The organism is Myroides albus, assembly GCF_024722315.1.
GTDB classification, from domain to species: domain Bacteria; phylum Bacteroidota; class Bacteroidia; order Flavobacteriales; family Flavobacteriaceae; genus Flavobacterium; species Flavobacterium album_A.
Genome location: NZ_CP102754.1, coordinates 2189352 through 2247022, shown reverse-complemented (window position 1 = coordinate 2247022; position 57671 = coordinate 2189352). Strand labels below are relative to the sequence as shown.

Annotated in this window: 52 protein-coding genes and 3 tRNA genes (2 of these 55 cut by a window edge); 34 read left to right on the top strand and 21 right to left on the bottom strand. The window is 33.8% G+C overall.

Annotated features, from left to right (window positions below):
* Window positions 1-511: the 5' end (the start) of a chorismate mutase gene (locus NWE55_RS10275; protein ID WP_155091113.1), read on the bottom strand. The gene continues 578 nt to the left of window position 1, outside the view; 511 of the gene's 1089 nt are visible here — the first part of the coding sequence; the start codon lies at window positions 509-511; the stop codon falls past the left edge of the window.
* 170 nt (window positions 512-681) lie between these two features.
* On the opposite strand from NWE55_RS10275, the gene NWE55_RS10270 reads away from it, so the two are divergent.
* Genes NWE55_RS10270 through gldA form a run of 3 tightly spaced genes read left to right on the top strand, consistent with a single transcriptional unit; the run spans window position 682 to window position 2847 of the window.
* The gene (locus tag NWE55_RS10270; protein WP_155091114.1) at window positions 682-1524 is read left to right on the top strand and encodes a sulfite exporter TauE/SafE family protein; all 843 of its coding nucleotides are present in this window, start codon (window positions 682-684) and stop codon (window positions 1522-1524) included.
* Between the two features lie 3 nt (window positions 1525-1527).
* Entirely contained in the window at window positions 1528-1917 is a 390-nt protein-coding gene (locus NWE55_RS10265; RefSeq protein WP_155091115.1) for a DUF1634 domain-containing protein, read from the top strand.
* A 33-nt stretch (window positions 1918-1950) separates the two neighbouring features.
* A complete protein-coding gene (gene gldA / locus NWE55_RS10260; protein WP_155091116.1) occupies window positions 1951-2847 on the top strand; it encodes a gliding motility-associated ABC transporter ATP-binding subunit GldA in 897 nt (298 codons plus the stop codon).
* Between the two features lie 74 nt (window positions 2848-2921).
* On the opposite strand, the gene NWE55_RS10255 is transcribed toward gldA, so the two are convergent.
* The 8 genes from NWE55_RS10255 to NWE55_RS10220 all read right to left on the bottom strand — a co-directional run bounded on the left by NWE55_RS10255 (window position 2922) and on the right by NWE55_RS10220 (window position 8581).
* Window positions 2922-3542, bottom strand: coding sequence for a deoxynucleoside kinase (locus NWE55_RS10255; RefSeq protein ID WP_155091117.1), 621 nt, complete (start codon window positions 3540-3542; stop codon window positions 2922-2924).
* Complete coding sequence (locus NWE55_RS10250; RefSeq protein ID WP_155091118.1) at window positions 3542-4339, bottom strand: hypothetical protein; 798 nt, start codon at window positions 4337-4339, stop codon at window positions 3542-3544. Before NWE55_RS10250 ends, NWE55_RS10255 begins: the two co-directional genes overlap by 1 nt.
* A gap of 3 nt (window positions 4340-4342) precedes the next feature.
* Window positions 4343-4831, bottom strand: coding sequence for a dihydrofolate reductase (locus NWE55_RS10245; RefSeq protein ID WP_155091119.1), 489 nt, complete (start codon window positions 4829-4831; stop codon window positions 4343-4345).
* A gap of 11 nt (window positions 4832-4842) precedes the next feature.
* Entirely contained in the window at window positions 4843-5250 is a 408-nt protein-coding gene (locus tag NWE55_RS10240) for a 2TM domain-containing protein (RefSeq protein ID WP_160339541.1), read from the bottom strand.
* Between the two features lie 19 nt (window positions 5251-5269).
* Window positions 5270-6094 (bottom strand): thymidylate synthase, encoded by an 825-nt coding sequence (locus NWE55_RS10235; protein WP_155091121.1) that lies wholly within the window; start codon window positions 6092-6094, stop codon window positions 5270-5272.
* 30 nt (window positions 6095-6124) lie between these two features.
* Window positions 6125-6739 carry a bifunctional nuclease family protein gene (locus tag NWE55_RS10230; RefSeq protein ID WP_155091122.1) on the bottom strand — a complete coding sequence of 205 codons (615 nt, stop codon included), beginning with the start codon at window positions 6737-6739 and terminating at the stop codon, window positions 6125-6127.
* 90 nt (window positions 6740-6829) lie between these two features.
* The gene (locus NWE55_RS10225) at window positions 6830-7798 is read right to left on the bottom strand and encodes an electron transfer flavoprotein subunit alpha/FixB family protein (RefSeq protein WP_155091123.1); all 969 of its coding nucleotides are present in this window, start codon (window positions 7796-7798) and stop codon (window positions 6830-6832) included.
* A gap of 36 nt (window positions 7799-7834) precedes the next feature.
* Window positions 7835-8581, bottom strand: coding sequence for an electron transfer flavoprotein subunit beta/FixA family protein (locus tag NWE55_RS10220; RefSeq protein WP_155091124.1), 747 nt, complete (start codon window positions 8579-8581; stop codon window positions 7835-7837).
* 1674 nt (window positions 8582-10255) lie between these two features.
* On the opposite strand from NWE55_RS10220, the gene NWE55_RS10215 reads away from it, so the two are divergent.
* From NWE55_RS10215 to NWE55_RS10205, 3 genes are read left to right on the top strand one after another with little or no spacing between them, the layout of a single operon-like run.
* The gene (locus tag NWE55_RS10215) at window positions 10256-11269 is read left to right on the top strand and encodes a hypothetical protein (protein ID WP_155091125.1); all 1014 of its coding nucleotides are present in this window, start codon (window positions 10256-10258) and stop codon (window positions 11267-11269) included.
* 52 nt (window positions 11270-11321) lie between these two features.
* Window positions 11322-12119, top strand: a complete 798-nt coding sequence (locus tag NWE55_RS10210) for a hypothetical protein (RefSeq protein ID WP_155091126.1) — start codon at window positions 11322-11324, stop codon at window positions 12117-12119.
* Between the two features lie 28 nt (window positions 12120-12147).
* Window positions 12148-12960 carry a hypothetical protein gene (locus tag NWE55_RS10205; protein ID WP_155091127.1) on the top strand — a complete coding sequence of 271 codons (813 nt, stop codon included), beginning with the start codon at window positions 12148-12150 and terminating at the stop codon, window positions 12958-12960.
* A gap of 90 nt (window positions 12961-13050) precedes the next feature.
* Here NWE55_RS10205 and NWE55_RS10200 read toward each other — a convergent pair whose 3' ends face one another.
* Entirely contained in the window at window positions 13051-13866 is an 816-nt protein-coding gene (locus NWE55_RS10200; RefSeq protein ID WP_155091128.1) for a helix-turn-helix domain-containing protein, read from the bottom strand.
* A 193-nt stretch (window positions 13867-14059) separates the two neighbouring features.
* Between NWE55_RS10200 and NWE55_RS10195 the strand changes: the two genes are divergently transcribed.
* The 4 genes from NWE55_RS10195 (at window position 14060) to NWE55_RS10180 (ending at window position 19027) form a co-directional block, all read left to right on the top strand.
* Complete coding sequence (locus tag NWE55_RS10195; protein ID WP_155091129.1) at window positions 14060-14611, top strand: GNAT family N-acetyltransferase; 552 nt, start codon at window positions 14060-14062, stop codon at window positions 14609-14611.
* Between the two features lie 265 nt (window positions 14612-14876).
* On the top strand, window positions 14877-15854 hold the full coding sequence (locus tag NWE55_RS10190) for a pyruvate dehydrogenase complex E1 component subunit beta (RefSeq protein ID WP_155091130.1): 978 nt from the start codon (window positions 14877-14879) through the stop codon (window positions 15852-15854).
* Window positions 15855-15928: 74 nt separating this feature from the next.
* On the top strand, window positions 15929-18418 hold the full coding sequence (locus tag NWE55_RS10185) for a DUF5686 and carboxypeptidase-like regulatory domain-containing protein (RefSeq protein ID WP_160339063.1): 2490 nt from the start codon (window positions 15929-15931) through the stop codon (window positions 18416-18418).
* A gap of 81 nt (window positions 18419-18499) precedes the next feature.
* Window positions 18500-19027, top strand: a complete 528-nt coding sequence (locus NWE55_RS10180) for an inorganic diphosphatase (RefSeq protein ID WP_155091132.1) — start codon at window positions 18500-18502, stop codon at window positions 19025-19027.
* A 50-nt stretch (window positions 19028-19077) separates the two neighbouring features.
* Here the strand turns inward: NWE55_RS10180 and NWE55_RS10175 are convergent, their stop codons facing one another.
* Window positions 19078-19563 carry a DinB family protein gene (locus NWE55_RS10175; protein WP_155091133.1) on the bottom strand — a complete coding sequence of 162 codons (486 nt, stop codon included), beginning with the start codon at window positions 19561-19563 and terminating at the stop codon, window positions 19078-19080.
* Between the two features lie 277 nt (window positions 19564-19840).
* Between NWE55_RS10175 and NWE55_RS10170 the strand changes: the two genes are divergently transcribed.
* From NWE55_RS10170 to porT, 4 genes are all read left to right on the top strand, one after another.
* On the top strand, window positions 19841-21310 hold the full coding sequence (locus NWE55_RS10170; protein ID WP_155091134.1) for an alanine/glycine:cation symporter family protein: 1470 nt from the start codon (window positions 19841-19843) through the stop codon (window positions 21308-21310).
* Between the two features lie 47 nt (window positions 21311-21357).
* A complete protein-coding gene (locus NWE55_RS10165) occupies window positions 21358-21921 on the top strand; it encodes a GNAT family N-acetyltransferase (RefSeq protein WP_155091135.1) in 564 nt (187 codons plus the stop codon).
* Window positions 21922-22039: 118 nt separating this feature from the next.
* Window positions 22040-22768: a bifunctional demethylmenaquinone methyltransferase/2-methoxy-6-polyprenyl-1,4-benzoquinol methylase UbiE gene (gene ubiE / locus NWE55_RS10160; RefSeq protein ID WP_155091136.1), complete on the top strand. Its 729-nt coding sequence runs from the start codon at window positions 22040-22042 to the stop codon at window positions 22766-22768.
* Between the two features lies 1 nt (window position 22769).
* Window positions 22770-23567, top strand: coding sequence for a type IX secretion/gliding motility protein PorT/SprT (gene porT, locus NWE55_RS10155; RefSeq protein ID WP_155091137.1), 798 nt, complete (start codon window positions 22770-22772; stop codon window positions 23565-23567).
* A gap of 103 nt (window positions 23568-23670) precedes the next feature.
* On the opposite strand, the gene NWE55_RS10150 is transcribed toward porT, so the two are convergent.
* Complete coding sequence (locus tag NWE55_RS10150; protein ID WP_155091138.1) at window positions 23671-24408, bottom strand: RNA methyltransferase; 738 nt, start codon at window positions 24406-24408, stop codon at window positions 23671-23673.
* Between the two features lie 28 nt (window positions 24409-24436).
* Between NWE55_RS10150 and tamL the strand changes: the two genes are divergently transcribed.
* The 3 genes from tamL to accD are packed head-to-tail and all read left to right on the top strand — an operon-like array spanning window position 24437 to window position 29033.
* Window positions 24437-27019, top strand: a complete 2583-nt coding sequence (gene tamL / locus NWE55_RS10145) for a translocation and assembly module lipoprotein TamL (protein WP_155091139.1) — start codon at window positions 24437-24439, stop codon at window positions 27017-27019.
* A 47-nt stretch (window positions 27020-27066) separates the two neighbouring features.
* Entirely contained in the window at window positions 27067-28134 is a 1068-nt protein-coding gene (gene fbaA, locus NWE55_RS10140) for a class II fructose-bisphosphate aldolase (protein WP_155091140.1), read from the top strand.
* A 44-nt stretch (window positions 28135-28178) separates the two neighbouring features.
* Window positions 28179-29033: an acetyl-CoA carboxylase, carboxyltransferase subunit beta gene (gene accD / locus NWE55_RS10135; protein ID WP_155091141.1), complete on the top strand. Its 855-nt coding sequence runs from the start codon at window positions 28179-28181 to the stop codon at window positions 29031-29033.
* A gap of 34 nt (window positions 29034-29067) precedes the next feature.
* Here the strand turns inward: accD and NWE55_RS10130 are convergent, their stop codons facing one another.
* Window positions 29068-30318, bottom strand: a complete 1251-nt coding sequence (locus tag NWE55_RS10130; RefSeq protein ID WP_155091142.1) for an ABC transporter permease — start codon at window positions 30316-30318, stop codon at window positions 29068-29070.
* Window positions 30319-30477: 159 nt separating this feature from the next.
* On the opposite strand from NWE55_RS10130, the gene purH reads away from it, so the two are divergent.
* Genes purH through rodA form a run of 6 tightly spaced genes read left to right on the top strand, consistent with a single transcriptional unit; the run spans window position 30478 to window position 37558 of the window.
* The gene (gene purH, locus NWE55_RS10125) at window positions 30478-32004 is read left to right on the top strand and encodes a bifunctional phosphoribosylaminoimidazolecarboxamide formyltransferase/IMP cyclohydrolase (protein ID WP_155091143.1); all 1527 of its coding nucleotides are present in this window, start codon (window positions 30478-30480) and stop codon (window positions 32002-32004) included.
* A gap of 55 nt (window positions 32005-32059) precedes the next feature.
* On the top strand, window positions 32060-33088 hold the full coding sequence (locus NWE55_RS10120) for a rod shape-determining protein (RefSeq protein WP_155091144.1): 1029 nt from the start codon (window positions 32060-32062) through the stop codon (window positions 33086-33088).
* A gap of 10 nt (window positions 33089-33098) precedes the next feature.
* The gene (mreC, locus tag NWE55_RS10115) at window positions 33099-33929 is read left to right on the top strand and encodes a rod shape-determining protein MreC (RefSeq protein WP_155091145.1); all 831 of its coding nucleotides are present in this window, start codon (window positions 33099-33101) and stop codon (window positions 33927-33929) included.
* Window positions 33922-34446 (top strand): rod shape-determining protein MreD, encoded by a 525-nt coding sequence (locus NWE55_RS10110; protein ID WP_155091146.1) that lies wholly within the window; start codon window positions 33922-33924, stop codon window positions 34444-34446. Before mreC ends, NWE55_RS10110 begins: the two co-directional genes overlap by 8 nt.
* Window positions 34443-36305 carry a penicillin-binding protein 2 gene (gene mrdA / locus NWE55_RS10105; RefSeq protein ID WP_155091147.1) on the top strand — a complete coding sequence of 621 codons (1863 nt, stop codon included), beginning with the start codon at window positions 34443-34445 and terminating at the stop codon, window positions 36303-36305. The genes NWE55_RS10110 and mrdA overlap by 4 nt, the downstream gene beginning before the upstream one ends.
* Window positions 36305-37558 (top strand): rod shape-determining protein RodA, encoded by a 1254-nt coding sequence (gene rodA, locus NWE55_RS10100; RefSeq protein ID WP_155091148.1) that lies wholly within the window; start codon window positions 36305-36307, stop codon window positions 37556-37558. The genes mrdA and rodA overlap by 1 nt, the downstream gene beginning before the upstream one ends.
* Before the next feature lie 432 nt (window positions 37559-37990).
* Here rodA and NWE55_RS10095 read toward each other — a convergent pair.
* The 3 genes from NWE55_RS10095 to NWE55_RS10085 form a co-directional block, all read right to left on the bottom strand.
* Window positions 37991-38066, bottom strand: a tRNA-Phe gene (locus NWE55_RS10095).
* Between the two features lie 26 nt (window positions 38067-38092).
* A tRNA-Phe gene (locus tag NWE55_RS10090) sits at window positions 38093-38165 on the bottom strand.
* A 32-nt stretch (window positions 38166-38197) separates the two neighbouring features.
* Window positions 38198-38270: transfer RNA gene (locus NWE55_RS10085), tRNA-Phe, on the bottom strand.
* A 129-nt stretch (window positions 38271-38399) separates the two neighbouring features.
* Here NWE55_RS10085 and NWE55_RS10080 point away from each other — a divergent pair.
* The 7 genes from NWE55_RS10080 to NWE55_RS10050 all read left to right on the top strand — a co-directional run bounded on the left by NWE55_RS10080 (window position 38400) and on the right by NWE55_RS10050 (window position 45765).
* Window positions 38400-39155, top strand: coding sequence for a type III pantothenate kinase (locus tag NWE55_RS10080; RefSeq protein WP_155091149.1), 756 nt, complete (start codon window positions 38400-38402; stop codon window positions 39153-39155).
* A complete protein-coding gene (gene bamG / locus NWE55_RS10075; RefSeq protein WP_155091150.1) occupies window positions 39127-40401 on the top strand; it encodes a BamG family beta-barrel-assembly machinery protein in 1275 nt (424 codons plus the stop codon). Before NWE55_RS10080 ends, bamG begins: the two co-directional genes overlap by 29 nt.
* Window positions 40402-40410: 9 nt before the next feature.
* Window positions 40411-40971, top strand: a complete 561-nt coding sequence (gene lptC, locus NWE55_RS10070) for an LPS export ABC transporter periplasmic protein LptC (RefSeq protein ID WP_155091151.1) — start codon at window positions 40411-40413, stop codon at window positions 40969-40971.
* On the top strand, window positions 40972-41196 hold the full coding sequence (locus NWE55_RS10065) for a hypothetical protein (RefSeq protein ID WP_155091152.1): 225 nt from the start codon (window positions 40972-40974) through the stop codon (window positions 41194-41196).
* Window positions 41197-41395: 199 nt separating this feature from the next.
* On the top strand, window positions 41396-43495 hold the full coding sequence (locus NWE55_RS10060; protein WP_155091153.1) for a peptidylprolyl isomerase: 2100 nt from the start codon (window positions 41396-41398) through the stop codon (window positions 43493-43495).
* 118 nt (window positions 43496-43613) lie between these two features.
* On the top strand, window positions 43614-44486 hold the full coding sequence (gene fabD, locus NWE55_RS10055; protein WP_155091154.1) for an ACP S-malonyltransferase: 873 nt from the start codon (window positions 43614-43616) through the stop codon (window positions 44484-44486).
* A 67-nt stretch (window positions 44487-44553) separates the two neighbouring features.
* Window positions 44554-45765, top strand: coding sequence for a multidrug effflux MFS transporter (locus tag NWE55_RS10050; RefSeq protein ID WP_155091155.1), 1212 nt, complete (start codon window positions 44554-44556; stop codon window positions 45763-45765).
* Window positions 45766-45818: 53 nt separating this feature from the next.
* Here the strand turns inward: NWE55_RS10050 and NWE55_RS10045 are convergent, their stop codons facing one another.
* Complete coding sequence (locus NWE55_RS10045; RefSeq protein WP_155091156.1) at window positions 45819-46949, bottom strand: DegT/DnrJ/EryC1/StrS family aminotransferase; 1131 nt, start codon at window positions 46947-46949, stop codon at window positions 45819-45821.
* A gap of 170 nt (window positions 46950-47119) precedes the next feature.
* On the opposite strand from NWE55_RS10045, the gene NWE55_RS10040 reads away from it, so the two are divergent.
* Window positions 47120-48355 carry a 3-deoxy-D-manno-octulosonic acid transferase gene (locus tag NWE55_RS10040; protein ID WP_155091157.1) on the top strand — a complete coding sequence of 412 codons (1236 nt, stop codon included), beginning with the start codon at window positions 47120-47122 and terminating at the stop codon, window positions 48353-48355.
* An 80-nt stretch (window positions 48356-48435) separates the two neighbouring features.
* Here the strand turns inward: NWE55_RS10040 and NWE55_RS10035 are convergent, their stop codons facing one another.
* Window positions 48436-49275 (bottom strand): aldo/keto reductase, encoded by an 840-nt coding sequence (locus NWE55_RS10035; protein WP_155091158.1) that lies wholly within the window; start codon window positions 49273-49275, stop codon window positions 48436-48438.
* 391 nt (window positions 49276-49666) lie between these two features.
* Here NWE55_RS10035 and NWE55_RS10030 point away from each other — a divergent pair, with 391 nt between their 5' ends.
* Complete coding sequence (locus NWE55_RS10030; protein ID WP_155091159.1) at window positions 49667-51820, top strand: S46 family peptidase; 2154 nt, start codon at window positions 49667-49669, stop codon at window positions 51818-51820.
* Window positions 51821-51951: 131 nt separating this feature from the next.
* Window positions 51952-52200 carry a hypothetical protein gene (locus NWE55_RS10025; protein ID WP_155091160.1) on the top strand — a complete coding sequence of 83 codons (249 nt, stop codon included), beginning with the start codon at window positions 51952-51954 and terminating at the stop codon, window positions 52198-52200.
* A gap of 70 nt (window positions 52201-52270) precedes the next feature.
* Here NWE55_RS10025 and NWE55_RS10020 read toward each other — a convergent pair whose 3' ends face one another.
* The gene (locus tag NWE55_RS10020) at window positions 52271-53779 is read right to left on the bottom strand and encodes a GH3 auxin-responsive promoter family protein (RefSeq protein WP_155091161.1); all 1509 of its coding nucleotides are present in this window, start codon (window positions 53777-53779) and stop codon (window positions 52271-52273) included.
* Window positions 53780-53888: 109 nt separating this feature from the next.
* Between NWE55_RS10020 and NWE55_RS10015 the strand changes: the two genes are divergently transcribed.
* Entirely contained in the window at window positions 53889-54686 is a 798-nt protein-coding gene (locus tag NWE55_RS10015) for a DUF2797 domain-containing protein (protein ID WP_155091162.1), read from the top strand.
* 52 nt (window positions 54687-54738) lie between these two features.
* Here the strand turns inward: NWE55_RS10015 and NWE55_RS10010 are convergent, their stop codons facing one another.
* Window positions 54739-57390: an AsmA family protein gene (locus tag NWE55_RS10010; protein WP_155091163.1), complete on the bottom strand. Its 2652-nt coding sequence runs from the start codon at window positions 57388-57390 to the stop codon at window positions 54739-54741.
* A 90-nt stretch (window positions 57391-57480) separates the two neighbouring features.
* Window positions 57481-57671, bottom strand: the 3' end of a protein-coding gene (gene sppA, locus NWE55_RS10005) for a signal peptide peptidase SppA (RefSeq protein WP_155091164.1). It continues 1579 nt past the right edge of the window; 191 of the gene's 1770 nt are visible here — the last part of the coding sequence; the start codon falls outside the window, past its right edge; the stop codon is at window positions 57481-57483.

Below are 57671 nucleotides of genomic sequence, written 5' to 3'. Positions count from 1 at the left end.
CGTAAGTACTAAAACCTCTGTGGATAACACCCAGTTTTTTAATACCTGCTTTTGCTAATCTTTCTACTCCACCCATCCATAAAGATAAGTCTGGATTAACAGGGTTTTTAATTAGTACTATTTTATCAGTACCTTCAAGTGCATCGGCAATTTCTTGTACAGCAAAAGGGTTAACAGCTGTACGCGCACCAATCCACAAAATATCGATGTCGTGTTCCAAACACAATTGAACGTGTTCGGCAGTTGCTACTTCTGTTGCAAGTAACATTCCCGTTTCAGCTTTCACTTGTTGCAACCATTTTAATCCAATGGCTCCAACACCTTCAAACCCACCTGGACGAGTACGAGGTTTCCAGATACCAGCGCGATAGACCTTTACTTCTTTTGGCAAAGATTTAGCGATTCTCATTACTTGTTCTGGGGTTTCTGCACTACATGGTCCTGCAATTATTGCAGGATTTTGTCCTTGGAATAAAGACATCCAATCCTTGTTTACATCAAGTTTTTCCATTGGTTTAAATATTTACATTAATAACGACTTTTAATTGAGTGGAAAATTACGATTTTATACTCAAAAAGGGATACAATTTAAGCTAAAGAATTAGAATATTTATATTTTTAAAAGATTAATTGTTTATAAATAAGTATTTTTACGCCTTACTCAATCAAAAATCAAAGTAAATGACATTATTAACCTTTACACTAATTATGTTCTTAGGAGCTTTTGCAGCAGGTTTTATAGGGTCACTTTCAGGTTTGGGTGGAGGAATTATCATTATTCCTCTTCTTTCTGTTTTCTTAGGGGTGGATATGCATTATGCCATTGGTACAGCCTTAGTAGCAGTTATTGCAACCTCATCCGGATCCGCCTCTGCTTATGTAAAAGAAGGTATAACGAATATGCGATTGGGAATGTTTTTAGAAATAGCCACTACAGCAGGAGCCGTAATTGGCGCTATTATTTCGACAAATGCTCCTACCTCAATCTTAGCAATCGTATTTGGACTTACACTGACTTTTTCATCTATTAATTCACTTAGAAAAAAAGAGGATCACTTAGTATTACCCGAAGATTCATCTGCTCTTGCCCGCAACTTAAAATTAAACAGCAGTTATCCAACTCCATCAGGAGAAAAAGTAAAATACGGAATGACCAATATTGTCGGTGGATTCAGTATGATGGGAATTGCAGGTATGATGTCCGGACTTTTAGGAATTGGTTCAGGAGCTTTTAAAGTAATTGCAATGGATACAATCATGAAAGTACCCTTTAAAGTTTCAACAACTACAAGTAACTTCATGATGGGAGTGACAGCTATTGCAAGTTCTGTTATCTATATCCAAAAAGGCTATATCGAACCGAGTATATGTATGCCAGTGATTATAGGTGTATTGATCGGCGCTATGGTTGGAGCAAAAGTTTTGGTAAAAGCTAATCCTAAGAAACTAAAAGTATTCTTTGCTTTCTTAATTTTGGCATTAGCTATAAATATGATGTATAATGGTATAATGGGTAATATATAAACTATGAGTACAGCAAAATTCAACGACTCAGACTTACAAAGCATCATTGGTAATGTCTTGAGATATGGTGTATTACTTGCCTTGACAGTAGCAGTGATTGGGGGAATTATCGTAATGTTTACCAAGTCAGGTAATACAGTAGACTTTAGTACGTTTATAGAAAAAGACGACAATATATTCAATGTAATTAATCGCATATTTGCAGGAGTGGGACATGGAGATGGTGAATCAATCATCTTTCTTGGGATACTGTTACTTTTTATAACACCTGCTTTGCGTTTGTTACTTTCATTAGTGTCTTTCTTTTTTGAAAAAGACTGGTTATATGTATTTATTTCTCTGATAGTGATTGGAATCATAGTACTGAGTGTAACCTTAGGTTTTTCGCATTAAATCAATAGTCAATTCTTTATAAACAGCTATAAAATGTCTTTAATCGTTCAAAATATAAGTAAAAGTTACGGCGATCAAAAAGCCTTAGACAATATTAATTTTTCAGTACCAACAGGTCAAATAGTAGGTTTTTTGGGTCCGAATGGAGCGGGAAAATCAACGTTAATGAAAATCTTAACTACTTATGTACACAGTGACCAAGGTCAAGCCTTTGTCAACGACTACAACGTAGAGACGCAAACTCGAAACGTGCAGCGTTCTATCGGCTACTTACCTGAGCACAATCCCCTATATCTCGATATGTACGTACGCGAATATCTAAAGTTCAATGCGGAAATATACAAAGTAGAAAAACAACGCATTGAAGAAGTGATTACTCTAACTGGTTTGACTGTTGAAGCACACAAGAAGATAGGTCAACTATCGAAGGGATACAGACAACGTGTTGGACTTGCGACAGCTCTATTACACGATCCTGCTGTTTTGATATTAGACGAGCCAACAACTGGGTTAGACCCAAATCAATTAGTTGAAATTAGAGACTTAATTAAGAATATTGGAAAGAATAAAACGGTGTTTTTGTCAACTCATATTATGCAAGAAGTCGAAGCTATATGTGAACGCGTTATTATCATTAAACAAGGTAAAATAGTAGCAGACCAAATGCTCTCATCAATGTTAGAGAATCAAAACGAACAAATCATTGCAGTAGAATTTGACTATAAAATTGAGATAGAGTTCATTAATCGAATCCCTAATTTAATTCGTTCAAATCACATCCACGATACCAAATGGGAACTTGTATTTCCAATAGAGGGAGATTTTAGAGCTACTGTATTTGACTTTGCACAAGAGCAAGGCTTAAAACTGTTGTCTTTACAAGTAAAAAGCAAAAACTTAGAAAATCTCTTTAGAGAAATTACACAATAAAAAAAGTCAAGAATGATGATTCTTGACTTTCTACAATATCGGAGAAGCTAATTCAATTGAATTAGCTTTTTTTCTTATTTCTTAAATAATCCGTTTATCTCTGCATCAATTCTATTGATAATATCTCCCAAATCTTCAGGATTATCCACAAAGTTCAAGTTATCAACATCTACAATCAAGAGTTTACCTCTGTCGTACCCTTTAATCCAAGTTTCGTAACGATCATTCAATTTATTCAAGTACTCGATAGAGATTGAGTTCTCATACTCTCTCCCTCTCTTGTGTATTTGTCCCACTAAGTTAGGTACAGAGCTTTTTAAATAAATTAATAAGTCAGGTGCTGCAACAAGTTCTTGCATTAATTCAAATAACGAAGAATAGTTGTTAAAGTCTCTATTTGACATTAACCCCATAGCGTGTAAGTTTGGAGCAAATATATACGCATCTTCATATATAGTACGATCCTGAATGATGGCCTTACCACTTTGTCTAATTTGTAAAACTTGGCGAAAACGACTGTTTAAAAAGTAAACTTGTAGGTTAAAAGACCAACGATCCATTTGATGGTAGAAATCATCTAAGTATGGGTTATCTACAACGTCCTCATAATGTGGCTCCCACCCATAGTGTTTAGCCAATAAGTTAGTCAATGTAGTTTTTCCCGCACCAATATTTCCAGCAATAGCTATATGCATTACGGTAATTTTAAAAGGTAATTGTTTAATTTTTCGTCTGTAAAAATACTCAATTTTTGAGTGTTATAAAAGAAGCCTAAAATGCTTTTTTCCTTCAAATCAATGAAATACTTTTTACTTTTCACTATATCAACGAAGTACAATTTATTATTAGAAGAATAAATAATTTTATTATTGTCAACCATCTGCCATTTATCAATAGGGTCTTCGCTTTTATAGTTCAAGGTAACTTGTCCTTTTACGTCTATTCCCTTAATCTCATTGGATGTATTCAACCAATATAAGTTTGTCAACGTTGAATAATAACTGACAAAATTTGTTTCTTCTAAATTGTAAATCGTATGACGCTCATAAGAGTTCATATTGTACAAGCGAACAAATCCATCATTTGCCAAATCAACCATCCACAATTTTCTCCCAGCACTATGCGCAATATAAGCTATATCCATGCTTGGAAATTTTACATTGAAATCTATGATATCAAGCTGGGCTAATAGTCGATTCAAAACAATGATACTTTGTTCCTCTTTAAAAAACAAGATAGGAGAATTCGGGATTGTTAAGTCCACATTAGAAATATCTCCAAACTTACTTGTTTTATAATGGCTTGATTGATATTTATTTGCTTTATATAGCGTATTCTCTAATAGCGTATAGTTATAGTCAAAAACATCTCTAATCAGAAATGAAGAGTTCTTTATTATGCCTTCAGATAGATTAAGTTTTGGTCGGAGCGTATCTTGTCCAAAACTATAAACAGAAAACAATAAAAATAGTACAGTAGTTACAAAACGCATTTCTTATTTTTTTGTATAAGTAAGAATGGTAAAAGCGTAAAAGTGCTTCTCATCCTTCTCGTGATATTCTTCTTTTTCTAATACCCATAAATCTTGATTAAACTCAGGAAAAAAGGCATCTGCATCAAAAGTGTGGTGAACACGTGTCAATTCAATCTTATGAGCAAAAGGCAAAGCCTGTTTATATATTTCTCCACCGCCTATCACAAATACTTCCTGTTCATCTTTGACTAAATCAAATGCCTCACTCAAAGCGTGAACAACCACACATCCTTCTGGTACAACGTAATCTAATTGCCTTGTTATAACAATGTGTTTTCGATTAGGAAGGGGCTTTGGAAATGTCTCAAACGTCTTTCTTCCCATAATGATTGTATGATGAGAAGTTTTTGCTTTAAAATGCTTAAAATCATCTGGCAAATGCCACAATAACTTATTGTCTTTACCCAAAGCGTTATTCTCAGCAGCTGCCGCTATTAATGTAATAGTCATCTCTCAGTATATTAGTTTATAGACTCAGTATCTTTGTTGATTGAAACTGTTTCTTGTTGATTCAGATCGCGCTTCACATCCACTAACGGAAAGTCCTTTTCTACTTTTGTTCTGAGTTCACTAATCTTCTTTTTTTGCTGTTCAATTAAACGAGCTATTTGTTTATCTTGCCATTTCTTGCCCATAAATCGGTTGACAATTGTCACATTGACAAAATGAAGAAACAACACAAATGCCCATAATCCAATTGCATAAGGCCACCAAACTGGAGCGACTGTAGTATCTTGAACAAAAGCATTTATAACAAACATTGCAATGCTCCCTAATACAAACAGTACAAAATGAAAGAATAAATACTTTTTCTGTTTTATACGATGACGTGCGTAATCGTACATTTCATAGTTATTTTCTTTATCCATAGTATTCTCTTTTTTACTATTACACTGATACTTGTCCTTTAATAGCTGGATGCGGATCATAGTCAACCAAACTAAAGTCTTCAAACTTGAACTCGAAGATATCCTTTACTTCGCTATTGATTAACATTTTAGGCAATTTTTTAGGCTCTCTTGACAATTGCAAATTCACCTGATCAATATGGTTATTATAGATATGTACATCACCAAAAGTATGTACAAAGTCTCCATATTCTAAATCGCAAACCTGAGCTACCATCATCGTTAGAAGAGCATAAGAAGCGATGTTAAATGGCACACCCAAAAACACATCGGCACTACGTTGATAAAGTTGACATGACAATTTACCATCAGATACGTAGAACTGAAAGAAAGAGTGACAAGGAGGTAAAGCTGCTTTGCCATTGGCAACATTTTCAGCAAAGGAAACAGAAGTATCTGGCATTACACTTGGGTTCCAAGCTGTAACCATAATCCTTCTACTTGTAGGATTCCCCTTTAAAGTTTCTATTACTTCCTTAATTTGATCTATCCCTTCCCCATTCCAATTTCTCCATTGATAACCATATACTGGACCTAAATCGCCATTCTCATCTGCCCATTCATCCCAAATGCGAACGCCATTATCTTTCAAATATTTGATATTAGTATCTCCTTTTAAAAACCATAATAACTCGTGTATTATCGATTTTAAATGTACTTTTTTGGTTGTTACTAAAGGAAAGCCTTCAGATAAATCAAAACGCATTTGATAACCAAAAATACTTTTGGTTCCTGTACCCGTGCGGTCACCTTTTTGTACCCCTTTTTCTAATACTTCTTTTACTAAATCTAAATATTGTTTCATTGTTGTGTGGTCCTAAAATCTTATCGTTTCTTATCTTTTATTTAATTCGTCTCTCAACTTAGCTGCTCTTTCATAATCCTCATTTTCAATAGCCTCATTCAGTAAAATATTCAATTGTTTCTCATTGAATCCACTGTAGTCATCTACCTTTGTATCCTCCTCTATAATCTGTTCAACTTGAGCTACGATATCATCTACATCATCCTCTTGCGAATTTTCTTGAGCATCTTCTCCACTGAGTATTATACCAGCTTGCTCCATTATATCTTTATAGGTAAATATAGGTGCACCGAATCGAATAGCCAATGCAATCGCATCAGAAGTACGCGCATCCATCATTTCTTCAACACCAAGTCTTTCACAAATAATAGTTGAAAAGAAAACACCATCTACTAATTTATGAATAATTACTTGTTTCAATTGAATCTCGAAACGCTCAGCAAAAGTCTTAAACAAATCGTGAGTTAAAGGACGTGGGGGTTTTATCTCCTCCTCAATTGCAATCGCAATAGATTGAGCCTCAAAAGCACCAATGACAATTGGCAACTTTCTTTGACCTTCAACTTCATCTAATATTAGGGCATACGCACCATTTTGTGAATGGCTGTATGATATTCCTTTCACCATTAATTTTATCAAACTCATAATTTTCGTTTATAAACAAAAAAGCAACTAAAACAAAGATATAAATTCTTTGCTTAGTTGCTTTTATATTTTGTGAAAGCTTTGTACTTCTTACGAATTTTGAGCTTTGAATTCTTTTAATTTTTCAACTAATTGCGGTACAACTTGGAAAGCATCACCAACAATACCATAATCTGCAACTTTAAAGAATGGCGCTTCTGCATCAGTATTAATAGCAACCTTCACTTTAGATGAATTAACACCTGCAATGTGTTGAATTGCTCCAGAAATACCTACTGCAATATACAAGTTTGAAGCTACAGGTTTACCTGTTTGCCCAACGTGTTCCTCATGAGATCTCCATCCTAAATCAGAAACAGGTTTAGAACATGCTAACGCCGCTCCTAATACCTCAGCTAAGTCTTCTAACATTTTCCAATTCTCTGGACCTTTTAATCCACGACCTCCAGATACAACGATATCAGCATCTGCGATAGTTACTTGTCCTGAAACTTTTTCAACATTCTCAACTTTTAAACCAAAGTCACCTTCGTTTAATGTTACAGCGAAGTCCTCTGCTGCTGCAGCTCCAGTCGCTTCAACTAAACCGAATGAATTTTTAGCTACTGCGATTACTTTCACCTCTGTAGTTAATTCTGTTAGGTTAAATGCTTTATTAGAAAAAGCAGTTCTCTTTACTACAAAAGGAGAAGTGCTCTCTGGTAAAGCTACAACATTAGACGCAAATCCTGCTTCTAAACCTACAGCTACAATCGGTGCTGTATATAAGCTATCTGTTGATGAAGATAAAACAACTACTTTTGCTCCTTCTTTCTGTGCAGCTTGCTTTATTACATCTGCATAAGCCTTTGCATTAAACGTATTTAACTTGTCGTTTGATACTTTTAATACTTTATCTACACCATACTTGCCAAGCTCACTTACATCTGATGCATTTACAGTTACTGCTGTAACAGTTGTTCCTAAAGAATCTGCTACTTTCTTAGCATAAGAAGCTAATTCTAATGCTACTTTCTTAAATTTTCCTTCTGCTGATTCAGCATATATTAAAACTGACATACTCTTCTTTTTTAAGGTTTACAATAAATTAATAGATTAGATTACTTTAGCTTCGTTGTGAAGTAAATTGATTAGCTCATCTAAGTTATCAGGAGAAATCATTTTACAAGCTGATTTAGCAGCAGGTTTTTCAAATTTCACCGCTTTACTTGCAGCCTCTGCCCCTACTGGATCTAACACTGTAAGCGCTTTTGTACGTGCAGACATAATTCCACGCATATTTGGAATACGCAAATCCTTTTCCTCTACTAATCCTTTTTGTCCACCAATCACAATTGGCAATTTCCCCGAAATAGTTTCTTTACCTCCGTCAATCTGGCGAATACCTTTTACTGAAGTTCCCTCTATTTCTAATCCTTCACATGAATTGATGAAGTCGTATCCCAAAAATGTAGCTAACATTCCAGGAACCATTCCTCCATTGTAATCTAATGATTCTTTCCCTGCCAATACCAAATCGTATCCTCCATTTTTTACTACCTCAGCAAGCTGTTTTGCAACAAACATCCCATCTGTTGGATTAGCATTCACACGAATTGCTTCGTCTGCTCCAATAGCTAAAGCTTTTCTTAAAGTTGGCTCTGTATCAGCGCCTCCAACGTTAACAACAGTAACTGTTGCACCTTGTTTCTCTTTAAACCAAATAGCACGTGTTAAAGCATATTCATCGTTTGGGTTGATAACAAACTGAACTCCATTTGTATCAAACTCAGTATCACCATTCGAAAAGTTAATTTTAGAAGTAGTATCAGGCACATGGCTGATGCAAACTAATATTTTCATCTTATATAGTTTTTTAGTTTCACAATTCTCGTATTGACGAAAATAATAATTTATTTTGATTATTTTACTATGCACGCATAATATTTTGTAGACCGAATACTTTTAGTATTTAGACAAAACACCTCTTCTTTAGATTTAATCCAAACAATATAGATTATTTTAATCCATTTTCTTATTTACTTCGCAATTACAATACGGTTACTATTAATAATAAGATATTTTTTTTAACATCTTAAATAGTAAAATTGTGTCATTTATCACTGAAACAGTAGCTCTCAAAGGATCTATACTCCACATCTCTCAAAAATTATACATTTGAAGTACGAGTTCATCATACGACAACCTTATACAATCACCACTATTGACAAAATATTCCTTGACACCTATTCACTTTCTTTGTCTATTTGGATATACTTGCTTCGGATATTGTTCGGATAATCTTCGGCAAAGGCCTTGTTTTCCCAAGCATATCCGAACAATATCCGAACAAACCTCCCAGCAGATTACTTGAAATACCGATTTTACAAAGCGTACAAGTTATTTGCATTTAGGAAAATAAAAATGAAAAGCACTCCAATACTCTCAATGATTAGCATAATAACAAAGAGTCACACTGACAAAATTTCTGTTGAAAATAGATTGCAGCGAAATAAATCGATCTATCAAAATAATCGATTACAAAACCTAATTCTATTATGCAAAAAAAGGGTGACCTCACAGCAGCAAACTCACTACCAAACACAATTGTCACTTGAACTATGTAAAATAAAATCGCCTCCTTTGGAAAAGGATGAAAAGAAAACATCACTTTCTGATAAATTCAAAAACAAAACTCGCAAAACAAAGCATACAACGATGCCTATTGCTTCTAATTCCTTTTGATAAAGTACACCATCCAACGTGAATTCGATTTAACCCAGCCGTTTATTATATTACCCATATTTATTGACAATTTACCAACAGCTTTGTACCGATATGCAAGGACATTGCTTGGGGGTTTCTTGCACCTTTCTTCGAGAAAACCCCTCTCTGGCCAAGAAAACTCCGAGAAAAGTGCTACTAATCTCCAAGAAAGTGCAAGCTTACCCCTCTTTTACAATATGCTAATCTGCTTTTTAAGATTCGTCAACTGAATCATCTATTTTGCTGATTTCGCTAATAGATAAAATAGAACCTTTTTTTTTGAGTAGACAAACAGATATAAACTAATATCTAAAAGGCTATAAGCATCCGCCTTTTCTAAAATCGAACTTGTGTTAATCGAAGTGAAGTGACAAACATAGGTAAATCAAACTAATGCTTGCAAATACATATAAAAACAAAATATTTTCAAGGCAATACTATCCAAACAAAGCTTAAAGTAAGCGACTAAACACTTAATTACACATTTATTATTTGCAAAGTGTAAAAAAGAATAATTTTATATTTAAAAAGTATATTTTATAAAAATAAACAATAAATTATAGTTATTTATTCAATTTTTAATAATTATATTAGTTCATTATATATCAAATTATCAACTAAAAAAGAAAGCTTTCTAAACGCCATATTCATTTCATCGCAATAAATAACACATTGGTCTTATTGAATACTACTTCCTTATTATTCACTAAGTACAAGTATAGAAAACCATAAGCTTAAAAAAATAATATAAACCAACCAACATTAAACATTATGAAAAATTTATTTACCCTATCAAGCTTATTTGCTGTGATTTTTTTGTTTCTATCCTGTTCAAGTGATGACAATGAAACAACTATTCCTGCAGACAAACAGAAGTTGACTTTAACTGCTGATCACGAAACTACCACTATTGGTACAACCGTTAAATTCACTGTCAAACTTAACGATCAAATTATCACTGACGCCCTTGTTAAACAAAAAGACGGAGAAACGCTTACTTCAGGGGAATGGAAGCCCGAAGCTGCTGGTACTTTTACATTTGTAGCCCAAAAACAAGGATTTGAGAACAGCAATGAAATTTCTATTGTTGTCACAAAAGAAAAGACACAACTCATACTTACAGCGAATAAAACAACTGTTGAAAATGGGGAAGAAGTTTTATTCACAGTAACAGCTGAAGAAGAAGGAATATCTGATTTTACTTTAGAAATCTTAAACAAAGAAAAAATAAACAGCAATAAGTGGATTCCAACTGAAGAAGGAACTTTTCAAGTTATTGCAAGCAAAGAAGGATTTATCGATAGTACTCCTTTAGAGATAATTGTTACAGAAAAAGTAGATGCGGAAGCAAAAGGAGAAGGCAGCTTCACTTATATAGGTGCAACCTATACAATTAACAGTAGCAAGTTAATACTACAGGGAATATCTTCGAGTAGCAACCCTACTGCAACATGGATATTACAATCGAAAGACCTTGAAAAGAACATTAGTGTTTACACTTTCTTTGCTACACCTGCAGCTGAGGGCAAAGATGGAAACTACACATTTGAAATGCCAACAACTAAAAATATATCAAGACTAATGCTTACAGTAATAGATGAAACTACGCAGTCTGTGATAGATCTTGCCGTAATGGGTATCGAAGTTGAAGCACAGTTTGGCGCTATCAATGTAAACAATATAGTTCCTGGTAATATAAAAATAGCAATAGAAGACTTAGGTGGTGAACCATTTGAATTAAATTACAAAGGAACACACAACTACGAAAGAACAGTACACGAATAAAAAACAAAAAATGATTAATAAGTAAATAACTACTTACTTAAATGAAACATCTATGAAAATTTTAAAATATATAGCAAGCTTGAGTATCTTGTGTTTCTTAGCTACATCATGTAGTAGCGACGATAACAAAGACACAGATAAGAAAGAGCCAAAGTTACATTTAACGGCATCTTCAAATGAGATAACTGTTGATCAAGACATTACCTTTAGCATTTTCGCAGATGGCAAACCCGTAAATGACGCAATCATAACACTTGCCGATGGGGAACAAATTGCCAATAACAAATGGACAGCTGTAAAAGCCGGAATATTTTACTTCACTGCAAGTAAAAAAGGTTTTCAAACCAGTGAGAGAATCTCCATTACAGTGAAAGAAAAAGAGAAGGAAGAAGAAAAAGAACCAGAAGTAAAAGGAGAAGGAACCTTTACCTACAAAGGTAAAACCTATACCATAGACAAGAGTACACTTTCTTTTGAAGGGAAATTCAAATCTGACGATAACTCTTTTGAGGCAGGATGGATTATAGATTCGGTAAACAACGAAAGTGGATTATCTGTACTTTCAATATGTTTCACCCCCATTATCACAACAGCTGAAGGTAAAGAAATGTACCAATTGCCAAACGAAACTAATATAACCTCTACAATGCTATCTATATTCCAAGATGCCTCAGAGATATATTACACTCGAACGAATGTCACTATAAAAGCAAAATTAGAGCAAACAAAATACGAAGAAATTGCTTCAGGATACATCAAAACGACTTGTACAAATGTCAATCAAGAAGATTTTTCATTAGAATACAGAGGGTTACATCACTTACACTTGCAAAATTGGACTGATTCATAAAAGTAAACACCTTTATAGAACTAATATTATGAAATATTTACAAAAAACCATTGCTCTATTAAGTGGATTCGCATTGGCAACTGTCCTATTCTCTTGCAGTAGTGATGACAGTGATACAACAGCGGCCCCAGTAGTCAATCCACCGTTAAAGGAGCTTAAGCTTTCAGTAAACTTCGATACGATATACATAGGCGAAGAAATATACTTTAAAACTATAAATAGTGAAGGTCAGGATATTGAAGCGGAGGTGCTAACAGCTGAGGGAACCGTTCTTAAAAACAATAAGTGGACTCCGACAGAAGCAGGACAATATAAATTTATAGCTAAAAAAGAAGGCTATAAAAACAGTAACGAAGTAAGAGTCGAAGTGCTTTCCCTTCCTGATGATAAAACACAAGGCAAAGGAACTTTTATATTCAAAGGTAAGACTTACGAAATACAAGAAAGTCATCTTTCCTTGCAAGGTATGTATCAGGACAAGACCAGCACAAAACAAATGGCAGGGTGGATACTTTCATCCATTAACAACGATGAAAAAATAGCTGCTCTTTCTATTTTCTTCACTCCAGCACACCTTATCCAAGGAGATAAATACTCTTTCGAATTACCTAAAAAAGATAATATTCTACAGACCTCATTGCGCGTACACCATTTAGAAACATTTGAAATATACGGGTACACAAGACAAGATGTAGAAATAAACCTAAACTTAGGAGATCCAAATGAAAAGAACATGATCTCTGGCAAGGTAGTAACCAAGTGTCAATCGCTGCAAGGTGAACCTTTCTCATTAGAGTACGAAGGTCAAAGTCGAATTGATTTAGATTTGTGGGATTATTAAATATTAATGCAAATTACGAAGACAGCTTCTACTTGAGAGATAACTCTCAAGAGAAGCTTCTTTTTTTTAGCTAAAGTCACATTCGTTAATCTACTTCTTTCTAAACTCTAAAGGGTTCAAATTAGTCTCCCTTTTAAAAAACCTCCCTAAATAAGATGGATCTACAAAATTCATTTCATCAGCGATTTGACTAACACTCAAATCTGTATTCGCTAAATAATGCTTGATATTTAAAACAACTTGACGATTTATAAGCTCTTTGGGGCTATAGTGGAGAAACTCCTTTGATATTTGAGAGAGATAATAGGGTGTAATAGATAATTTATCAGCATAGAAAGACACCTCCCTATACTCCTTAGAATATTGTGTAATCAAATCCCAAAATTTCCAACAGAGTTCTTCTTGACAGCTGTAATTTTTCTCAATGACAAATTCATTAAAACATACCCATTCAGTCATAATTAAGAATAAACTTTGAAATTGATTGCAGATAATTTTCTCTGCTTTGAGATTAGGCAATTGAATACAATACAAAAACAAATCTCTCCAAATGGCAAAAGCGCGTTTCTTTTCACTGTCCAAATACATAACAGGATTGTAGTGTAAGTAACCAAACAGCTCATTAGGCAAAACATAGGCTATATTTGAAGCAAAATCTCTTTCTACAAAATAATACGCTATGACCACATCGTCACTGGGATTGGAAAGAGAAACAATATTATCTTCTCCCCCCACCACAACACCCCCTTCATAAAGAGAAAAATTTTTAAAATCAATATTGAAATCTACCTCACCCTTTTCCACATAGAAGACTGCCAAATAAGGTAACACCAAGGGATAATTAGACAAATCGTCACTTGTCAGCTGGCCAACCTCTACACCGTACGAACACTTAATAGTTTGCATAAATCTTTTAAAAAACTTTCTATTATCACACAATTATAATAAAAAAACACTCTGAATAAGCAATATAGTTTTCAAAATTACATTTTCTTCTCAAATAAACCTATACAAGAAATGAACACCTCCTCCTACATTTGCCTCAGATAATTTATAACAACTTCGAACGTAAAAGTTAAGAAGTACAAAACAGATTAAAATGAAAATAGAAACAGAAAGACTGATACTACGTCCGTGGTTAGAGTCAGATGCTGAGAGCTTATACCTATATGCTCAAGACGAAAATGTAGGCCCACCAGCAGGTTGGCCAGCACACAAAAGTGTAGACGAAAGTAGAGAAATAATCAAAAAGGAGTTTGCGTATCCTGAAATCTACGCGGTTGCATTAAAAGAAACAAATGAAGCCATTGGCTGTATTGGATTGCTAATTGGCGAGAATAGCAACTTTGACATCTCCAATCACGAAGCAGAAGTAGCTTATTGGGTGGGTGTTCCACATTGGGGAAAAGGATATATTCCAGAGGCGTTAAAAGCACTGATTAGACACGCTTTTACAAGCTTAAAGATGACTGACTTGTGGTGTGGATTCTATGAGGGAAACATTAAATCACTTCGCGCCCAAGCCAAATGTGGGTTTACATTTGCTTATAAATCACCCAATAGATATGACAAATACTTCAAAGATGATCGAATCGAAGTAGTGACAAGGTTAAAATACGAGGAATGGTTACAAATGGAATCTCAAATGTAAAAGAATACCGCAGAACCAAATTAAAAGCGACACTATCCATTCAAAAACATACTGAAAACCATTATCGAAAAATAATACTTAAGGCAGGGAAATAAGTAGTCAAAATGAATAAAAAACAGATAGATAGTGAAAATAATAAAACAATACCTTCTAAAAGAAATGAATAAGTCTTAAAATATACAAAACAATAGATTAGATACGATAGATAAAGATATTTTTTTATACTTTTGCTTTCAGTAAATTAATTACGGAAAATAGTAAAATTATGAGAACGATTCAATTTAGAGAGGCGGTATGTGAAGCCATGAGCGAAGAAATGCGTCGCGACGAATCAATATATTTAATAGGTGAAGAAGTAGCAGAATATAATGGTGCTTATAAAGCTTCTAAAGGTATGTTGGACGAATTCGGTCCTAAACGTGTAATTGATGCTCCGATTGCAGAATTAGGTTTTGCTGGTATTGCTGTAGGTTCTGCCATGAACGGAAACCGTCCAATTGTTGAGTTTATGACATTCAACTTCTCTTTAGTAGGAATCGACCAAATCATAAACAACGCGGCTAAGATGCGTCAAATGTCAGGAGGTCAATTCAACATTCCAATTGTATTCCGTGGACCGACTGCTTCTGCAGGTCAATTAGGTGCTACACACTCACAAGCTTTTGAAAACTGGTATGCAAACGTACCTGGATTAAAAGTAGTAGTTCCATCTAACCCATACGATGCAAAAGGTTTACTAAAATCTGCTATTCGCGATAACGATCCTGTAATCTTTATGGAGTCTGAGCAAATGTATGGAGATAAAGGAGAAGTTCCAGAAGGAGAATACACTATTCCATTAGGAGTTGCAGAGATTAAAAGAGAAGGTAAAGATGTTACTATAGTTTCATTTGGAAAAATCATTAAAGAAGCATACAAAGCTGCTGATGAATTAGAAAAAGAAGGTATATCTTGTGAAATCATTGATTTACGTACAGTTCGTCCTTTAGATCAAGAAGCTATATTAAACTCTGTAAAGAAAACAAATCGCTTAGTAATCTTAGAAGAAGCTTGGCCATTTGGAAGTATTTCTTCAGAAATCACTTATTTAGTACAAGAACAAGCATTTGATCATTTAGATGCTCCTATACAAAGAATTACTACTGCTGACACTCCTGCACCATACTCACCAGTATTGTTGGAAGAGTGGTTACCAAACGCTAACGACGTTGTAAATGCAGTGAAAAAAGTTCTTTATAAGTAAAAAATAAAGTATATTTGAATACTCCATCTTAACATTAGTTAAGATGGAGTGTTTTTTTTATATATATTGTAGTTATGAAAAATAAAATCCAGTTTCTGTTACTATTTATACTATTTCCTTTAATTACTTGGGGACAAACCAAGGTAAGTGGAAAAATCATTGATAGTAATAATCAAGAAGTCCCATATGCCAGCGTTTACTTCAAAAACTCTACTGAAGGAGTAGTCGCAAACGAATACGGTAAATTTTACCTTGAATCTGCAAAATCATACACTACGTTAGTCATTTCATTTGTTGGATATAAAACACTTGAGATTCCTTTGACAGAACGAACTAATCTCAATATGAATGTGGTACTTGAACTCGATAACTTATTGGGAGAAGTAAAAATATTCGTAGGTAAAACATCAAAGAAGAACAATCCAGCGATCGATATTCTCAGAAAAATTTGGGAGCGAAAACGAAAAAATGGTCTGAATATGTTCGCCCGTTATGAATATGACAAATACGAAAAAATAGAGTTTGACTTAAATAGTATAGACAGTGCTTATCAAAATAAAAAGTTATTCCGCGGTATGGAGTTTATTTTTAAGCAAATGGATACTTCTAAGGTAACTGGAAAAACCTATTTACCGATTTTCATCAATGAGAACATTGCTCAAGTCTATGGTGATAATGACAACAACAGAAAAAGAGAAAAGTCGCTGGGTAATAAAAACTCTGGATTTGACACAAATCAACACATCATTGCCTTCGTAAAAGACCTTTACGCAGAATACAATATCTATAACAATTACATCAAAATATTTGACAAAGATTTCGTTAGCCCACTATCGAGAACAGGGATTAATGTATATAACTATGTTTTAGCTGATAGTGCCTTTATAGAAGACAAATGGTGTTATAATATTGTTTACTATCCTCGTAGAAAAGGAGAATTAACCTTTAAGGGGGATTTTTGGGTGAATGACTCCACTTTTGCTATTAAGAAAATAGCAATGGAAGCCAGTAAAGATGCCAACATTAACTGGGTAAAAGATATTTACATAGAACAAGAGTTTGAAGTGGTAAATGACTCGGTATTCTTATTGACAAGAGATCACTTTATGTCCGACTTTGCACTTTCAAAAAAAGAGAGTTCCAAAGGTGTTTATGGAAAGAGAACCTCAATCTACAAAAACCACAAGTTTGATATAAAACATCCTGATGAGTTCTATGCAGAAAAAGTAAACTACTTCGATGAGTCGATGTATAAAAGAGATGATGAGTTTTGGAAATCCTATCGTTTTGAACCTTTGAGTAAAGATGAGCTTGGTGTCTACAAAATGTTAGATACTTTAAAAACTGTACCAAAATTCAGAATGCTATTTGACTTGACTTCTACCATTATCGGAAACTACTACCATATTGACAAGTACAAATTTGATTATGGTCCCATCTTTTCAACCTTTGGATACAATGATATAGAAGGGTTAAGACTTAGAACTGGAGGGCGTACCTATTATGGTCCAAACGATAAATGGCGATTAGAAGGTTATGGTGCTTATGGCTTCAAAGACAATCAATTCAAATATGGTGTTAGTGGACGTGTGCTACTTGACAACGATACCCGATTGATTCTATATGGAGGAAATAGACGAGATATCGAACAAATAGGTGTTAGTTTAACCGAATCTAAAGATGTCTTGGGCCGAAGTTTTGCATCCAGCTCTCTATTTGCAAGTGGAGATAATACGAAACTTACCAAAATCAATTTATCTACTTTAGGGTTAGAAATTGAGCCTGTTAAGAATTTAAAATTCGAAACGACCTTTAGTTTCAAAACACTAAGAGCAGCATCAGATCAGTTTAACTTAGATTACTATGTCGATAAAGAAAACAACATTATAGCAGATGAAACCAAGCAATCTGAAATAATGGCATCGATTGAATATACCCCTGGTAGAAAAACAGTAGGCTATGGAGTTGACAGAACTGATATAGACAATAAATACTTAAGATTATACTTGCGCTATACTCAAGGGCTTAAAGGGGTCTTAGATAGTGATTTTAAATATGAGAAACTTCAATTGTATGTAAGTAAGCCTTTACTATTAGGTGGTTTTGGTACATTAACACCTATATTGGAAGTAGGTAAAACATTTGGAGAAGTACCTTTGGGGCTTTTAAATGTTGTACCTGGAAACCAATCGTGGTTTAATATTCAAAATACGTTTGCCAACCTAAATTACTATGAGTTTGTAACTGATGAATATGCATCACTACACTTAGAGCACAATTTTGGGGGAAGATTATTCTCGCGTATTCCTTGGTTGAGAGATTTTAACCTTCGTGAAATAGTTGGAGTTAGAGGGATGTATGGAAAAATATCTCAAGGAAATATCGACTTAAATGCTTCAAGTATTCAATACAAAGCACCAGAAGACATATATTATGAATATTATTTTGCTATCGGTAACATTTTCAAAATATTCAGACTTGACTTTAGCTGGAGAGGAAACTATTTAGATATGCCTGACTCACGTAAATTTGCTGTAAGAGGTTCATTCGCAATTTATTTCTAATAATTATCTTAAAACTTGTTAGAAACAATGATTTAGAGTACTTTTGCAACCAATTTTGAATGAGTTAAAAAAATAAAAGATATGAGTACATTTGAAACTTTTGATGCTTTTGTTGAAATTCCAGCAGGGAGCAGAAATAAATACGAGTATGACTTCGATTTAAAACGCTTGAGATTTGATAGATTGTTATATTCAAACATGAGATATCCAGCTGATTACGGTTTTATTCCAGAAACATTAGCATTAGACGGAGATCCATTAGACGTATTAGTTATGTTCACTGAACCTTCATTACCAGGAATGGTGGTTGAAGTAAAACCAATAGGTGTTTTCTATATGGCTGATGATAAAGGTCAAGATGAAAAAATCTTATGTGTTCCTGTTTCAGATCCATTAATGAACAAGTTAAACGACATTAATGATGTAAACGAACATTTCAAAAAAGAAATTGAACATTTCTTTAAAGTTTATAAAGACTTAGAGAATAAAAAAGTTACTACTGACGGATTTGGAGATAAAGCAGCAGCAGTTAAATTAATTCAAGAGTGTAAAGATCGCTTTGACAACCTTGAAAATAAAGCTGAAGGTTTATTTAGCATCCGCTACTAATAAAATATTATTGTAAAAGAGCCACTCAATGAGTGGCTCTTTTTTTATATCTACTCTAAATATCTTTCTAATAGCACGTCGATATGATGCAGTGTATGCCCGTAATTAAGCCTACCTATCTCTTCTACCGTAATAACGTAATCTGCTACTTTATTCTGTAATGCTAAAGCATTTGTTGTAAAACCTTTAAATTGATAATAAACACTCTTTAGCAGTGTAATATATTCCTCTATTAAGTCCTGTGGCTCTTTATTCTCTCCTTTGGCTTGATCAACATACTCATTCTCATCAAATCCACTTAAAACACTGTTATCTTGACGAGCAATATGCAAAGCGCGATAACTGAAAATACGTTCACAATCTATCAAATGCTGTACTAACTCTTTTACAGTCCACTTCCCCTCTGCATAAGCATAATCCCACTTGTGTTGCTGACTCACCTTCTCAAAGGTCTCTAAGACAATAGTAATGCGCATTAATAAGATCTCCTCTAATGACATTCCCTCAGAACGCCTAATGTAATCTATGTGTGACATAAGCTTTTAGTTTATCTATTTCTGTCTGTTCAAAGCTAAATATTTCTGTCAATATTCAACCGATTTTCTTACATACCTAAAAGAGAATACTACATCAATAGAAGTCTATTTGTATCGTAAATATTAGCAAGAATCATTTTAAATTTAAAAAAAGACAATATCAACAGGACTCAATACTTAAAATTTCCTTAAATTCCACAAATCTAAAAATGAGTACATCTTAGCTTAATACAAAAAGAGGTGTTCTCCACACACAACAAAAAGCACAAACAACACAATGGAAGAAATCATCAAACTACTAAATGACCTAATCTGGTCAAATGTTTTTATTGCCTTATGCCTCATTGCAGGTTTATTCTTTAGTATACGCACCAAATTTGTACAAGTTCGCTTCTTTAGGCATATGATCAAATTGCTGTTTACAGAAGGTTCCTCTGATAAAGGAGTAAGTCCTTTTCAAGCATTCAGTATAGCAATTGCAGGACGAGTGGGTGTAGGAAATATAGTAGGTGTAGCGACAGCCATTGCAGCTGGAGGTCCAGGAGCCATTTTTTGGATGTGGATGATTGCCTTTCTCGGAAGTGCATCAGCATTCATAGAATCGACTTTAGCGCAAATATATAAAGTCGAAAAGAACGGTCAATACTGTGGGGGTCCTGCATTCTACATCGAAAGAGGGATAAAGAGTAAAGCTTTTGCCTTGACATTTTCAATCATCACTATAATCAGTTGTTCACTTTTCCTACCGAGTATTCAAAGCAACAGTATTTCTATTAGCATCCAACATGCTTTTGATATTCCTCAATGGATCACCGGTATTTTTATCTGTATATTTTTAGCACTAACGGTTTTTGGAGGTGCAAAAAAGATAGGTCGTATCGCACAAGTAATTGTCCCTTTTATGGCAGTTGCATATATCGCAATGGCCATAGTAATCATAGGAATAAACATACAAGAAGTACCCCATATCTTTGGTTTAATATTTCGTTCAGCTTTCAATATGGAAGCAACCTTTGGAGGAGTATTTGGAGCAGCAATCGCGATGGGTGTAAAAAGAGGTATATACTCAAATGAAGCAGGTCAAGGAACAGCGCCTCATGCTGCAGCTGCATCTGAAACATCGCATCCTGTCAAACAGGGATTAGTACAAGCTTTCTCTGTTTACATAGACACCCTTTTTGTCTGTACAGCTACAGCTCTGATGATTTTATTTACCAATCAATACAATGTAGCTGACGGTATGGGTGGTTTTATTATAGAGAATATCCCAGGAGTCGAGCCAGGATCTGAATATACAGTAAATGCCATTGCTACGCAATTCCCCTTATTTGCAAGTAAGTTTGTAGCTATTGCGCTAACTTTCTTTGCGATAACGACAACTATGTCCTACATCTTCATTGCTGAGTCCAATTTCGAATACTTAAGTAAAAAGAAAAACTTGGTATTAAGATGGGCAATGCGTCTGATTATTTTAGTTTTCGTCTACTACGCTTCTATAAGTGAACCGAGCAAAGCATGGGACATTGGAGATATAGGTGTTGGAGCTATGGCTTGGATTAATATAATTGCAATTCTACTGCTATACAAACCAGCTTTAAGGGCTCTTAACGACTATATAAAACAAAGAAAAGAAGGTAAAGACCCTATTTTTGACCCTAAAGAAATTGGCATCGAAAACGCAAGTGAGGTATGGGATAAGGTCATCAAAGAAAGAGAATGGCAAGAGAAACAAAAATTAAGAGAATAAATTCTCGTTACTTTAGTACATTTGCCTATGAATTAAATTAATAGGAAATGCAATACAAAATAAGAGCAGCTAAAAGAGAAGACTATGATGTAGTACCTGAATTAATGTTACAAGCAATGGAAGATATTGTTTTTAGCTTTATTCAAAAACAAGACATCGAAGAAGCAATCAACTTTCTAACTATTCTTTTCAAAAAGCCAAATAACTTATATAGTTATGAAAATACTTTTGTAGCTGTAGATGAAGATGACAATGTAGTCGGGTCTGTAACAGGATATAATGGCGATGATTTTTATAAGTTAAGAGAGCCTGTTTTAGAATTAATGAAAAAACAATACAACAACGATATGACTCCAGAACCTGAAACAGAAGGCAGTGAATTTTACCTAGACACTGTAGCTGTATCGCCTATAGTACAAGGCAAAGGAGTAGGAAGTCATTTACTTAAGTTTGCAGTTGACTTTGCTAAAGAAAAAGGATTTAAACAAGTTGGCTTAATAGTCGATTTGGAGAATCCAGGGGCGATGAAACTGTACACAAGGTTAGGCTTCAAACAAGGCAAAGCATTGGATTTTGTAGGAGGAGAATACTATCATATGTATGTAGATTAACAATATAAAAAGTCTTAGTTAAACTAAGACTTTTTTATTTTATCCCCGTAAAATTAATCCTACTAACGAAACCCTGTATTTGTCTTTAAATAATTATATTTGCTCAAAATTCATTACAATGTCAAAAGAAATAACTCCATATAAAGAATCTAACTTAGGAAAGAAACAACAAGTAGAACAGATGTTTGATAACATCTCAGGGAACTATGATAACCTAAACCGAATGATTTCCTTAGGAACAGATCAAGGATGGAGACGTAAAGTTTTGAAGATGGTGGCGGATACGAAACCAGAAAGTATCTTAGATATTGCTACTGGTACAGGTGATTTAGCCATTTTATTATCAAAATCCGATGCAACTAAAATTACAGGATTAGATTTATCTGCAGGAATGTTAGAAGTTGGAAGACAAAAGGTAAAAGCATTGAATCTACAAGATAGAATAGAAATGATTCAAGGAGATTCTGAAAACTTGCCCTTTGCAGATAATTCATTTGATGCAATTACAGTAGGGTTTGGTATTCGAAATTTTGAAGATTTAGAAAAAGGATTATCGGAAATACTTAGGGTTTTAAAGCCTGGAGGGATATTCGTTATTTTAGAAACTTCTGTGCCTACTAAATTTCCTTTTAAGCAAGGGTATTTCTTTTATACTCAAAATATATTACCTTTCATGGGTAAATTATTTTCTAAAGACCAAAAAGCTTATAAATATTTATCTGATTCAGCTAAAAATTTCCCTTTTGGAGAAGCTTTAAACAATATTTTAAGAAAAGTTGGGTTTAAAGAAGTAAAACACAATCCTCAAACAATGGGAATTGCTACAATTTATTCTTCTTCAAAATAATATGAGAAAAATACTTATAATAATCTTCTTTATATTGGGAACTACTTCTGGATTCTCCCAATGGATATTTGGTAGAAACCCAATCTTAAACAAACAAGAATGGGATCAACAACGTGTACACTGGGGTTACTACCTTGGGTTTAATAGTATGAACTACCAAATAAGTTATACGGAAGATTACTATAAGCAAATGCAAGATCTCAGAGAGAAATATCCTCATGACTATACTGAAATACAAGTAAATTCTTCTACGGGATTTAATGTTGGTTTGGTTGGTAACTTGCGAATCATGGAATACTTAGATTTAAGGTTTGAACCAGGACTCTTTTATTCCAAAAGAGAACTGACCTATCCGAAAGCTCTTATATACAATTATTACAAAGAGCAACACGATAATGCAAATCCAACGCCTAACGAAATAAAAAATTCTTCTTTTAAAGAAGTTAATTCAACTTATATACATTTTCCGTTACTTTTAAAGTTCTCCGCTTTGAGAACTGGAAATATTAGACCTTACATTATAGGTGGTGTTTCCTTAGATTTAGATTTAAGCAGTAATTCCAGCTCAACTAAAGATAATTACGAAGGTATTTGGAGAATGAAAAAGTGGACAGCGAATTACGAAATTGGAGCGGGAATCGATATTTATTTTCAATATTTCAAATTTACTCCAGCGATAAAAGGAGTGTTTGGATTACAAGATGAATTAATAAGAGATTATTCGGCGGATAGTCCTTGGACAGGAGGAATAAAATCAATGAAAAAAAGAGGGATATTCATCTCCTTTACCTTCCACTAAGAGATATATTTTTAAAGCATAAAAAATGCCCCAAAAAGTGAGATACTTTTTGGGGCATTTCTATATCCATTGAAAGATAACTTTTTGTTTTTATATTTAACTCTTAAATAGTCGTCCTTTTAAACTCACTCAAAATAATAGATGCTGCCGTAGCTACATTTAGACTTTCGGTCAACTGTAGGTTTCCAAACCTTGGTATACTCATACGCTGAGTAACGATTGCTTCTATTTCTGAAGAAATACCATTAGCTTCATTCCCCATTACAATAACTCCTTTTGAACCTAATTTTTCTGTATAAATATTATCCCCATCCATAAAAGTACCATATACAGGTGTATCCTCTCCTCTATCCTTTAAGAGTTGTAGCAAATCACCATAAACAATATTTACTCGCGTTATCGATCCCATTGTTGCTTGCACTACTTTGGGGTTGTAAACATCAACTGTTTCCTGACTGCACAACAAATGTTCTATTCCGAACCAATCGCATAATCTAATGATAGTACCTAAATTGCCAGGATCTCTAATATCATCTAAGGCTAAAACTAAATGATCAAAACTTACGTTCCTCTCTTTTGCACAATGAAAAACAGCTAAACAATTAGGCGTTGTAATCAAAGCAGACATTTTCTTAATATCTTCTTTCGATACTTTAGTTTGCTTTGACTTTTCAATACCAAAATCTATGTCTTCACAATAGTACAAATGCTCGAGCGCAAAATCAGAAGACAACAATTCCTTAATCACTTTAACTCCCTCAGCAATAAAAAGCTGATGCGTTTTTCTATATTTTTTTTGATGTAAGCTTTTAATTAATTTTATTTGGTTTTTCGTAACCATAAAAAAATGTATTTTTGGACTATATTAGATGAATACTACCTTGAGCAAATTTTTACCAAAAATAGCACTAATTATATTAACGAGCATAAGTTTTTTTGCATGTTCGACAACTAAGAGAGTTCCACGAGATAGAGCTCTTTTGGTTGATAATACAATTATAGAAAATACTAAAAAATCAAGTAAAGAAGAAATATACCAGCAGTTATACCAAACTCCTAATAGTACATTTCCTTTTACGGGATTTCGCTTGAGATTACACCTTTACAATCTGGCAAAACCGAATGCAGATTCCCTATACCAGGTTTGGTTACAAGAGCACCCTAATACAGAAAAAAAGCTTACTGCTGTATTATCAAAAAAACAAGTTAACCGCCTCGGTGAGTCTTTTATTATTGCAGGTATTAATAACTTCTTGATAAAAACAGGAGAAGTACCAGCACTATACGATACTTTGAAAACCAACAAATCAGTTGAAAGATTAAAAAACTACTATTTCAATCGAGGGTATTTCGACACAAAAGTTGAGTCGAAAATAGATACAGTTGGAGAAAAAAAAGTGAAAGCAACCTATACAGTAACAACTGGAGAACCTTATTATATTGACAGTATTAAGACTTCAATCACTACAAAAGAATTGGAAAGTCTTTATGTTGAAAGTAAAAATAAGAGTTTGATAAAACCTAACACCGTTTTTAATGTCAAGAATTTTGATGAGGAAAGAAAAAGAATTACAAATGACTTTAGAAATCAAGGTGCATATCACTTTCAAGAATTGAATATAAGATATGAAGTTGATACAATATTGGATAAAAAAAACACAGCCAATATCAATTTAATCATAGATCCTCAGACAGTAAAATCCGGTGATACACTTGTAGAAAGACCCTTTAAGCTTTACAAGATAAGTGAAGTAAACTTATTTACAGACAACAGTAGTAAGGATAAAAAATACGACTTAGACAGTTTACAATACAACAACTTTAATATCTATAGTTCTGCTAAGCTACAATACAAGCCTAAAGCACTAACAGATGCTATCTTTATCACCAAAGGGAGTACTTTCAGTGATCAAAAGCGCATTTTAACATCGAGATCCATAAGTAATTTAAGGATATTCAACTACCCAGTCATTGAGTATATAGAAGATCAAAGAGATACAACAGGTCAGTCATTAATCTCTAATATCTATCTAACCTCTCGAAAAAAGATGACATTTAACCCTTCGTTAGACGTAACTCATTCCAATATTCAAGATTTTGGTATAGGAGGGAGTGTTGGCGTATTGTTTCGAAATGTGTTCAAAAGAGCGGAAATCTTAGAAGTAGGTCTTAAAGGAAGTATAGGTTCTTCACGCCAAATGAACAATCCTAATAATGTATTTTTCAATGTAACCGAGTATGGTGGAGATGTTAAATTAACCTTTCCCCGTGTTTTCTTTCCAATAAAGACCGATCGCATCATTCCCAAATCCATGTTGCCGACAACAACGATGAGTTTCGGTATATCTAAACAGAGGAACATCGGTTTAGACAAAGATAATTTTACAGGAACGATTAATTATAAATGGCTACCCTCTCATCATAATTCCTTTAGTTTAGATTTACTAAATGCACAATATGTAAAAAACACGAATCCCAACAATTACTTTAGCGTTTACAGTTCATCTTATAGTCGCTTAAATGCTATTGCTCAAGATTACAAAATTGATGCAACGAAAACATACTATGACGAAAGTGGTGATTTGACTATTGGAGATAGTGGCGCTAATTACTTCATTTGGGATGCCTTAGATCCAAATAATCCGCTTGGTGTAAGTGAGGAAGACAAGAAAGTGATACGCAGCATTGAAGAAAGAAGAGTTCGTTTGTCTGAAAATAACTTAATTATAGCAAGTAATTTAGTATTCACCAAAACCACGCGTACAAGCATCAATGACAATAATTTCTACACGTTAAGAACAAAAGTAGAATCTGCAGGAGCGTTGATGAACTTGATAATGAAAAATGCGAGTACCAAAGAAGGCCCTACAGGAAAGAAAACGATCATGGACGTAGAATTTTCTCAATATATCAAAACAGAAATTGACTTTGTAAAATATTGGGATTTAGGAAAACAACGTGTATTTGCAATTAAAGCTTTTGGTGGTTTAGCGGTACCCTATGGCAACTCAAACTCAATTCCATTTACGAGAAGTTACTATTCAGGGGGATCAAATGACAACAGAGGTTGGCAATCTTATCGTTTAGGTCCAGGTAAAAGTGGAGGAATAAACGACTTCAATGAAGCAAATATGAAGCTTTTCTTCAGTTCTGAATATCGTTTTAATATAGGAGGAAAATGGTATGGAGCCTTATTTATAGATGCCTCAAATATTTGGAATGTATTTGACGATGTGGAAGATGAGAACTATACCTTCAATGGTATTTCCTCTTTAAGAGATTTTGCTGTTGCTTCGGGATTTGGAATTCGCTATGATTTTAGTTTCTTTGTATTCAGATTAGATATGGGATTCAAAACATTTAATCCAACAATCGATTCAAATAGAAAATGGTTTAAGGAATTTAACTTTAGAGAATCGGTATTAAATGTTGGAATCAATTATCCATTTTAATCCAATAATAATTAGTATTTTTGTAGAAACTTTTAACACAACGGCACATGGGACATAATATTAAACCAGGAGTAGCATTTGGGGAGCAAGTGCAAGAAATCTTTAAATACGCAAAAGAAAAAGGATTTGCTTTACCAGCAGTAAACGTAACTAGTTCAAGTACTATTAATGCTGTATTAGAAACTGCTGCTAAATTAAATTCACCTGTAATTGTTCAGTTTTCTAATGGAGGTGCGGCTTTTATGGCTGGAAAAGGTTTGTCAAATGACAACCAAAAAGCAGCAATATTAGGAGCAATCGCAGGAGCAAAATTAGTTCACACTTTAGCTGAAGCTTACGGTGTTCCGGTAATATTACATACGGACCACTGTGCAAAAAAATTATTACCTTGGATAGATGGCTTATTAGATGCAGGTGAAGAACATATGAAACAATTTGGTAAACCATTGTTCAGCTCTCACATGATTGACCTATCTGAAGAATCGTTAGAAGAAAATATGACAATTTCTAAAAAATACCTTGAGCGCATGAGCAAATTAGGTATGACGTTAGAAATTGAATTAGGTATTACAGGAGGTGAAGAAGACGGAGTAGATAACTCAGGTGTAGATTCTTCTAAATTGTATACACAACCTGAAGAAGTTGCCTATGCTTATGAAGAGCTATCAAAAGTAAATCACCGCTTTACTATTGCAGCATCTTTTGGTAACGTACACGGTGTATACAAACCAGGAAACGTAAAACTAACTCCAATTATCTTAAAAAACTCTCAAGAATATGTATCTAAAAAATTCAATTTAGGACATAATGCTGTGGATTTTGTATTCCATGGTGGTTCTGGTTCTTCAGTTGAAGAAATCAGAGAGGCTATAGGATATGGAGTAATCAAAATGAATATAGATACTGATACTCAATTCGCTTATACTGAAGGTATCAGAGACTATATGACAGGAAAAATAGACTATTTAAAAACTCAAATAGGTAACCCAGAAGGATCAGATGTTCCTAATAAAAAGTACTACGATCCACGTGTATGGGTTAGACAAGGAGAATTAACTTTAATCGCTCGCTTAGAAAAAGCTTTTGAAGATTTAAACAACGTAAATACGTTATAATCTCTCCTTGCTTTCGAACTTAATATAAACAAAACAAACATTTTATGGCTTGGTTTAAAAGGAAAGAAAAAGGAATTCAGACTCCAACAGAAAACAAAAAAGATATTCCAAAAGGACTTTGGTACAAATCTCCTACAGGAAAAATAATTGATTCTGACGAACTTGCAGTTAACTTATGGGTGAGCCCTGAAGATGGATACCACGTTCGTATTGGTAGTAAAGAATATTTCGAAATTCTTTTTGACAACAACGACTACAAAGAAATAGCCAAAAGCCTTTCTTCAAAAGATATTTTAAAATTTGAAGACACAAAAAAATATGTAGATCGTTTAAAAGAAGCAATGAATAAAACACAGCTTAAAGATGCTGTTAGAGTTGCTGTCGGAGAATCAAAAGGAGAAAAATTAGTAGTTGCAGCAATGGATTTTGCTTTTATTGGAGGTTCTATGGGATCTGTAGTAGGAGAAAAAATAGCCAGAGGTATAGACTACTCATTAAAACACAATATTCCATTTTTAATGATTTCAAAATCAGGTGGAGCTCGTATGATGGAGGCTGGTTTTTCACTAATGCAAATGGCTAAAACATCAGCTAAACTTGCAAAATTAAGTGATGCAAAAATCCCTTATATATCATTGTGTACTGACCCTACTACAGGAGGAATATCAGCTTCTTTTGCTATGTTAGGTGATATCAACATTGCTGAACCAGGTGCATTAATTGGTTTTGCTGGTCCTCGTATCGTAAAAGATACTACAGGAAAGGATTTACCTGAAGGATTTCAAACTTCGGAATTCTTGTTAGAGCACGGTTTCTTAGATTTTATAGTTCACCGTCGAGATTTAAAGAAAAATGTAAATCTATATTTAGATCTGATACTAAATAGATCTGTGAGATAAAAAAAAGCATCCATATAATATGGATGCTTTTTTTTTACATTCCTGTTCTTATCGCTTCCACTGGATCTAACCTTGCAGCTGATCGAGCTGGTAAATACCCAGACAAAATACCTATCAAACCAGATAGGGATAATCCTATAGCTATGTTTGCAATACTAAGTGTTAGTACAAAGCTTGAAAAAGTAGTAACTAACAAGGCGATAATCCAAACCAAAAGTAGCCCGATAACTCCGCCTATTAATGCTAAAATAACGGCTTCAAATAAAAATTGTAATAAAATAGTTTTCTTCTTTGCTCCTATTGCTTTTTGTACTCCTATCAAATGCGTTCTCTCCTTCACAGAAACGAACATAATATTTGCAATACCAAAACCTCCAACTAAGAGTGAAAACCCACTAATAATCCACCCTACGACATTCATTCGCCCAATTATAGTATCGATAAAGTCAAGCATTCCCCCAAATACATTAACAAAGAAATTATCTTCCTCCCCAGCTTTCATTCCTCTAAACAATCGCAACTTAGAACGTATCTCGTCTTCAAACTCCTTAATCTCAACGCCTTTAAATGGTTTTAGTACGACCACAGGTGTAAAAGTTGAAACATTGTCTCCATACAATAAACGAACAACATTCACAGGAATATAAGCCCTATCGTCTAAACTCGAACCAAAAGTACTGGCTCCCTGTTTATCAATTGTTCCAATAACCCGAAAATTACGGCTATACAAGCGAATCGTTTTACCAATAGGATCAAGATCACCAAATAGTGTCTTAGCTACTTCTGCACCTAAAACCACCACGTAAGCTCCATTTGTAGCCTCTGATTCATTGAAAAACCTACCATTAGATATTTTTACATTATCCAGAAACTGCAAATCACTACCTCCAATCTGCATACTTACGTCATTGGCGTAATTAGCACCGTACTTAAGCATCTCACTTTTAGTAAAAATATTATAAGAAATATACTCTACCCCCTGCACATTACGCTTTAAAAAATCAAACTCCTCGTACTTCATTTTAGGGTATTGATCTATTTTCCACCTCGGAATATCTACAGGCCCAAAAGAATGATTAAAAACATAAATCATGTTCAAATCAAAACCACTCAATTCTTTCTTAATATTTTTGTCAAGGGAATCTACAGCAGCAAGTACAGCAATTATAGAAAAAATACCAACTGTGACTCCTAAAAGAGACAATACGGTTCTTAGCTTATTGGTTTTCAAAGCATTCACTGCAAATTGAAAACTACTCATTAGAAGTCTAAAATATAGAATCATGTTGGTTTTTATATACTACAAAAGTAAAGATGTAACAGCATTTATACTCTAAAGATAAAAAATAAAAAAAAACTTCTCAAATAATAGAAAACTTCAATTATATACTTTAGAATTATCATTACAATACTTACTTTTGCCGTTCATTAATAACACACAACAATGAACACAACTAAAAAAATCAATTCAGCACTAATTTCTGTGTTTGATAAAAATGGTCTTGAACCTATTGTAAGAGAATTACATAAAAACAACGTAGTAATTTACTCTACTGGGGGAACTGAAACTTTTATCAAAGACTTAGGAATACCAGTAGTAGCAGTAGAAGACATCACTTCGTTTCCTTCAATCTTAGGAGGTCGAGTAAAAACTTTACACCCAAAAATATTTGGAGGGATCTTAAATAGACAAGATCACGAAGGAGACGTTGCTCAGATGAAAGAATTTGATATTCCTCAAATTGATCTTGTAATTGTTGATTTATATCCTTTCGAAAAAACTGTTGCATCGGGTGCAAACGAAGCCGATATTATTGAAAAAATAGATATTGGAGGTATTTCGCTAATTAGAGCTGCTGCAAAAAACTTTAAAGACACTGTTATTGTTGCCTCAGTTAATGAGTACAATATCTTTTTGAATATGATTCAAGAAAATAATGGACAAACTTCTTTAGAGCAAAGAAGATATCTTGCAACTAAAGCATTTCACACCTCATCTCACTATGATAGTGCTATCTTTAACTATTTTAATGAGCAAGAATCTACATTAAAAATAAGTGTAGATAATGGAATAGAGCTGAGATATGGTGAAAATCCTCATCAAAAAGGACAGTTCTTCGGAGACTTCGATTCCCTATTCCAAAAGTTAAATGGAAAAGAACTTTCATACAACAACCTTCTCGATGTGGACGCAGCGGTTAACTTAATGAAGGAATTTCAAGGAGAGCAACCAACCTTTGCAATACTAAAACACAACAATGCTTGTGGAGTTGCACAAAGAAACACCATGAAAGAGGCCTATATTGATGCTTTAGCTGGAGATCCAACATCAGCTTTTGGAGGTGTGCTTATTGCAAATGGAAAAATAGATAAAGAAACTGCTGAAGAAATCAATCAACTTTTCTGCGAGGTAGTAATTGCACCATCTTACGAAAATGAAGCTATAGAAATCCTTAAAGAAAAGAAAAATAGAATTATCTTAGTAATAAATGAAGTGGAGTTACCGAAAAAACAAATTCGAACTTGTTTAAATGGTATCTTAGTTCAAGATAAAGATAATGTTACTGATACTAAAGAGCATTTAACTAACGTTACTAACTCAAAGCCTTCTGAACAAGAAATAGAAGACTTGTTATTTGCTTCAAAAATCTGTAAACACACAAAGTCAAACACAATTGTTATTGCTAAAAACAAACAATTATGTGCTTCTGGTACTGGTCAAACCTCAAGAGTTGATGCATTGCGTCAAGCAATTGAAAAAGCAAACTCTTTTAACTTTGACTTAAAAGGAGCAGTAATGGCAAGCGATGCATTCTTTCCTTTCCCTGATTGTGTAGAGATTGCAGATCACGCTGGTATTACATCTGTTATCCAACCAGGAGGCTCGATTAAAGATGAATTAAGTGTAAATTATTGTAATGAAAACAATATCGCGATGGTATTTACTGGAACGCGTCATTTTAAACATTAATTTATTACTTTTGTATAGCAAACAAAATTATTAACTCTAAAAGCCATTTAATTGTATGGGATTTTTTGATTTTATGACAGAGGATATCGCTATCGATTTAGGTACAGCGAACACTCTAATCATTCACGATGGGAAAGTTGTTGTTGACAACCCTTCTATTGTAGCTCGTGACAGAACAACGGGTAAAATAATTGCAGTAGGAAAAGAAGCGAGTTTAATGCAGGGGAAAACCCATGGAAATATCAAAACAATCCGCCCATTAAAAGACGGAGTTATTGCTGATTTTGACGCATCAGAAAAAATGATAAGCCTCTTTATCAAAAGCATTCCAGCATTAAGAAAAAAAATGTTTACACCGGCTTTACGCATGATTGTTTGTATTCCTTCAGGTATTACAGAAGTAGAGATGCGTGCGGTAAAAGAATCTTGTGAGCGAGTGAATGGTAAAGAGGTTTACCTTATACATGAACCTATGTCTGCCGCTATTGGTATTGGTGTAGATATTATGCAACCAAAAGGTAATATGATTGTTGATATAGGTGGAGGTACAACTGAGATTGCAGTTATTGCTCTTGGAGGTATTGTTTGCGATAAATCTGTAAAAATCGCAGGGGACGTATTCACAAACGATATTATCTATTATATGCGTACACAACACAACTTATTTGTTGGAGAAAGTACTGCAGAAAAAATTAAAATACAAATTGGAGCTGCTACTGAAGATTTAGAAACTCCTCCAGAAGATATGTTAGTACAAGGGCGTGATTTGTTAACTGGTAAACCAAAACAAGTTACTGTATCATACCGCGAAATTGCTAAAGCACTTGACAAATCTATTCAACGCGTTGAAGATGCTGTAATGGAAACATTATCACAAACACCACCAGAATTAGCTGCTGATATTTATAATACAGGAATCTATTTAGCAGGTGGAGGTTCAATGCTTAGAGGATTAGACAAGAGAATCTCTCAAAAAACAGACTTACCTGTTTATATTGCAGAAGATCCATTAAGAGCAGTTGTACGTGGTACTGGACTAGCTATCAAAAACATTGACAAATATAAAAGTGTACTTATCAAGTAAATAATATACTATGCAGCAAATATTTAACTTCTTTATAAAAAACAGTACTAAGCTACTGTTTTTGCTGCTTTTACTAATATCATTTGCTTTTATTATTAGAACACATACTTTTCATAGAAGTTCTTTTATCAGTTCAGCGAATGGAGTAACTGGCTATGTCTATGAAAATGTAAATGATTTAAAAGAATATATGCACCTAAAATCAGAGAATGACGCTCTGGTTTTAGAGAATGCATATTTAAAGACAATCGTTTACAACAATCTGACAGACAAAGACTCTTTAGAAATAGCCAAACTGCAGCCAAGCGAAACAGATGAATACTCTATTCTTGTCGCTAAGGTTATTCGAAATTCATTTAATACTAAAGAAAATTACCTAACAATCAAGGGAGGTTCTAAACAAGGAATCCAAAAAGATCTTGGGGTTATTAATAGCAACGGTGTTATAGGAATTATTGAAAAGTCATCTAATAATTATTCTACTGTACAAAGTATCTTAAACGTAAAATCAAAAATCAATGCTAAAATCAAAGGTTCTAATCATTTTGGAACTTTAGAATGGGATGGAAAAAATACAGGTTATGTGAATCTTACTGATATTCCAAGATTGGCCGAAATTTACAAAGGAGATACAATTGTTACAGGAGGTATCTCTAAAATATTCCCTGAAAACATACCGATTGGGGTTATTGAAAAAGCATATACAACTGCTAGTTCAAACTATTTTACCATATCAGTTAGATTATTCAATGATATGACTAATTTAGGGTATGTTTACATTATCAAAAACAACTACGTAGAAGAGATTAACACTTTAGAAGAGGGATTAGAAGATGAATAGTATTGTATTATCAAATATAGGCCGTTTTATAACTTTACTCTTAGTACAGGTTCTGATATTCAACAATATTGATTTGTTTGGATCTATCAACCCTTTCCCCTATATTTTATTTATCATTTTGTATCCTTCAAGTGGTAATAAAGCTTTATTATACTTAACGAGTTTCTTATTAGGGCTGGCTGTAGATATGTTTATCAACTCAGCTGGTATACACGCTGCAGCATCACTAATTCTTGCTTTTGCACGTCCAATGATATTGAAGTTCTCTTTTGGTATTAGTTATCAATATCACAACTTAAATATTCTAAAAAAAGTAACAAAAGACATCTTTAATTCATTAGAAGTATTCAGCTACATATCAATAAGCATATTAGTACACAATATTACTTTATTTGCATTGGAGCTATTTAGGTTTAGTTTTGTTTTAGAAATTCTTTCAAGAACAATAATCACAATGATAACTACTTTATTATGTAGTGTCCTAATCATCTATCTAATAAAGCCTTCTAAAAAATGAGAAAATTTCTTTTACCGCTAATAATTACAGTTGTTACTATCGTAATACTCTCTCGTTTATTTTATTTACAAATCATTGATGATACCTACATCAAAAAATCAGAGAACAACGCTCTGAAAATTGTATATGAATACCCTGAACGAGGATATATATTTGATAGAAATGGAAAACTATTAGTTGCCAATCAACCGTCATATGACATCATGGTAATACCGCGAGAGGTTACTAATATTGATACATTAGCCCTTTGTAAATTATTAGATGTAACTAAAGAAGAATTTGACTCAAAACTTAGCAAAGCTACTATTTATAGCCCAAGGCTACCTTCTATATTTCTACCTCAATTAAGCAAGGCAGAATATGCTGCGTTCCAAGAAAAAATTAGACACTTTAACGGATTCTATATTCAAAAGCGTTCTCTGAGAGATTATCAAGTAAATCACGGTGCTAATATATTTGGATACATTAGACAGGTTAATGACTTAAACATAAAATCAAACCCTTACTATAGACCTGGCGACCTCATTGGTATCCAAGGAGTCGAAGAACAATACGAAGAAGTCCTAAGAGGTTCTAAAGGGGTAAAGTATATCCAAAGAGATCGATTTAATCGAGAAATAGGTTCTTTTAAAAATGGAATCTATGACACTATTGCATTAAAAGGAGATGATATTACCCTTACCATTGATAGTGAATTACAAGCATATGGTGAGCTTTTAATGCAAAACAAAAGAGGCGGTATTGTTGCTATAGAACCAAAGTCTGGTGAGATATTAGCCCTTATCAATGCACCTACCTACGATCCAGGTCTATTAGTTGGCCGAGAAAGATCAAAGAATTATACCAAACTTTACAATGACTCATTAGCTAAACCACTGTATAATAGAGTTCTTTCTGGAGAATATTCTCCAGGATCTCCTTTTAAGATACTAACTGGTTTAATAGGCCTTCAAGAAGGAGTTATAAATCAACATACGACTTTTAGTTGCAGCAGAGGATTCTACTACGGTAAAGGTGCTTGGATGGGATGCCACGATAGTGGGAACTGGAACTTACACGTAGCTACAGCTAAATCGTGTAACACTTTCTTTGCCCAAACCTATAAGCGCATAATTGAAAAGTATAAAAAACCAGCTGATGGAATTAACGCTTGGAATAAGCATCTACAAAGTTTTGGGCTGGGTCAATTCTTAGGATACGACTTACCTGAAGGAAGAAAAGGTCACATTCCTGATTCAGACTATTACGATAGATGGTATCCAAATGGTGCATGGAAAAGTACAACAACCATATCCAATTCAATCGGACAGGGCGAAGTAATTATGACTCCTATGCAACTTGCTAATGTTGTAGCTGCTGTTGCCAATAAAGGTTACTACTATACACCTCACATCATTAAGGGGATCGAACACCATAAAATCGATAAAAAATTCGTTACAAAAAATCAAACAACAATTGATCCAAAACACTTTGAACCTGTTATCGAGGGAATGAATGAAGTGTTTAAAACAGGTACAGGACGATCTGTTGCAGTAGAACAACTTGATATGTGTGGTAAAACAGGAACAGTAGAAAACTTTACTCGTATTAACGGAAAACGCTACCAATTAACTGACCACTCTGTTTTCGTTGCCTTTGCTCCAAAAGATGATCCGAAAATAGCTATAGCCGTTTTTATTGAAAATGGATATTGGGGGTCAAGATGGGCTGCTCCTATTACCAGCTTAATGGTTCAAAAATATTTATTAAATGAGATTGTAAGAAAAGATTTAGAAACAAGAATGCTTGAAGGTAGTCTTCAATCTGAATACGACAAAGTATTACAACTATATAAACTTGCAGAAAAAAGTAAAAAATAATGAGAAGTGTTAGTGTACAAAAAAATATAGACTGGTTAACAGTACTCCTATATTTCTTATTAGTAATAGCAGGGTGGTTTACTATTTATTCAGCATCACTACCTGCCGAACCAACCTCTATGTTTGACCTTAATCAAATATATGGTCGTCAACTAATATTTATTATACTCACATTTCCTATTATCATTTTGATACTTTCCATAGATGCCAAATTCTATGAAAAATATGCATTAATATTTTACATCATTGGACTTCTGTCAATCATTGGGTTATTCTTCTTTGGTAAATCAGTAAAAGGGCAAACCAACTGGTATTCGATTGCAGGATTTGGTATTCAGCCTTCTGAATTTGTAAAGACCACGACTGCTTTGCTATTAGCTAAATACTTATCCGATAACCAAGGCCATTTAAACACTTTCAAAGAACAATTAGTCGCACTTACAATTATTGCTATTCCAACCTTGTTAATCCTAAAACACGATACAGGTAGTGCAATGTTATTTGCCTCACTAATTTTTGTGTTATATCGAGAGGGACTACCAAGTTGGTATCTATGGACAGGATTTATAACTGTCGTCCTATTCATTGCAGCCCTCGTAGTTAAACCTGCTATTATCATTGCTACAATAATTATTATAGCAAGTTTGCACTTCTATTTCAACAAGAGTATCAACCGAAACCCTTTTATATATATCATATTAGCTATTTTCACTTCAGGGTTTGTATTTTCTGTAGACTACGTATATGACAATGTACTTGAACCCCATCAAAAGGATCGTATCAACGTATTATTAGGCGAAAACGTAAACCTACAAGCCGAGGGTTACAACCTTAATCAATCTAAAATAGCAATCGGATCTGGAAACTGGACAGGAACAGGTTTCTTAGAAGGTACACAGACCAAAGGTGGATTTGTACCAGAACAGCATACAGATTATATCTTTACAACTGTAGGTGAAGAATGGGGTTTTGCAGGTGCATCGGTAGTGATAGTGTTATTTGTTTTTCTATTCTTTCGACTAATTTACTTAGCTGAAAATCAAAAAAAGAGATTCAATCGAGTTTACGGATACTGCGTTGTTAGTTTCCTTTTCATTCACTTTGCATTTAATATTACGATGCTAATTGGACTATTTCCTACCATTGGAGTACCACTTCCATTTTTTTCATATGGAGGTTCTAGTTTAATAGCCTTTACCCTATTACTATTTATTTTTCTAAAATTAGATGCCAATAAAATAAACGAATGGTAATTTGACAATTGCTATTCTATATTTGTAAACAAACAACCTCATAACACAAACAATTATTGAGGTAGCACCCTGTTTGACATATTTAATAATTTACACTCAAAAAACTAAGAGTTTATACTCCACTCCATTCCTTATTAAGTAGATTATAGGTAAATGGAGATTTTACCCTATTTTAAGCAACCTAAAGGAGTTAAAACAGCCTAAGCATAAACAATACCTTTGCGTAATAAAAAACGCTTAGACGGATTCATTTCGATGGTTACGCATACATTGGATGACCAAAGCTTTTGCCACTGATCCCCAACTTTTGTACTTGATCCAACTTTTTGCGTAGCCCCCAACTTTTGACACTTCTCTTTTGTTACTGATTCCCATCTTCACTATCAAGAAATACTAAAATAAAAAAGCCGATACATTACTGTATCGGCTTTCTGGTGGTGCCTCCAGGAATCGAACCAGGGACACAAGGATTTTCAGTCCTTTGCTCTACCAACTGAGCTAAGGCACCAGTTGCTTTTAAATAAGAAATTTTAGTGGTGCCTCCAGGAATCGAACCAGGGACACAAGGATTTTCAGTCCTTTGCTCTACCAACTGAGCTAAGGCACCCAATTTCTTATGTTTACTAAAAGGTAATTTAGTGGTGCCTCCAGGAATCGAACCAGGGACACAAGGATTTTCAGTCCTTTGCTCTACCAACTGAGCTAAGGCACCTTTTTGCCTTTTAGTAATCGAGAATCTTGTTCTCTTAAGCGGTTGCAAATATAGAACAGATTTTATTACTTCCAAAACTTTTTATAAAAAAAATCATTCACTACCTTTGGCTTTTCTAAGAAAACTGAAATGATTTTAACCATCGACATTGGCAATACAAGAACCAAAATAGCTCACTTTGAAAACAATAGACTTGAAAACCTATTCACTTTTGAAGGTGAAAATTTTCTTGTTTTTTTTCAAAAAAAATTTACTCACCTACCAAAAAATACTCCGACAATACTATCATCAGTAGGAAAATTAGCAACAGGTGAATTAGATTGGCTTAGACAAAATACCAATTTAATGGTGATTAATCATCAATCTCCTTTGCCATTTATAAATAATTACACTACTCCAAACACATTAGGAATTGACAGGATTGTACTTTCTGCAGGAGCTTCTTTACTTTATCCAAATCAAGACAAGTTAGTCATTGACATAGGCACTTGCATTACATACGATTTTATTAATCACAAAAATGAATACACTGGGGGTGCAATATCTCCAGGTTTTTCACTTCGATATAAATCTCTAAACGATTACACAGCCAAACTTCCACTATTAAAGCTTGAAGATATAGATTATTTAATTGGCGACAGCACTAATAAAGCAATCCATTCAGGCGTTATTAATGGTATAGTTTCCGAAATAGATGGTATCATCAACCAATACAAAGAATTATACCCTTCTTTAACAATTATTTTAACAGGTGGTGACACACTTTTTTTGGCAAAAAGATTAAAAAATATAATATTTGCTAATTCAAACTTTTTATTAGAAAGTTTGAACGCCTTATATCAATACATAATTGAAAATGATAAAAAAAATTCTATTAGGCTTTAGCCTACTTCTTGGAACTGCAGCTATAGCTCAGCAAGGAACAGCTACTCCGTATTCATTCTACGGAATAGGAAATGTAAACTATAGTGGTACAAATGAGTATAGAGCTATGGGAGGTACTAGTGTTTATGCTGACAGTATCCACATTAACTTACAGAATCCTGCTTCTTATGGCAAATTAAAACACACTGCATTTTCAATTGGAGCAACAGCGAAGTTCTATGATTTTAAAGCAAATGGACAAACTGATGCAGTTAAAAGACAATCTGTCGATTATATTGCTATAGGATTACCAATTATTACTCAAAAATTAGGTGTGGTTTTCGGTTTACAACCTCAGTCAAATGTTGGTTATAAAATTACTGGTATTCACACAGACGAAAACAACAGAGTAACTACAAATTCATATAATGGTGACGGCGGTGTGAACAGAGTATTTGTTGGTGCTGGTTATGAAGTAATTCCTCACTTACACTTAGGTATTGATGCTGGTTACCACTTCGGAAATACAAGTAATGATATTGCTACTTGGATCAAGGACCGTGGAGATGGTATAGCATTAGCTACTCAGACAATCGAAAAGAGAAGAGTTGATTACAAAGGTTTTGCAATGAAACTATCAGCTCAATATGAAGGAAAGTTAAATGGGTATGATTGGCAAACAAATATTACCTACAGTCCAGAAACAAAATGGAATACTGATAACCTAACAAAGTTACAGACTTGGGATGTGTATAACCCAAATAGAATGATTGATCAGATTATCACAGTAGACTCTGATGAAAAAATTACTAATCCTCAACAATTAAGCTTAGGAGCAGGTATAGGTAAACAGTTCAAATGGTTTATTGGAGGTCAGTTTACTTATATTGAAAACAGCAAACTTGCTACAAGTACTAATGTATCCCCAATCTCAGCCTTTGAAAATACAAAAAGATATTCTATCGGAGGTTTTTACATTCCAAAACACAACTCTTTTACAAGTTACTTTAACAAAGTTGTATATAGAGCAGGTTTTAGATATGAAAATACTGGTTTAGTGCTAAATAATCAATCAATCAATGATTATGCCGTATCAGCTGGTGTTGGACTACCATTACCAGGTAGATCACTTACAAATCTAAATATCGGATTTGAATATGGATCGAGAGGAAAAGACAGTCATGGTTTAATCAAAGAAAACTACTTTAGCATAAATGTAGGGTTCTCATTAAATGACATTTGGTTTAAACGAAGAAGATTCGAATAGTAATATTGGATGGCTCAAATAATAAAAAATATAGTCACTACCGTATCCCTACTTGCGATAGTTTTTGCATTGACATCGTGTGAAGATAATTTCAAGAATATACAATCCCTAAACAGAACTTCTTTTTTCCCTGGAGGAGAAGGAGAGAATATCTATCTTCAATATGTAGATTCTGGAAGGGTAAAAGCTATATTGGTAAGTGACAAAATGTTAGATTACTCTAATGTAGCAAATCAGTTTACTGAATTTCCAGAAGGCGTTCATGTTACGTTTATTGACAAAAACGATCAAAAAACAACAGTAGTAGCTGACTATGCAATTAGCTATTCAAAGACTGAGCTAATAGACCTACAAGGAAATGTAGTCATTACTACTCAAGATGGTAAAAAACTTGAATCTGATCAATTATACTATGATCAAAAGAATGATTGGTTATATACGGAAGGCAAGTATAAGGCATCAACAGATAAAGACAACTTTACCACAGGAGTAGGAATAGATTTCGACAGTAAACTAAGCGTAATAAAAGCACAAAACAGTTATGCTGAAAGCATCAAACAAGAAAAATAAATGAAAGTATTAAGAATTATCCCCTATTTCTACCTTTTTATCGCTATATTGTTTGTCTACGACGTAGTAGATAAGTTCATTAAAGGCGAAGGTATCTTTTGGTTAGGTATTGCTATAGCAGCTGTAGCTGTTTTTATGTTCTTTTTTCGAAAAAAATCAGTTACGAGAATGGAAGGTTACGAACAAACTAAAAATAACAATACAAAAAGTACTACTAAGAAGTAGTACTTTTTACTTATAAATTATAAGTAAAAAGACGAAAATAAAATCAAAAAAAACAAAAAGGCGAAAAGTTTTATAAAATTCAAACTAATTAATTAAAAAAAAACAATCAATAATACTAAAATAATAAGAGTACCTCTTTTATTATTAATAAGATAATTGTATTTTCGCTCACTGAAAAAATTACACATAATAGAAAAGCATGGCAGTTTTATCAAAAATTAGACAAAGATCTGCGCTGTTAATTGCAGGAATTGGAATTGCATTATTAGCATTTATCGTTGGTGATGTGGTTAGAGGAACTGGTGCAGGAGCGCCACCTCGTAACGTAGGAAAAATTAATGGTCACGAAATTAATACAAGAGAGTTTTCTCAACGTGTCGCACAGTTAGAGCAACAACAACAGATTTCAAATAGCCAAGCTATCGAAACTATTTGGAACGAGCAAGTGAGTACTATCCTTCTAAATGAGGAGATAGAGAAACTTGGTTTGCGCATTGGGAAAGAGCAATTGGTAAACGTTGCCAAAAGTCACCCAGTATTTGCAAACAACCCAGAGTTTCTCGACGAAGCTGGACAATTCAACACTCAAAAATTTAACGAGTTTATCCTGTCTTTCAAAAGCGGTGGTCCAGAAATGTGGAATCAATGGCTTGCCTTTGAAAAAGATTTAGAAAGATTTGGTTTACAACAAATGTACTTTGCACTTATTCAAGGTGGTCTATATACAACAGACCTTGATGCTAAGTTTGCTTATAAAACAGATAATAGCAAAGTATCTTTCGATTATGTTACTATTGCATACTCTACAATTAACAACGAAGAAGCTTCTGTAAGTGATGCTGAGATATTGGACTATATGAAAAAACACGAAAACAGATTCAAATCTGAACCTACTCGTGTAATTGAATATGCTTTCGTTCCGAGCTTACCATCAAACAAAGATAAAGAAGAAGTTAAAGAGGTTATTGAAGGTTTCTTAAAACCAAGTATTCAATACAACGCTGAAACAAACAAAAATGATACAATTGCTGGATTTAGAACGGTAAAAAATGTTGAAGCATTTGTTATCGCTAATTCAGATTTACCATATGATTCACTTTATTATGCTAAAAAGGATTTGCCTTTAGAGTTCCAAGAAGAATTATTCAACCTTGAACCTAATAAAGTATTTGGTCCTTATATCTTAGGTGATTACTACTATTTAACAAGATTAGTAGATAAAAAACCTGGAGCTTCAGTTGATGCTGCTCATATCTTAATCACATATGAAGGAGCTCAAATGGCAAACACTACAAGAACAAAAGAAGCAGCTAAAGCAAAAGCTGAAGAAATCTTAGCTAAAGTACAAGCAGATTCATCTTCATTTGCAACTCTTGCAGCATTAGAGTCAGAGGATACTGGATCAAAAGCAAAAGGTGGTAAATACGAAGGTATTTCAAAAGGTACAATGGTTAAAGGTTTTGAAGATTTCATCTTTAATAACCCTACAGGTAAAATGGGAATTGCTGAAACTGAATATGGTTTCCACGTAATTCAGGTGTTGGACAAAAAAGAAGGAGTGAAATTAGCAAATATTGCTAGAAAAATTGAAGTATCTGATGCTACTGCTGATGAAGTATTCAGCAAAGCCACATCATTAGAACAAGCTGCTGCTACGGGTGATTTTATCGCTAAAGCAAAAGAAATGAACTTAGATACACAAACAAAAGTAACTTTACATCCTTTCCAAGATCAATTACCTGGTATAGGTCAACAACGTGCTATTGGAACTTGGGCTTTCAACAAAAACACAAAAGAAGGAGATATCAAGCGTTTTGATAATGCTGATGGTCATATCATTGCCAAAGTTACTACAACTAACAACACAGGTTTAGCTTCTGTTTCTGAAGCGAGATTGGCTGTAGAACCTATCTTAATGAACGAGAAAAAAGCTAAAATCATTAGAGCTAAAATGACAGGAGCTACTTTAGAAGAAGTATCTAAAAGTTCAAATGCATCTATAGCTTCTACAACTGATGTAACGATTAAAGCACCTTTAATTCCTATGTCAGGTTATGAACCACAAGTTGTTGGAACTGCTTTTGCTACTGAAGTAAATACAAACTCTAAACTTATCGATGGAGCACGTGGAGTATACATGATTAAAACGACAAGTGTTACTAATGCACCAGACATCAATGTTAATTCGTATAAGTCAAGAATAGAATATACTGATCGTAGTCAAGTTCAAGGTAGAACAATGAATGTACTTAAAGACAGAGCTAAGATTGAAGATAACAGAATCGCTGTTTACCAATAATCTTAAAAACATATATCCATAAAAAGGTCATCTGATTTTCAGATGACCTTTTTTTATAGCATTACATCAAAGTAATAAAAATAGCTTATTTTTGTTCTTCAAATTAAAAACTAAACTTATGAAGGCATATGTATTTCCTGGACAAGGAGCTCAATTTACAGGAATGGGTAAAGATTTATACGAAAACTCAGACCTTGCAAAAGAAATGTTTGAGAAAGCGAATGAAATCCTTGGTTTCAGAATTACAGATATCATGTTTGAAGGAACTGCAGACCAATTAAAAGAAACAAAAGTAACTCAACCAGCAGTATTCTTACATTCTGTTATTTTAGCTAAAACAATAGGGGATTTTAAACCAGAGATGGTAGCTGGTCACTCTTTAGGAGAATTTTCAGCATTAGTTGCAAATGGTACATTAGCTTTTGAAGATGCTTTAAAATTAGTTTCACAGCGTGCTATGGCAATGCAAAAAGCATGTGAGATAAAACCGTCAACTATGGCTGCTGTTTTAGGTCTTGAAGATGCAATCGTTGAACAAGTATGCAACCAAATTGACGGAGTTGTTGTAGCAGCAAACTACAATTGTCCAGGCCAATTAGTGATTTCTGGTGAAACATCAGCTGTAGAGAAAGCTTGTGAAGCACTAAAAGAAGCTGGGGCAAAAAGAGCATTACTATTACCTGTTGGAGGAGCATTCCACTCACCTATGATGGAGCCTGCAAGAGAAGAATTAGCAGCAGCTATCGAAGCTACTACTTTCAATCAGCCAATTTGCCCAGTATACCAAAATGTTACTGCAAGTGCTGTAAGCAACCCTGAAGAGATTAAAAAGAACTTAATCGTTCAATTAACAGCACCTGTAAGATGGACACAATCTGTACAACAAATGATTGCTGATGGAGCTACATCTTTTACTGAAGTAGGCCCAGGAAAAGTATTAGTGGGATTAATCAAAAAAATCGACAAAGATGCAGACACACACTCTGCATAACTTACTAAAAACAATAATATAAATCAATCCTTGGCTTTAGGCCAAGGATTTTCTATTTCATTAAATTTTGGAAAAACTCTCTTTACAAGAATGGATACTAATCCTAACACTTGTTAGCTTAACTGCATTAGGTCCATTAGCTATCGATATGTATTTACCTGCATTCCCAAAGATTGCAAATGATTTAAGTACCGAAATAAATAGAGTACAGATATCACTATCCACCTTTTTAGGAGGGTTAGCTATTGGTCAACTCTTTTGGGGACCAATTTCTGATAAGTACGGTAGTAAAAGACCTATTCAAATCTCCTTATCAATTTTTATCATCTCCTCTTTAGCTTGTATCTATGTTCAAGAAATAGAGATGATGTGGATTTATCGATTCTTGCAAGCATTTGGCAGTAGTGGAGGTGTTGTAATTGCAAGAGCAATAGTGAATAAGCGATTTGATAAAGATCAAACTCTAAAAATATTCAGTATTCTTGCTTTAATTGGAGGAATAGCTCCCATTATTGCACCTGTATTAGGTAATGTAATACTAAAGTACTTTGATTGGCAACATGTCTTTACAGCAATGGCACTTTTTGCTACATTAAGTATCTTTATGACTTCTTCCTTTCTAAGGGAAGATAGTACACAGCGAGTACCTTCTTTAAAGGTTAAATCAATCTTGAAAAACTATGGAAGGTTGTTTGAAAACAAAACTTTCATAACCTACACCATTATTGGCAGTATAGCCTATAGTTGCTTAATGCTATACATTTCCAATTCACCTGTTTTGGTAATGGAATCTGGTGGGCTGAGCAGTACCACTTTTAGCTTTATTTTTATGATTAATTCTTGCGGTTTGATGCTTGGATCATTCTTAACCTCCTCTATTTTGAGAAAGAGATTAGACCCCAAGGACATTATAAGACTTGGTACCAGTATACAGATTATCTCTGCAGGGCTGTTGTGGTTATTTATAGAAATAAATGTTAGCATCTATATTCAACTAATTCCTCTATTCACTTTTGTTCTGCCATTAGGAATGATTTTCCCAACGACAACTACTTTAGCATTGGCACCATTCAAATTAGAATCTGGGACAGCATCTGCGCTCTTTGGAGCATCTCAATTAGCTTTTACATTTCTAACATCATTGCTTTTAAACAGTTTAAATGACGGAGCGATGAACATAGTTGCAATATCGCTAATGTTATGCGGATTAGTTTCATTTACAGTCAATCAAATTACTTACCCAAAAAATGAAAGAAAGCTCGCAAATAACAATAAATAAAAAAAGACTACCAGTAAAATGGTAGTCTTTTCAATTTAAAATCATTTAAAACCTTATCCTAAGAAAGCTTTTATTTCGTCTGTTATGAATTTTATTTGATCTTCCTCAAGTTCAGAGTGCATAGGTAAAGAAAGTACTTCTTTCACCAATTGATTAGTAACAGGGAAGTCAGCTTCATTATAACGTGGGTCTAAATAAGCTTTCTGACTGTGTAATGGTATTGGATAGTAAATAGCACAAGGAATATCTTTAGACTGCAAATGAGCCATCAAGGCATTTCTATCAGCATTTACAATGCGTAGTGTATATTGATGAAACACATGAGCATCTTCTCCTCCATCAACTTTAGGAGTAATCACATTTGGATGATTAGCTAAAGCGGCAGAATATTGTTGAGCAGCTTTACGTCTTGCTGCATTATATGTATCTAATTTTGGCAATTTAGCATTTAATACTGCTGCTTGCATACTATCTAATCGAGAGTTTACTCCAATTACATCATGGTGATAGCGTTCGTACATTCCGTGATTAACTATTCCTCTCAATACGTGAGCTAATTCATCATCATTTGTGAAAATAGCACCACCATCCCCATAACATCCTAAGTTCTTAGATGGGAAAAATGACGTAGCACCTACATGTCCAATTGTACCAGTTTTAGCTTGTGTACCATCGCTATAAGTATAAGTAGCTCCAATTCCTTGAGCATTGTCCTCAATTACATACAAATTATGCTCTTTAGCTACCTTCATGATTTCCTCCATATTAGCTACCTGTCCAAATAAATGAACGGGAACAATTGCTTTTGTTTTTGGAGTAATTGCTTTCTTTAAAGCATCAATTGATATATTAAATGTCTCTGGACAAACATCCACAAGCACAGGTGTCAATTGTAGTAAACCAATCACTTCTACTGTAGCTGCAAATGTAAAATCTGCTGTTATCACCTCATCTCCAGGTTTTAAACCTAAGCCCATCATAGCGATTTGTAAAGCATCTGTACCATTTGCACAAGGAATCACGTGTTTTACACCTAAGTATTTCTCTAAACTTGCTTGAAAAGAGTGTACTTGAGGTCCGTTTATAAATGCTGAAGATTCTAAAATCTCTTGTAAAGATTTATTTACTTCCTCTTTAATTCCTTCATATTGACTTTTCAAGTCAACCATTTGAATTTTTTTCATCCTAATATTCTTTAGTATCTTATATTCTTTATCAATGCGCAACAATTATACAGCAATGATTTAGAAGACTTATTCCAGATATATTTGCACTTACAAAAGTAATAAATTCTTATGTTCGAAGTCCAATCTTTCTCAAAAGAAACGTAATTTCGCTACATAAAGATATTTCTATGTTTTATTTATACAATTTACTGACCTATTGCGCTATTTTTATCTTGCATATTGTAGCTCTATTCAACAAAAAGATAAAACTCTTTGTACAGGGTAGAAAAACATCTTTTATCACATTGAAGGACAAAATTGGAAAAAATGATAAAGTATTTTGGATACACGTTGCCTCATTAGGAGAATATGAACAGGGATTACCTGTCATGGAGAAATTAAAGATAGCGTATCCTGATTACAAGATTGTATTAACTTTCTTTTCTCCATCCGGTTTTGAAGTAAAGAAAAACAATACTATTGCAGATGTTACAGTCTATTTGCCTATGGATACTATCCACAACACAACAAAGTTCTTAGATATTACACATCCAGAAAAGGCCTTTTTTGTAAAGTACGAGTATTGGCCAAACTACTTACATCAACTACACAAAAGAAATATTAATACTTACCTCATCTCGGGAATATTTAGACAAGATCAAGTGTTTTTTAAGTGGTATGGAGGGTTCTATCGCAAAGCTCTTAAAGCATTCACTTATTTCTTTGTTCAAAATAGCACTTCGCAACGTCTACTTAATCAATTGCATTTCCAAAACATCGAAATCGTTGGGGATACGAGATTTGACAGAGTTTCACAAATCTTAGACAATTGCAATACTCTCGATTTCTTAGATCAGTTTACCAATGACAAGAACAGTAAAACTGTGGTAGTGGGAAGTTCTTGGCCAGAAGACGAAAAACTCATTTGCGATTATATTAATAATAACGAAGATCCAAATACAAAATTCATATTTGCACCTCATAATATCAAACAAGAGCAAATCAATAATCTCATAAAATCCATTAACAAACCACTTGTTTTACACTCTGAGCACAAAGGTAAAATACTCAGTCAGTACACCGTCTATATAATTGATGCCTATAGTCTGCTTACTAAAGCATACAGCTATGCAGATATTGCCTATGTTGGTGGAGGTTTTGGAGCGGGGATACACAATATATTAGAAGCTGCTACCTTTGGAGTGCCAGTTGTTATAGGTCCAAAATACAATAAGTTTCAAGAAGCAAAAGATTTGATAGCTTTAGGGGGATGCAAGGTCATTCACAATCAGAACGAACTAAATAATACATTTAACGATCTGCTACAAGATGAAGATCAAAGAGCTAAAATTGGTCAAATATCCAGTCAATTTATTCTAAAAAATAAAAATGCCACGGATAAAATACTACAACATATCCTATAATTAAAAAGGTAAACAGATTGAATCTGTTTACCTTTTTTATATGAATTAATAATTATACTGTAACTGAAGACCTCCTTTATTTAGAAGTCAACACGATCGGGATGCAATCCCGAACCACCAATATAGGACATTTTATCAATTAACACAACATCTTTGCTGTCAATTTCAAAATGATACAAATCTAAATTCTCTTTTATTCGATGAGAAGTAACTGATTTTGGCAAAGGTAAATGCCCTTTTTGTAATATCCATCGCAAACATAATTGCGGAACAGTTACATGGTACTTTAAAGCAAGTGACTGCAATAATTCACTATCCAAAACATTCCCTCTACCGATTGGGCTCCATGCTTCAATGAGTATACCGCTTTTTGCACAAAAAGAAACAACCTCTTCTTGCATAAAACCGGGATGAAACTCTATTTGATTGACCATCGGCTTTATCTCTGCTACATCAAGCAGAGCTTGCAAGTGATGTTCATGAAAATTACATACACCGATAGCGCGAACTTTACCCTCTTTGTAAAGCTTCTCAAGTGCTCTCCAAGTATCAGCATTAACTTCTTTCCAATCTGCAAACTGATTACTCGATGCTGGCCAATGAATTAAATATAAATCGATATACGCTAATTGTAAATTATCCAATGAATGCTGAAAAGCTTTTAATGTACGATCGTATCCCCTATGCTCATTCCATAACTTTGTCGTTACAAAAATTTCTTCGCGCTTGACATTCGATAATTGAATGGCCTTACCGATACTAACTTCGTTCTTATAGAAATATGCTGTATCAATATGTCTATATCCTACTTCTAAGGCTTGTAGAACAGCATTTACTGCTTGTTCTCCTTCAGCCGCTTTCCAAGTTCCAAATCCTACAGAAGGAATTTTGACTCCATTACTTAATGTATATGTATCCATTTTAGTTTGCGATTTATATTAGTGATAGCAACGTGCGCTAACCTTTCATTCAAAAATAACCTATACAGCTCAAAATCCAAACACTTGCAGGTAATAATTACCTGAACATTTCAAAAACAGAAGATACATTGACTATGCATTTCTATCTCTACTATTAATAATTTCACATCGTAAACAGTTAAATTCAAACGTCATTATAGAGTAACTCTCCCTCTACTCGATGATCAGTAATGACAAATTACGTCATTACCAATCACTGTTATATAGTATAATCGCACTTAGGTTATATGACAGAACACCTGTTATAAACATGCTTTATGCGATTTTCAATTTTAGCTTTCTCTTGTAAAATTGTATCTTGCCAGCAAATTCAATTCTAACGAATACTTTTATGAATCAAAAAATTAAACATTTATTCAAGGCACTTGTTGTTCTTGTTGCTATGCCTATCTATGCGCAACAAGGCGGAATGTGGGTTCCTTCCCTTCTAAAAGGAATGAACGAAACAGAAATGCAAAGCCTAGGTATGAAAATGTCAGTTCAAGACATTTACGATGTAAACAACTCAAGTATGAAAGATGCGGTTCCGCATTTTAATGGAGGATGTTCTTCTGAAGTAATATCTCCACAAGGGTTGCTACTTACAAATCACCACTGTGGTTACAGTCAAATTCAAGCGCATTCATCAGTAGAAAATGACTACTTAGCAAATGGATTCTGGGCTAAAACAAAAGCAGATGAACTTCCTAATGATAACTTAGTTGTTACTTTCATGGTACGCATCGAAGATGTGACAAAACAAGTATTAGCAGGAGTAAAAGACAAAGACTCTGAAGTAGTCAAAAAAGAGAAAATCAATAAAAACATTGCTAAGACAATTGCAAACTTTCCAAAAGAAGAATGGCAAGAGAATAAAATCAAATCATTCTTCGAAGGGAATCAATATATTCTATTTGTAACTGAGACATTCAAAGACGTGCGTTTAGTTGGAGCTCCACCATCATCAATTGGTAAATTTGGTTCAGATACTGACAACTGGGTTTGGCCTAGACACACAGGAGATTTCTCTCTTTTCCGTATTTATGCAGACAAAAATAACAGACCTGCAGAATACTCTAAAGACAACGTACCATATACACCTAAGTACTACTTCCCTATCTCATTAGATGGTATATCAAATGGCGATTTTACTATGGTTTTTGGTTATCCTGGAAGAACTCAAGAGTATTTGCCTTCGTATGCTGTTGAACAAATTGTAAATGATCTAAATCCTGTGAGAATTGGAATTAGAGATACGGCACTTAAAATTACTGATGAATTTATGCGTGCTAATCAAGCGATAAAGATTCAATATGCCTCTAAGTATGCAAGTACAGCTAACTACTGGAAAAAGTGGATTGGAGAAAGCTTAGGTTTAAACAAAACAAATGCTGTTGCTGCTAAACAAGCATTCGAAAAGGATTTTATAGAAAGAGCTAATAAAAATAAAAAGACGAAAGAGTACGCAAATATTTTACCTCAATTCGAAAAGCTTTACAAAGAAATAACTCCTTATGCGGTAAGTAAAGATTACTACACTGAAGTAGCGCTGCGAAATGCAGAATTACTATCGGCTGCATGGAAAGTTTACGCTATTGAAAGCTCTTTGAATAACACACAAGCTTTCGAAAATAAAAAGAATGCTATCGTTAAAGGACAAGAGCGTTTTTATAAAAATTACAGCAAAGTTGTAGATGAAAAAGTATTTGAAGCTATTGTAGGAAAATACGCGAAAGAAGCACCTCAAGAGTTCTTGCCAGAAATTCTTAAGAACATTGACATTGCATCAACTACTAAAAAAATATACAGTACGAGTAAATTGACATCATATGAAGGATTACAACAATTACTTCAAGGTGACAGCAAGCAAGTTTTAGAAAATCTGAATAACGATGCTGGCTATGTTTTTGCGAAAGAGATCTTCCAAAACTACCAACAAAACATTCTTCCTAAATATGAAGAATTAGACAGAGAAATAAACGCTTTGCAACGTACCTTCATGAAAGCTCAATTAGAGTTATATCCAGATGCACGCATTTTCCCAGATGCAAACAGTACTTTAAGAGTTACTTATGGTAAAGTGGATGGTTACTTCCCGAAAGACGCTACATACTACGAACCAGTAACACATTTAGAAGGAATTATGGAAAAATATGTTCCTGGTGACTACGAATTTGATGTTCCTCAAAAATTAGTAGAGTTATATAATTCGAAAGATTATGGTCAATATGCAGACAACGGAAAATTACCTGTTAATTTCATCGCGACTAACCACACAACTGGAGGTAATTCAGGTAGTCCGGCAGTGGATGCATACGGTAATTTAATCGGTTTAAATTTCGACCGTGTATGGGAAGGAACGATGAGTGATATTTACTATGACCCTTCTATCTGTCGTAACATTATGGTGGATGCCAGATACATTTTATTCATCATCGATAAGTTTGCAGATGCAAAACATTTAATAGACGAGATGAAACTGGTTCACCCTAAGAAGAACAACTAACCAAATACTTGATTTACAATATTTTAATTGCAAAAAAAAACATAAAAAAAAAGTTTGCAAAAAAAATAATGGAATCAAAAAAGTTATATATTTGTCTCGAATTAATAATTAACTTTTATATTTAATTTAAGATGAAAAAAATCGCATTAAGCATTGCTTTAGTAGCTATGATGGGAGTATCTTTTGTATCTTGTAAAGAAACTGCAAAAGAAGCAACTCAAGAAGAAACAACTGTTGAAACTACAACTGAAGAAGCTCCAGCTACAACTGAAGAGGCTCCAGCTACAACTGAAGAAACTGTTGTTGAAACTGAAGCTACTACAGAAGAAGCTCCAGCTACTACAGAAGAAGCTCCAGCTACAGAAGAAGCTGCTAAATAATTTTAGCAAAACTATTCATAAAAAGAAAACCTCGCAAGGCGAGGTTTTCTTATTTATATTACTTTCTATTCTACATATTTAAAAGTTCTTCTAACAATTTTCTCTCATTAGACAATCTTGGAACTTTATGTTGACCTCCCAGCTTATCGTTGTTTTTTAACCAGTCGTAGAACAAATTCTTTCTTGCATTGTGAAACACCAATGGATTCAATGTCATATTATTAGCTCTTTTAGCTTCATAATCAGAATTTAATGCTTGTAAGTTTTTATCTAATACTTCACTAAAAAGTCTCATATCCGAAGGTTCTTTAGTAAACTCGACTAACCACTCGTGAGCTCCTTTATCTGTTCCATTCATAAAAATTGGTGCAACTGTATATTCAGCTACCTCAGCGTTAAACTCATTACATGTCTTAGCCAGTGCTCTATCCGTATTTTCAATCATTAACTCCTCTCCAAAAACGTTGATATAGTGCTTAGTTCTTCCAGTGATCTTAATGCGATAAGGTAGTAAACTTGTAAATCGAACAGTATCTCCAATCAAATAACGTACTAAACCAGCATTGGTTGTAATAACTATAGCATAATTCTTGTCCTTTTCAACTTCGGATAACGGAATAATCTTTTGATTTGACGTCCCATAGGTATCCATAGGTATAAATTCATAGAAAATGCCATAATCAAGCATCAAAAGCAACTCATTACAATCGTTCTGATCTTGAATAGCAAAGAACCCTTCTGACGCATTATAGATCTCGTAATACCTAAAGTCTTTTCTTGGCAATAACTTCTTATATTGATCCTTATACGGTTCAAAACTAACTCCCCCATGAAAGTAAACTTCTGCATTAGGCCATAGCTCGTGTAAATCGTGCTTACCTGTTTCCTCAATAATGCGATTAAACAATACCAGCATCCAAGATGGAACACCTGCAAAACTTGTTACATTCTCATTTCTAACCTCTTTGATAATCGCATTCATCTTACTTTCCCACTCAGACATCAAGGAAGTCTTATTACTTGGCGTACTGCTAAACTCTGCCCAAAAAGGCATATTGTCAATCAGAATAGCCGAAAGATCACCAAAAAAAGTATTATTATCTTCATACAACTGCTTACTTCCACCTAATCTCAAACTTTTTCCGGTAAAGAGTTGGGAATTTTCATTGTTATTTAAGTACAAGCACAATAGATCTTTTGCTGCTTTGTAATGACAATTCTCTAAAGCTTCATTGCTAACAGGAATAAACTTGCTCTTGGCATTAGTGGTTCCGCTTGACTTTGCAAACCAACGAATCTGCTCTGGCCAAAATATATTGCTTTCACCTTTTCGCGCACGCTCTATATAAGGTTCAAATTCCTCATACTTGAATAAAGGTACTCTTTCAGAAAAAGTCTTATAGTTAGATATACTTTCATATCCAAACTCTTTACCCAATAAAGTTTTTTCATTTGTTTTAATCAAACTTAAAAACAAATCATTTTGAACTTCATTAGGGTATTTTCTAAACAAATCTATTTGATGAATTCGCTTCTTGAGAATCCATGATGCTATAGAATTAATAATTGTAAAAGCCATATAGTGTCAAATAATCAGTCTAATTTACTTTTAAATAAAAAAGCAAATAATTTTAGTAGTAAATGTTTTTTGTATTTTTACTGCCTTACCAAAAATAACAATTTTATTTATGCAATACGAAGGAGTTTTAAACAAAATGCAGACGGAATTTAACAATCCTATTGAATACTATTTAGTCTTTAAAAATAACTTTTTAAATATCAATCAAATATTAGACAGAACAATTCAAATCGAATTTGTCGGATATGAATGTTTGAACTGTGGAGAGCACAAAAAGATATTTCGACAAGGATTTTGCTATGATTGCTTTTATAAAAGTGCTGAAGTTGGTGATTGGATTATGAGACCAGAACTAAGTACAGCACATTTAGGGATTGAAGACCGCGACTTAGCTTATGAATCAAAAGTTCAATTACAACCTCATATAGTATACCTTGCACTATCCAGTGATGTAAAAGTAGGCGTTACTCGTAAAACTCAAGTTCCTACCAGATGGATAGACCAGGGAGCATCCAAAGCAATAGAGATTGTAGAGGTGCCAAACCGATATTTAGCAGGAATCACTGAAGTAGCTCTAAAAGATACCTTTACAGACAAAACTAATTGGAGAAAAATGCTTCAAAACGAAATAGCTACAGAAGATTTATTTGCAATAAGAGAATCTCTCTTAGACAAGCTACCAGAAGAAGTTAAATCTTATTTTGACACAACATCGAACAGATTATTAGACCTCAACTATCCTGTCTTGCAATATCCAACAAAAATTAAAAGTCTCAATTTAGAAAAAACGCCTTCTTTTGAAGGGAAACTAAAAGGAGTAAAAGGTCAATATTTAATATTTGAAGATGGAACCGTATTTAATATTCGTACCTATGAAGGCTTTGTAGTCAATATAAATATTCAATAATACGAAAAACAAAAAAGAGAGCTCTTTCTAAAGAGCTCTCTTCATTTTTAAACTATTCTTTTGCAGGTTCTTCTTTTTTCTTTTTGCCGAATAACCCTTTTAATCCTTCACCGAGTTTATTAACAACTTCTTCTGTTTCATCTTTTTTTGCTTCTCCTTCCGCATTAGCTCCTTCCCCTTCATTCTTTTTCTTTCCTCCACCAAGCATATCAAACAAAGCTTCTGTTCCCTTGTCAACTAATCTATTTTTTTGTTCTTCAATAATCTGATTTGTCAAATTAGTTACCACTTCTCCCATATTTGTTCCAACTTTAGGAGAAGCAAAGTTACCAGTTAACTCTACCTTTACAGGGATCGCATTGAATTTATCGCTTTCCTTTGGTCCTAACTTAGCTAATGTATTTGCAATATCACTACCCAATAACTTAGCAGGTACTTTAAAATCTAAATCATAGTCTAACGTTTGATCAAAACCATGTTCTCCTGATACCTGTACTGCCATGTCTTTTAACTTTATGTCAAAGGGTTTAAACTGTACTTTTCCATTTTTAAACACAATATGCATACGCTTGTTGTTTAAATCTATTTTCTTTAAATCTATAAAAGAAACCCCCTTATCTAAAGCCGCAAGCAATTGAGATTTTTGAGGATCAATTTCAGAGTCAACCAAAGTTCCTTGAATATCCCCACTTAAACTATTCATATCTGGTGTTAAGTCTAAAGCATTTAACTTCCCACTCATCTTCACATCCCCATTTATTTTTCCACTAACAATCCCCGCAATTGGTGCAATCGTTTTAAGAAACTCTAATTCTGTAAATGTACTTTTTACATCAAGGGATTTTAATCCTAAATTCATATCAAAAACTGGAGTAGTTTCTTTTGTTGATACATTCCCATCAAACGCTAATATACCATTAAAGATATTTGTTGACATATTCTGTAAACGAGCAGCTTCATCGCGAATAACCAAACTACCTTTCACATTGTTAAGCACTAAATTGTCATAGACTACCTTTTTAGCATTTGCGTTAATAGTACAATCTAAGAATCCTGGTATTTTTAAAGGCTCTGCTGCATCATTTGTCGCTTTTTCTTCCTTCTTCGGAGTTTCCGTTGTTGAAACAACATCTTCTTTCATTAAATCCGCCAAGACAAAGTTGCTTGAATTAACATTGAAGTTTCCTTTTAGTGTTTGCTTTTTGAATAAGAACCCATATAAATTATCTAATCGACCATCAGCTGCGATATCTGTTGTTCCTGTTTTCAGGTTAAACTTATTCAAGCTTACATTACTTGTATTAAAGGTCAAAGCTGCTTCTTGTATCTGCAGTGGCTTCGCCATGGCATCATTTGAATAGTTAAACCCTGTCAACGATAGACTACCTGAGTTTTTTATATTTTGATAGAGTCCTTTTTCCACCGAATTCATATCAAAAGCAGTATTCACATTTGCTTTCAATATTCCCGAAAGGGGTATATCCATTTTTATTGGATATGCTTTTGTCACATTTGCCAGGTTAATTATTCCGTCAAACTTAGCGTTTACAAGCATATTCTCTGTTATATTTCTAATGTTTGCACTTGCATTAAAAACATCCTTATCAATTTTAAATGACAGTTTGTTAAGGTCAACATAAGTATCTTTCACTATTCCTGTCTGATTCATTATATTGACATCTAAAACAATGTTTGAAACACCTTGTGGCAAATCCGGATATTGGAATGACGCATTCTTAGCTCCCATGTGAATTGCCAATGTCAGTATCGTTTGCTCAGATAATTTCCCTTTTACTTTTCCATCCACCTTAAAATCCCCTGAGGTAGTTACCCCATCCAAGTTTCCTGCATAAGCCTCAGGTATCAATCCCAAGAAGTTTTTGAAATCTGAATCAGGAGTACCGAAAGTCAAATCGTACAATTGACCATCCTCAACCATCTGCAATGACCCATCAAACTGCAAAGGCAATTGATTAATCAAAGCCTTATTGTCCTTAAATGTAAACTTCATACTATCCATATCTATTCCGATAATGGCTTTTAGAGATAGACTTACATCATTCAACATTTTGGTCCCCTCCATGTCGAATGAAACTTTCGTTCTCGTCTCCGTATTTAAGTCCAATACATTATTAGCTAAGTTTCCTTTACCTTGATGGTATAACTCTTTTGCAATAAAAGTCATCTTAGAACTTAAATCAGTATAGCTGACATTCAAATTCTCGATTAAGTAATAATCTAATGCCAATGAAAAAGGAGTCGTTTCTGAATCCTCTGAATCCTCTTGATCCTCTTCATCTATAATTGCCACATCATAGTTAGCTACCCCCTTCTCATCTACAAGTACATTCACTTTTGTATTCAGAGCGGAGATAGACTCGATTTGCATTGGTTCATTTGCACTGTTAAACAATTGCATCACTGACATTTTCAGACCAATCTTTTCAGAATACACAAGTGTATCTCCCTCAAAAGGAGCTTTATTAATAACGACTAACTCATTAATCGACACTGTTGCCTTAGGGAAATTGCGTATTAAACTTAAGTTTACACTTTCAAAGTTGACTGTGGCATTAATATTATCATTAATAGTCTTCTTAACTAAGTCTTGTATTTTCCCCTTAAACAAGACTGGAGTTAATAACAATAAAATAATTAATAGGACAAGAATACCTCCACCCCATTTCAAAATCTTTTTACCCATAACAAATATATTTTATACAAAATAACGAAAAAAAGAGCCAACACGTATAAATACGGTTGGCTCTCTTACATATTTCCATTATTGTTACTCTTAATAGACAGTTATCTCATAAGGTAATATTGTTTGCACTCCTTTTAAAGAATTAAAATAGTTTAAACGCTCAATTAGTTCATAATTAGCTTCTCCAATCTTTTCTTTGATCAACTCATCTTGGGTTTTTAGAACAGAAGCTCCTAAATATTTTCTAAGCAAGTCCTCAAAATTTAATTCATACTCAGGAT

Coding starts and splice junctions, on each gene's coding strand:
- NWE55_RS10270 (WP_155091114.1), top strand. CDS start 682: ATGACATTATTAACCTTTACACTAATTATGTTCTTAGGAGCTTTTGCA.
- NWE55_RS10265 (WP_155091115.1), top strand. CDS start 1,528: ATGAGTACAGCAAAATTCAACGACTCAGACTTACAAAGCATCATTGGT.
- gldA (WP_155091116.1), top strand. CDS start 1,951: ATGTCTTTAATCGTTCAAAATATAAGTAAAAGTTACGGCGATCAAAAA.
- NWE55_RS10255 (WP_155091117.1), bottom strand. CDS start 3,542: ATGCATATAGCTATTGCTGGAAATATTGGTGCGGGAAAAACTACATTG.
- NWE55_RS10250 (WP_155091118.1), bottom strand. CDS start 4,339: ATGCGTTTTGTAACTACTGTACTATTTTTATTGTTTTCTGTTTATAGT.
- NWE55_RS10245 (WP_155091119.1), bottom strand. CDS start 4,831: ATGACTATTACATTAATAGCGGCAGCTGCTGAGAATAACGCTTTGGGT.
- NWE55_RS10240 (WP_160339541.1), bottom strand. CDS start 5,250: ATGGATAAAGAAAATAACTATGAAATGTACGATTACGCACGTCATCGT.
- NWE55_RS10235 (WP_155091121.1), bottom strand. CDS start 6,094: ATGAAACAATATTTAGATTTAGTAAAAGAAGTATTAGAAAAAGGGGTA.
- NWE55_RS10230 (WP_155091122.1), bottom strand. CDS start 6,739: ATGAGTTTGATAAAATTAATGGTGAAAGGAATATCATACAGCCATTCA.
- NWE55_RS10225 (WP_155091123.1), bottom strand. CDS start 7,798: ATGTCAGTTTTAATATATGCTGAATCAGCAGAAGGAAAATTTAAGAAA.
- NWE55_RS10220 (WP_155091124.1), bottom strand. CDS start 8,581: ATGAAAATATTAGTTTGCATCAGCCATGTGCCTGATACTACTTCTAAA.
- NWE55_RS10215 (WP_155091125.1), top strand. CDS start 10,256: ATGAAAAATTTATTTACCCTATCAAGCTTATTTGCTGTGATTTTTTTG.
- NWE55_RS10210 (WP_155091126.1), top strand. CDS start 11,322: ATGAAAATTTTAAAATATATAGCAAGCTTGAGTATCTTGTGTTTCTTA.
- NWE55_RS10205 (WP_155091127.1), top strand. CDS start 12,148: ATGAAATATTTACAAAAAACCATTGCTCTATTAAGTGGATTCGCATTG.
- NWE55_RS10200 (WP_155091128.1), bottom strand. CDS start 13,866: ATGCAAACTATTAAGTGTTCGTACGGTGTAGAGGTTGGCCAGCTGACA.
- NWE55_RS10195 (WP_155091129.1), top strand. CDS start 14,060: ATGAAAATAGAAACAGAAAGACTGATACTACGTCCGTGGTTAGAGTCA.
- NWE55_RS10190 (WP_155091130.1), top strand. CDS start 14,877: ATGAGAACGATTCAATTTAGAGAGGCGGTATGTGAAGCCATGAGCGAA.
- NWE55_RS10185 (WP_160339063.1), top strand. CDS start 15,929: ATGAAAAATAAAATCCAGTTTCTGTTACTATTTATACTATTTCCTTTA.
- NWE55_RS10180 (WP_155091132.1), top strand. CDS start 18,500: ATGAGTACATTTGAAACTTTTGATGCTTTTGTTGAAATTCCAGCAGGG.
- NWE55_RS10175 (WP_155091133.1), bottom strand. CDS start 19,563: ATGTCACACATAGATTACATTAGGCGTTCTGAGGGAATGTCATTAGAG.
- NWE55_RS10170 (WP_155091134.1), top strand. CDS start 19,841: ATGGAAGAAATCATCAAACTACTAAATGACCTAATCTGGTCAAATGTT.
- NWE55_RS10165 (WP_155091135.1), top strand. CDS start 21,358: ATGCAATACAAAATAAGAGCAGCTAAAAGAGAAGACTATGATGTAGTA.
- ubiE (WP_155091136.1), top strand. CDS start 22,040: ATGTCAAAAGAAATAACTCCATATAAAGAATCTAACTTAGGAAAGAAA.
- porT (WP_155091137.1), top strand. CDS start 22,770: ATGAGAAAAATACTTATAATAATCTTCTTTATATTGGGAACTACTTCT.
- NWE55_RS10150 (WP_155091138.1), bottom strand. CDS start 24,408: ATGGTTACGAAAAACCAAATAAAATTAATTAAAAGCTTACATCAAAAA.
- tamL (WP_155091139.1), top strand. CDS start 24,437: ATGAATACTACCTTGAGCAAATTTTTACCAAAAATAGCACTAATTATA.
- fbaA (WP_155091140.1), top strand. CDS start 27,067: ATGGGACATAATATTAAACCAGGAGTAGCATTTGGGGAGCAAGTGCAA.
- accD (WP_155091141.1), top strand. CDS start 28,179: ATGGCTTGGTTTAAAAGGAAAGAAAAAGGAATTCAGACTCCAACAGAA.
- NWE55_RS10130 (WP_155091142.1), bottom strand. CDS start 30,318: ATGATTCTATATTTTAGACTTCTAATGAGTAGTTTTCAATTTGCAGTG.
- purH (WP_155091143.1), top strand. CDS start 30,478: ATGAACACAACTAAAAAAATCAATTCAGCACTAATTTCTGTGTTTGAT.
- NWE55_RS10120 (WP_155091144.1), top strand. CDS start 32,060: ATGGGATTTTTTGATTTTATGACAGAGGATATCGCTATCGATTTAGGT.
- mreC (WP_155091145.1), top strand. CDS start 33,099: ATGCAGCAAATATTTAACTTCTTTATAAAAAACAGTACTAAGCTACTG.
- NWE55_RS10110 (WP_155091146.1), top strand. CDS start 33,922: ATGAATAGTATTGTATTATCAAATATAGGCCGTTTTATAACTTTACTC.
- mrdA (WP_155091147.1), top strand. CDS start 34,443: ATGAGAAAATTTCTTTTACCGCTAATAATTACAGTTGTTACTATCGTA.
- rodA (WP_155091148.1), top strand. CDS start 36,305: ATGAGAAGTGTTAGTGTACAAAAAAATATAGACTGGTTAACAGTACTC.
- NWE55_RS10080 (WP_155091149.1), top strand. CDS start 38,400: ATGATTTTAACCATCGACATTGGCAATACAAGAACCAAAATAGCTCAC.
- bamG (WP_155091150.1), top strand. CDS start 39,127: ATGATAAAAAAAATTCTATTAGGCTTTAGCCTACTTCTTGGAACTGCA.
- lptC (WP_155091151.1), top strand. CDS start 40,411: ATGGCTCAAATAATAAAAAATATAGTCACTACCGTATCCCTACTTGCG.
- NWE55_RS10065 (WP_155091152.1), top strand. CDS start 40,972: ATGAAAGTATTAAGAATTATCCCCTATTTCTACCTTTTTATCGCTATA.
- NWE55_RS10060 (WP_155091153.1), top strand. CDS start 41,396: ATGGCAGTTTTATCAAAAATTAGACAAAGATCTGCGCTGTTAATTGCA.
- fabD (WP_155091154.1), top strand. CDS start 43,614: ATGAAGGCATATGTATTTCCTGGACAAGGAGCTCAATTTACAGGAATG.
- NWE55_RS10045 (WP_155091156.1), bottom strand. CDS start 46,949: ATGAAAAAAATTCAAATGGTTGACTTGAAAAGTCAATATGAAGGAATT.
- NWE55_RS10040 (WP_155091157.1), top strand. CDS start 47,120: ATGTTTTATTTATACAATTTACTGACCTATTGCGCTATTTTTATCTTG.
- NWE55_RS10035 (WP_155091158.1), bottom strand. CDS start 49,275: ATGGATACATATACATTAAGTAATGGAGTCAAAATTCCTTCTGTAGGA.
- NWE55_RS10030 (WP_155091159.1), top strand. CDS start 49,667: ATGAATCAAAAAATTAAACATTTATTCAAGGCACTTGTTGTTCTTGTT.
- NWE55_RS10025 (WP_155091160.1), top strand. CDS start 51,952: ATGAAAAAAATCGCATTAAGCATTGCTTTAGTAGCTATGATGGGAGTA.
- NWE55_RS10020 (WP_155091161.1), bottom strand. CDS start 53,779: ATGGCTTTTACAATTATTAATTCTATAGCATCATGGATTCTCAAGAAG.
- NWE55_RS10015 (WP_155091162.1), top strand. CDS start 53,889: ATGCAATACGAAGGAGTTTTAAACAAAATGCAGACGGAATTTAACAAT.
- NWE55_RS10010 (WP_155091163.1), bottom strand. CDS start 57,390: ATGGGTAAAAAGATTTTGAAATGGGGTGGAGGTATTCTTGTCCTATTA.